Source organism: Pandoraea capi (genome assembly GCF_902459735.1).
Taxonomy (GTDB): Bacteria; Pseudomonadota; Gammaproteobacteria; order Burkholderiales; family Burkholderiaceae; genus Pandoraea; species Pandoraea capi.
Genome location: NZ_CABPRV010000003.1, coordinates 627,133 through 682,226 on the forward strand (window position 1 = coordinate 627,133; position 55,094 = coordinate 682,226).

58 protein-coding genes, 1 tRNA gene and 1 pseudogene (2 of these 60 only partly in view) are annotated in these 55,094 nt (G+C 63.3%); 35 read left to right on the forward strand and 25 right to left on the reverse strand.

From position 1 onward, the window contains the following. A protein-coding gene (gene ptsP, locus PCA20602_RS09580; RefSeq protein ID WP_150720999.1) for a phosphoenolpyruvate--protein phosphotransferase crosses the window boundary here: on the forward strand, positions 1-589 show its final stretch. 1,148 nt of this gene lie to the left of the window's left edge; 589 of the gene's 1,737 nt are visible here — the last part of the coding sequence; its start codon lies off the left edge, out of view; it ends in the stop codon at positions 587-589. Between the two features lie 131 nt (positions 590-720). On the opposite strand, the gene PCA20602_RS09585 is transcribed toward ptsP, so the two are convergent. The 3 genes from PCA20602_RS09585 to gpmA form a co-directional block, all read right to left on the reverse strand. Further along, positions 721-1,473, reverse strand: coding sequence for a HesA/MoeB/ThiF family protein (locus PCA20602_RS09585; RefSeq protein ID WP_069340372.1), 753 nt, complete (start codon positions 1,471-1,473; stop codon positions 721-723). 70 nt (positions 1,474-1,543) lie between these two features. Further along, entirely contained in the window at positions 1,544-3,100 is a 1,557-nt protein-coding gene (locus PCA20602_RS09590; RefSeq protein WP_150721000.1) for a S41 family peptidase, read from the reverse strand. Positions 3,101-3,513: 413 nt separating this feature from the next. Then, a complete protein-coding gene (gene gpmA / locus PCA20602_RS09595; protein ID WP_150721001.1) occupies positions 3,514-4,260 on the reverse strand; it encodes a 2,3-diphosphoglycerate-dependent phosphoglycerate mutase in 747 nt (248 codons plus the stop codon). Positions 4,261-4,495: 235 nt separating this feature from the next. Here gpmA and PCA20602_RS09600 point away from each other — a divergent pair, with 235 nt between their 5' ends. The 5 genes from PCA20602_RS09600 (at position 4,496) to PCA20602_RS09620 (ending at position 7,423) form a co-directional block, all read left to right on the forward strand. Next, positions 4,496-4,903 carry a rhodanese-like domain-containing protein gene (locus PCA20602_RS09600; RefSeq protein ID WP_069340369.1) on the forward strand — a complete coding sequence of 136 codons (408 nt, stop codon included), beginning with the start codon at positions 4,496-4,498 and terminating at the stop codon, positions 4,901-4,903. Positions 4,904-4,920: 17 nt separating this feature from the next. Beyond that, positions 4,921-5,181: a glutaredoxin 3 gene (gene grxC, locus PCA20602_RS09605; protein ID WP_023597820.1), complete on the forward strand. Its 261-nt coding sequence runs from the start codon at positions 4,921-4,923 to the stop codon at positions 5,179-5,181. 65 nt (positions 5,182-5,246) lie between these two features. Further along, entirely contained in the window at positions 5,247-5,753 is a 507-nt protein-coding gene (gene secB, locus PCA20602_RS09610) for a protein-export chaperone SecB (protein ID WP_039395381.1), read from the forward strand. A 63-nt stretch (positions 5,754-5,816) separates the two neighbouring features. Then, on the forward strand, positions 5,817-6,836 hold the full coding sequence (locus tag PCA20602_RS09615; protein WP_150721002.1) for an NAD(P)H-dependent glycerol-3-phosphate dehydrogenase: 1,020 nt from the start codon (positions 5,817-5,819) through the stop codon (positions 6,834-6,836). A 56-nt stretch (positions 6,837-6,892) separates the two neighbouring features. Beyond that, entirely contained in the window at positions 6,893-7,423 is a 531-nt protein-coding gene (locus PCA20602_RS09620; protein ID WP_150721003.1) for an O-acetyl-ADP-ribose deacetylase, read from the forward strand. Here PCA20602_RS09620 and trmL read toward each other — a convergent pair. Continuing rightward, positions 7,405-7,875, reverse strand: coding sequence for a tRNA (uridine(34)/cytosine(34)/5-carboxymethylaminomethyluridine(34)-2'-O)-methyltransferase TrmL (gene trmL, locus PCA20602_RS09625; protein ID WP_150721004.1), 471 nt, complete (start codon positions 7,873-7,875; stop codon positions 7,405-7,407). The two genes, PCA20602_RS09620 and trmL, sit on opposite strands and share 19 nt — an antisense overlap. 14 nt (positions 7,876-7,889) lie before the next feature. Continuing rightward, positions 7,890-8,342, reverse strand: coding sequence for a ComF family protein (locus PCA20602_RS25590; protein ID WP_174980939.1), 453 nt, complete (start codon positions 8,340-8,342; stop codon positions 7,890-7,892). 546 nt (positions 8,343-8,888) lie between these two features. Here PCA20602_RS25590 and PCA20602_RS09635 point away from each other — a divergent pair. From PCA20602_RS09635 to PCA20602_RS09675, 9 genes are all read left to right on the forward strand, one after another. Next, positions 8,889-9,809 carry a methyltransferase domain-containing protein gene (locus PCA20602_RS09635; protein WP_150721006.1) on the forward strand — a complete coding sequence of 307 codons (921 nt, stop codon included), beginning with the start codon at positions 8,889-8,891 and terminating at the stop codon, positions 9,807-9,809. 440 nt (positions 9,810-10,249) lie between these two features. Continuing rightward, on the forward strand, positions 10,250-11,317 hold the full coding sequence (gene sbnA / locus PCA20602_RS09640; RefSeq protein WP_246182098.1) for a 2,3-diaminopropionate biosynthesis protein SbnA: 1,068 nt from the start codon (positions 10,250-10,252) through the stop codon (positions 11,315-11,317). Then, positions 11,314-12,360, forward strand: coding sequence for a 2,3-diaminopropionate biosynthesis protein SbnB (sbnB, locus tag PCA20602_RS09645; protein ID WP_150721008.1), 1,047 nt, complete (start codon positions 11,314-11,316; stop codon positions 12,358-12,360). Before sbnA ends, sbnB begins: the two co-directional genes overlap by 4 nt. Beyond that, on the forward strand, positions 12,357-13,835 hold the full coding sequence (locus PCA20602_RS09650; RefSeq protein WP_150721009.1) for an adenylosuccinate synthetase: 1,479 nt from the start codon (positions 12,357-12,359) through the stop codon (positions 13,833-13,835). Before sbnB ends, PCA20602_RS09650 begins: the two co-directional genes overlap by 4 nt. Then, positions 13,828-14,790: a diiron oxygenase gene (locus PCA20602_RS09655; RefSeq protein ID WP_150721010.1), complete on the forward strand. Its 963-nt coding sequence runs from the start codon at positions 13,828-13,830 to the stop codon at positions 14,788-14,790. The genes PCA20602_RS09650 and PCA20602_RS09655 overlap by 8 nt, the downstream gene beginning before the upstream one ends. Positions 14,791-15,003: 213 nt before the next feature. Continuing rightward, positions 15,004-16,017 (forward strand): ornithine carbamoyltransferase, encoded by a 1,014-nt coding sequence (locus PCA20602_RS09660; RefSeq protein ID WP_150721011.1) that lies wholly within the window; start codon positions 15,004-15,006, stop codon positions 16,015-16,017. Continuing rightward, positions 16,014-17,318 (forward strand): threonine synthase, encoded by a 1,305-nt coding sequence (locus PCA20602_RS09665; protein WP_174980941.1) that lies wholly within the window; start codon positions 16,014-16,016, stop codon positions 17,316-17,318. Before PCA20602_RS09660 ends, PCA20602_RS09665 begins: the two co-directional genes overlap by 4 nt. Continuing rightward, entirely contained in the window at positions 17,315-18,328 is a 1,014-nt protein-coding gene (locus PCA20602_RS09670; RefSeq protein WP_150721013.1) for an FAD-dependent oxidoreductase, read from the forward strand. The genes PCA20602_RS09665 and PCA20602_RS09670 overlap by 4 nt, the downstream gene beginning before the upstream one ends. A 41-nt stretch (positions 18,329-18,369) precedes the next feature. After that, on the forward strand, positions 18,370-19,014 hold the full coding sequence (locus PCA20602_RS09675; RefSeq protein ID WP_150721014.1) for a flavin reductase family protein: 645 nt from the start codon (positions 18,370-18,372) through the stop codon (positions 19,012-19,014). Here PCA20602_RS09675 and PCA20602_RS09680 read toward each other — a convergent pair. Next, positions 18,965-19,846, reverse strand: a complete 882-nt coding sequence (locus tag PCA20602_RS09680; RefSeq protein ID WP_150721015.1) for an autoinducer binding domain-containing protein — start codon at positions 19,844-19,846, stop codon at positions 18,965-18,967. The genes PCA20602_RS09675 and PCA20602_RS09680 overlap by 50 nt on opposite strands. A 634-nt stretch (positions 19,847-20,480) precedes the next feature. On the opposite strand from PCA20602_RS09680, the gene PCA20602_RS09685 reads away from it, so the two are divergent. The 7 genes and pseudogenes from PCA20602_RS09685 to PCA20602_RS09710 all read left to right on the forward strand — a co-directional run bounded on the left by PCA20602_RS09685 (position 20,481) and on the right by PCA20602_RS09710 (position 25,714). Beyond that, positions 20,481-20,954, forward strand: coding sequence for a DUF2244 domain-containing protein (locus tag PCA20602_RS09685; protein ID WP_150721128.1), 474 nt, complete (start codon positions 20,481-20,483; stop codon positions 20,952-20,954). Positions 20,955-20,997: 43 nt separating this feature from the next. Next, positions 20,998-22,218: pseudogene (gene coxB / locus PCA20602_RS09690) on the forward strand (cytochrome c oxidase subunit II); the annotation flags it as partial. Between the two features lie 49 nt (positions 22,219-22,267). Continuing rightward, entirely contained in the window at positions 22,268-23,860 is a 1,593-nt protein-coding gene (gene ctaD, locus PCA20602_RS09695; protein ID WP_069340360.1) for a cytochrome c oxidase subunit I, read from the forward strand. 2 nt (positions 23,861-23,862) lie between these two features. After that, positions 23,863-23,982, forward strand: a complete 120-nt coding sequence (locus PCA20602_RS25820) for a cytochrome oxidase small assembly protein (protein WP_217426338.1) — start codon at positions 23,863-23,865, stop codon at positions 23,980-23,982. Beyond that, positions 23,983-24,600, forward strand: a complete 618-nt coding sequence (locus PCA20602_RS09700) for a cytochrome c oxidase assembly protein (RefSeq protein WP_150721016.1) — start codon at positions 23,983-23,985, stop codon at positions 24,598-24,600. Beyond that, the gene (locus PCA20602_RS09705; protein WP_150721017.1) at positions 24,593-24,814 is read left to right on the forward strand and encodes a DUF2970 domain-containing protein; all 222 of its coding nucleotides are present in this window, start codon (positions 24,593-24,595) and stop codon (positions 24,812-24,814) included. The genes PCA20602_RS09700 and PCA20602_RS09705 overlap by 8 nt, the downstream gene beginning before the upstream one ends. A gap of 39 nt (positions 24,815-24,853) precedes the next feature. Continuing rightward, positions 24,854-25,714, forward strand: coding sequence for a cytochrome c oxidase subunit 3 (locus PCA20602_RS09710; RefSeq protein ID WP_069340357.1), 861 nt, complete (start codon positions 24,854-24,856; stop codon positions 25,712-25,714). Positions 25,715-26,061: 347 nt separating this feature from the next. Here PCA20602_RS09710 and PCA20602_RS09715 read toward each other — a convergent pair whose 3' ends face one another. Next, positions 26,062-26,265: a twin transmembrane helix small protein gene (locus PCA20602_RS09715; RefSeq protein ID WP_044453748.1), complete on the reverse strand. Its 204-nt coding sequence runs from the start codon at positions 26,263-26,265 to the stop codon at positions 26,062-26,064. A 144-nt stretch (positions 26,266-26,409) separates the two neighbouring features. Here PCA20602_RS09715 and PCA20602_RS09720 point away from each other — a divergent pair, with 144 nt between their 5' ends. The 5 genes from PCA20602_RS09720 to PCA20602_RS09740 all read left to right on the forward strand — a co-directional run bounded on the left by PCA20602_RS09720 (position 26,410) and on the right by PCA20602_RS09740 (position 30,776). Then, entirely contained in the window at positions 26,410-27,135 is a 726-nt protein-coding gene (locus tag PCA20602_RS09720; RefSeq protein ID WP_150721130.1) for an SURF1 family protein, read from the forward strand. A gap of 47 nt (positions 27,136-27,182) precedes the next feature. After that, a complete protein-coding gene (locus PCA20602_RS09725; RefSeq protein WP_150721018.1) occupies positions 27,183-27,815 on the forward strand; it encodes an SCO family protein in 633 nt (210 codons plus the stop codon). 87 nt (positions 27,816-27,902) lie between these two features. Continuing rightward, positions 27,903-29,099 carry a COX15/CtaA family protein gene (locus PCA20602_RS09730; protein WP_150721019.1) on the forward strand — a complete coding sequence of 399 codons (1,197 nt, stop codon included), beginning with the start codon at positions 27,903-27,905 and terminating at the stop codon, positions 29,097-29,099. Between the two features lie 19 nt (positions 29,100-29,118). Continuing rightward, complete coding sequence (cyoE, locus tag PCA20602_RS09735; RefSeq protein WP_069340353.1) at positions 29,119-30,024, forward strand: heme o synthase; 906 nt, start codon at positions 29,119-29,121, stop codon at positions 30,022-30,024. A 146-nt stretch (positions 30,025-30,170) separates the two neighbouring features. Beyond that, the gene (locus tag PCA20602_RS09740; RefSeq protein WP_069340352.1) at positions 30,171-30,776 is read left to right on the forward strand and encodes an SCO family protein; all 606 of its coding nucleotides are present in this window, start codon (positions 30,171-30,173) and stop codon (positions 30,774-30,776) included. A 148-nt stretch (positions 30,777-30,924) separates the two neighbouring features. Here PCA20602_RS09740 and cydX read toward each other — a convergent pair whose 3' ends face one another. The 5 genes from cydX to rpoH form a co-directional block, all read right to left on the reverse strand. Beyond that, positions 30,925-31,041 (reverse strand): cytochrome bd-I oxidase subunit CydX, encoded by a 117-nt coding sequence (gene cydX, locus PCA20602_RS09745; RefSeq protein ID WP_042114280.1) that lies wholly within the window; start codon positions 31,039-31,041, stop codon positions 30,925-30,927. 15 nt (positions 31,042-31,056) lie between these two features. After that, positions 31,057-32,193 (reverse strand): cytochrome d ubiquinol oxidase subunit II, encoded by a 1,137-nt coding sequence (gene cydB, locus PCA20602_RS09750; RefSeq protein WP_150721131.1) that lies wholly within the window; start codon positions 32,191-32,193, stop codon positions 31,057-31,059. 27 nt (positions 32,194-32,220) lie between these two features. Next, the gene (locus PCA20602_RS09755; protein WP_150721020.1) at positions 32,221-33,825 is read right to left on the reverse strand and encodes a cytochrome ubiquinol oxidase subunit I; all 1,605 of its coding nucleotides are present in this window, start codon (positions 33,823-33,825) and stop codon (positions 32,221-32,223) included. Then, the gene (cydP, locus tag PCA20602_RS09760; RefSeq protein ID WP_150721021.1) at positions 33,815-34,189 is read right to left on the reverse strand and encodes a cytochrome oxidase putative small subunit CydP; all 375 of its coding nucleotides are present in this window, start codon (positions 34,187-34,189) and stop codon (positions 33,815-33,817) included. The genes PCA20602_RS09755 and cydP overlap by 11 nt, the downstream gene beginning before the upstream one ends. A 506-nt stretch (positions 34,190-34,695) precedes the next feature. Beyond that, a complete protein-coding gene (rpoH, locus tag PCA20602_RS09765) occupies positions 34,696-35,544 on the reverse strand; it encodes an RNA polymerase sigma factor RpoH (RefSeq protein ID WP_240493420.1) in 849 nt (282 codons plus the stop codon). Positions 35,545-35,857: 313 nt separating this feature from the next. Here rpoH and PCA20602_RS09770 point away from each other — a divergent pair, with 313 nt between their 5' ends. Continuing rightward, a complete protein-coding gene (locus PCA20602_RS09770) occupies positions 35,858-36,241 on the forward strand; it encodes a nuclear transport factor 2 family protein (protein WP_069340348.1) in 384 nt (127 codons plus the stop codon). 304 nt (positions 36,242-36,545) lie between these two features. On the opposite strand, the gene ybiB is transcribed toward PCA20602_RS09770, so the two are convergent. Then, complete coding sequence (gene ybiB / locus PCA20602_RS09775) at positions 36,546-37,502, reverse strand: DNA-binding protein YbiB (RefSeq protein WP_150721022.1); 957 nt, start codon at positions 37,500-37,502, stop codon at positions 36,546-36,548. A 163-nt stretch (positions 37,503-37,665) separates the two neighbouring features. Between ybiB and maiA the strand changes: the two genes are divergently transcribed. Continuing rightward, positions 37,666-38,313: a maleylacetoacetate isomerase gene (maiA, locus tag PCA20602_RS09780; protein WP_150721023.1), complete on the forward strand. Its 648-nt coding sequence runs from the start codon at positions 37,666-37,668 to the stop codon at positions 38,311-38,313. A gap of 16 nt (positions 38,314-38,329) precedes the next feature. Then, positions 38,330-38,956 carry a LysE/ArgO family amino acid transporter gene (locus PCA20602_RS09785; protein WP_150721024.1) on the forward strand — a complete coding sequence of 209 codons (627 nt, stop codon included), beginning with the start codon at positions 38,330-38,332 and terminating at the stop codon, positions 38,954-38,956. Positions 38,957-39,063: 107 nt separating this feature from the next. Here PCA20602_RS09785 and ftsY read toward each other — a convergent pair whose 3' ends face one another. Further along, the gene (gene ftsY, locus PCA20602_RS09790; protein ID WP_425495661.1) at positions 39,064-40,317 is read right to left on the reverse strand and encodes a signal recognition particle-docking protein FtsY; all 1,254 of its coding nucleotides are present in this window, start codon (positions 40,315-40,317) and stop codon (positions 39,064-39,066) included. A 426-nt stretch (positions 40,318-40,743) separates the two neighbouring features. Between ftsY and PCA20602_RS09795 the strand changes: the two genes are divergently transcribed. Further along, positions 40,744-42,171 carry a M16 family metallopeptidase gene (locus tag PCA20602_RS09795; RefSeq protein ID WP_150721025.1) on the forward strand — a complete coding sequence of 476 codons (1,428 nt, stop codon included), beginning with the start codon at positions 40,744-40,746 and terminating at the stop codon, positions 42,169-42,171. 12 nt (positions 42,172-42,183) lie between these two features. Beyond that, positions 42,184-43,623 carry a M16 family metallopeptidase gene (locus PCA20602_RS09800; protein WP_150721026.1) on the forward strand — a complete coding sequence of 480 codons (1,440 nt, stop codon included), beginning with the start codon at positions 42,184-42,186 and terminating at the stop codon, positions 43,621-43,623. Positions 43,624-43,753: 130 nt separating this feature from the next. Here the strand turns inward: PCA20602_RS09800 and PCA20602_RS09805 are convergent, their stop codons facing one another. Then, the gene (locus tag PCA20602_RS09805) at positions 43,754-44,539 is read right to left on the reverse strand and encodes an ABC transporter permease (RefSeq protein WP_174980962.1); all 786 of its coding nucleotides are present in this window, start codon (positions 44,537-44,539) and stop codon (positions 43,754-43,756) included. A gap of 88 nt (positions 44,540-44,627) precedes the next feature. After that, positions 44,628-45,545 carry a nodulation factor ABC transporter ATP-binding protein NodI gene (gene nodI, locus PCA20602_RS09810; RefSeq protein ID WP_150721028.1) on the reverse strand — a complete coding sequence of 306 codons (918 nt, stop codon included), beginning with the start codon at positions 45,543-45,545 and terminating at the stop codon, positions 44,628-44,630. 167 nt (positions 45,546-45,712) lie between these two features. Between nodI and rsmD the strand changes: the two genes are divergently transcribed. Next, positions 45,713-46,306 (forward strand): 16S rRNA (guanine(966)-N(2))-methyltransferase RsmD, encoded by a 594-nt coding sequence (rsmD, locus tag PCA20602_RS09815; protein ID WP_150721029.1) that lies wholly within the window; start codon positions 45,713-45,715, stop codon positions 46,304-46,306. A 55-nt stretch (positions 46,307-46,361) separates the two neighbouring features. Then, a complete protein-coding gene (gene coaD, locus PCA20602_RS09820) occupies positions 46,362-46,856 on the forward strand; it encodes a pantetheine-phosphate adenylyltransferase (RefSeq protein WP_069340341.1) in 495 nt (164 codons plus the stop codon). 148 nt (positions 46,857-47,004) lie between these two features. Here the strand turns inward: coaD and PCA20602_RS09825 are convergent, their stop codons facing one another. Next, positions 47,005-47,808: a transporter substrate-binding domain-containing protein gene (locus PCA20602_RS09825; protein ID WP_150721030.1), complete on the reverse strand. Its 804-nt coding sequence runs from the start codon at positions 47,806-47,808 to the stop codon at positions 47,005-47,007. A gap of 256 nt (positions 47,809-48,064) precedes the next feature. Continuing rightward, positions 48,065-48,436, reverse strand: a complete 372-nt coding sequence (locus PCA20602_RS09830; protein WP_150721031.1) for a hypothetical protein — start codon at positions 48,434-48,436, stop codon at positions 48,065-48,067. Positions 48,437-48,943: 507 nt separating this feature from the next. On the opposite strand from PCA20602_RS09830, the gene PCA20602_RS09835 reads away from it, so the two are divergent. Further along, positions 48,944-49,201 carry a YfhL family 4Fe-4S dicluster ferredoxin gene (locus PCA20602_RS09835; protein WP_069340339.1) on the forward strand — a complete coding sequence of 86 codons (258 nt, stop codon included), beginning with the start codon at positions 48,944-48,946 and terminating at the stop codon, positions 49,199-49,201. Between the two features lie 107 nt (positions 49,202-49,308). Here the strand turns inward: PCA20602_RS09835 and pth are convergent, their stop codons facing one another. The 7 genes from pth to PCA20602_RS09870 all read right to left on the reverse strand — a co-directional run. Continuing rightward, a complete protein-coding gene (gene pth / locus PCA20602_RS09840) occupies positions 49,309-49,905 on the reverse strand; it encodes an aminoacyl-tRNA hydrolase (protein ID WP_150721032.1) in 597 nt (198 codons plus the stop codon). Positions 49,906-50,028: 123 nt separating this feature from the next. Next, positions 50,029-50,646 (reverse strand): 50S ribosomal protein L25/general stress protein Ctc, encoded by a 618-nt coding sequence (locus PCA20602_RS09845; protein ID WP_069340337.1) that lies wholly within the window; start codon positions 50,644-50,646, stop codon positions 50,029-50,031. Between the two features lie 156 nt (positions 50,647-50,802). Next, positions 50,803-51,750 carry a ribose-phosphate pyrophosphokinase gene (locus PCA20602_RS09850; protein ID WP_039395490.1) on the reverse strand — a complete coding sequence of 316 codons (948 nt, stop codon included), beginning with the start codon at positions 51,748-51,750 and terminating at the stop codon, positions 50,803-50,805. 49 nt (positions 51,751-51,799) lie between these two features. Beyond that, positions 51,800-51,876 (reverse strand) — tRNA-Gln (locus tag PCA20602_RS09855). A 54-nt stretch (positions 51,877-51,930) separates the two neighbouring features. Further along, the gene (gene ispE / locus PCA20602_RS09860; protein ID WP_150721033.1) at positions 51,931-52,800 is read right to left on the reverse strand and encodes a 4-(cytidine 5'-diphospho)-2-C-methyl-D-erythritol kinase; all 870 of its coding nucleotides are present in this window, start codon (positions 52,798-52,800) and stop codon (positions 51,931-51,933) included. A gap of 59 nt (positions 52,801-52,859) precedes the next feature. Continuing rightward, the gene (locus PCA20602_RS09865; protein WP_246182101.1) at positions 52,860-53,519 is read right to left on the reverse strand and encodes an outer membrane lipoprotein LolB; all 660 of its coding nucleotides are present in this window, start codon (positions 53,517-53,519) and stop codon (positions 52,860-52,862) included. Positions 53,520-53,542: 23 nt separating this feature from the next. Further along, positions 53,543-55,094: the 3' portion of a tetratricopeptide repeat protein gene (locus tag PCA20602_RS09870; protein ID WP_150721034.1), read on the reverse strand. 368 nt of this gene lie beyond the right edge of the window; only the last 1,552 of its 1,920 coding nucleotides appear in the window; its start codon lies beyond the right edge, outside the window; the stop codon is at positions 53,543-53,545.

Genomic DNA, 55,094 nt, shown 5'->3' on the forward strand with positions numbered 1-55,094 from the left:
GATTCTGCGGGCGTCGGCGTTCGGCAAGGTGCAGATTCTGTTCCCGATGATCGCGCATGCGCAGGAAATCGATCAGACGCTCGAACTCGTGCGTGAGGCCAAGGCGCAGCTCGATGCTGCGGGTCTGCTCTACGACCCGAACGTCAAGCTTGGGGCGATGATCGAAGTGCCCGCCGCTGCGCTCACGGTGCCGATGTTCCTCAAACGGCTCGACTTCCTGTCCATCGGCACGAACGACCTGATCCAGTACACGCTGGCGATCGATCGTGCGGATAACGCTGTGGCGCATCTGTACGACCCGCTGCATCCGGCGGTCCTTCGTCTGATCGCCATGACGATTCGCGAGGCGCACGCATTCGGTGTGCCGGTCGCGGTTTGCGGAGAGATGGCGGGGGATCCGACGGCGACCCGTCTGCTGCTCGGCATGGGGCTGCGCGAGTTTTCGATGCACCCGAGCCAGTTGCTTCAGGTCAAGCAGGAGATCCTGCGGGCGCACCTGCCGGATCTGGAGCGCCCGGTGCAGGAGCTGCTCGCGGCGACCGAACCGGAAGAAATGCAGGCGGCGCTGGCCCGTTTGGCGGTGGCCTGACCGAGAAGCGGAAAGCTGGCTTTCGCGTTACGCGAAACGAGAAGCGGACGGTCCTTTACAGGGCCGTCCGCTTTTTTTGTGATCGAAATTTGGGGGGCTGCCGAGCGCATCGTCGGCCATTTCCCATGCCGTCAGTGGCGCTGTCCGCAGACTTTGCACTCCGGATTGCGGGCACAGTGCATGGTGTGCCAACTCATCTTGCGCCCGTCGAGCATCTGGAGACGCCCCACGAGCGGCGTGCCGACGCCGGTAATCAGCTTGATCGCCTCGGCGGCCTGCATGCTGCCGATGATGCCCACGAGCGGTGCCAGAACGCCCATCGTGGCGCATGCCTGTTCGGGGAACGGCTCGTCGGCGGGGAAGATGCATTCATAGCAGGGCGACGCGTCGTTACGCACGTCGAACACGCTGATCTGTCCGTCGAAGCGCAGGGCGGCGCCGGAGACGAGCGGCACGCCAGCCGCCACGCAGGCACGATTGACCGCGTGACGTGTGGCGAAGTTATCCGAGCCGTCGAGCACAACCGTGGCGTCGCGCGCGATCGCCGTGAGCCGGGCTTCGTCCACACGCTCGTTGATGACGTCGACAACCACGCCCGGATTGATCTGTGCAATGCGCGCCCGCCCGGATTCCACCTTGGGCTGGCCCACACTTTGGGTGTCGTGAAGGATCTGGCGTTGCAGGTTGGTCAGATCGACGACATCGTCATCGATCAGCGTGAGGCGTCCGACGCCGGACGCCGCCAGATAAAGCGCTGCCGGTGAGCCGAGACCGCCGGCGCCGACGATGACCGCATGCGCGGCGAGCAGACGCTCCTGTCCCTCGATACCGAGTTCGTCGAGCAGGATATGGCGGGAGTAACGCAGCAACTGATCGTCGTTCATCGCAACACGCAAAGGGATAAAAAAACCGTGCCGGCTTTCGCGGGCACGGTTTGTAGTGTAAAGCGGATGCTTACTTCTTGTCCGTCGGCTTGGCCGGTACGACGGTGTCCGTCTTCGGATCCGTCTTGGCGCCAGCGGCGGGCGTTGCGGCCTTGGAAGCGTCCTTCGGCAGCGGGCCGGCGTTCGCTTCCAGACGCGACTTCGTGCGCTGGACCGGCTCGCCCTTGATCTGGTGCACCGCCTGCTGGAGCATGAAGTCGTCGGCGCTGCCCAGATCCGGCAGGCGTTCTTCGCGTTCCTTCTTGCGCTCTTCCGGCGTCTTCTTCGCGTTCTCTTCTTCGAGGCGGCGCAGTTCTTCCAGGCGGCGGGCTTCGCGGGCGTCGATTTCCTTCTGCTCGTCAGGCGTTTGCGTGTTGTGCAGGTGGTTCTGATAATCGATTTCGCGCGTCACCAGCACGTCGTCCGGATCGCCCTTCGGATTCTGGTCGACCGGCACGTCCGGCTTGATACCGATGGACTGGATCGAGCGGCCGCTCGGCGTGTAGTAGTACGCCGTGGTCAGACGCAGCGCGGTATCCGGCGACAGTTGGCGCACGGTCTGCACCGAGCCCTTGCCGAACGTCGTCTTGCCCATGATCGTGGCGCGCTTCGAGTCTTGCAGTGCGCCTGCCACGATTTCCGAAGCCGACGCCGAGTAAGCGTTCACCAGCACGACCATCGGCACCGTCTTCCAGAACGGCGCTTCACCCTTGAGCGGATCTTCCGGGCTGGCCGACAGACGGTAGTTGTCGAAGGTGGCATCGTACGTTTTCTTGGCGTCTTCGATCTGACCGTTGGTCGACACGACCACGGCGCCTTCCTTCAGGAACGCGGCGGACACGCCGACGGCCGACTGGAGAATGCCGCCGCCGTTGTTACGCAGGTCGAGGATCAGCCCCTTGAGCGGCTGGTCCTTGGCCAGTTCCTGGAGCTTCTTGGCCAGATCCGGCACGGTGCGTTCCTGGAAGCTCGTGATACGGACGTAGCCGATACCCGGTTCCAGGATCTTGCCCTTGATGCTCTGCACGCGAATCTCGGCACGCACGATGGAGACCGGGAACGTGCGTTCTTCCGACTTGCGGAAGATCGTCAGCGTGACCTTGCTGCCCGGGGCGCCACGCATGCGCTTGACCGCCTGGTCGAGCGTCATGCCGCGTACGGGCTTGTCGTCGATGCGGGTGATCAGGTCGCCCGGCTTCAGGCCGGCCTTGAACGCCGGGCTGTCTTCGATGGGGGAGATCACCTTCACGAGACCGTCTTCCTGCGAGATCTCGATGCCGAGACCTGCGAAGCGGCCGCGCGTCTGCTCCTGCAGTTCCTTGTATTCGTCCTTGTCGAGGTACGACGAGTGCGGATCGAGGCTCGACACCATGCCCTTGATGGCTGCGGTCAGCAACTTCTTGTCGTCGACCGGCTGCACGTATTCGCGCTTGATCTGACCGAACACTTCGGCGAGCAGACGAAGCTGTTCGAGCGGCAACGGTGTGGTAGCGCTTTGTGCGGAAGCCTGAGAGAACGCGAGGGTGGCTGCCGCACCGGTCGCAAGGCCCAGCACGATCAGGCCGATGTGTTTGAGGGTTTGGCGCATATAGGCGTGGAATTTCCCGGAATTTTGGGGCGCACCCCAATGGGCGCGCGCACTTTGGCGAAGTATAACCGTTTGCCCGCAGGCGGGACATTGCCCATTCGACAGGTAGTTTTCCTGAGTGGTTCTACGAAAAGTTCCATTCAATGCGACGTTGTGACGCGAATTTCGGCGAACGTCGCCCGATAGTGCGCGGCATTGGCCGTCGGGACGCGGCTTGCGAGGTTTCGGAAAGTCTCAGGCGAAAGCCGCCGGCAGGGTGGGGAGCGTGTTACCGCGTATTACGCCGCGCGGGGCGGGCATGGCAACGCATAGGGAGTTTCCCGGGGCGCTCGACGTGGATGGCGGGAAGATGGCGTGGCTGTCAGGTGCGACGACCCGCTCGGGGCGCCGTCGTCGCGGACCTTGCACGATGCTTACTTCGACTTGCCTTGCGCGGCGACAGCGGCCAGTGCGCCGGCAATCTTTTCCTGATCGCCGAGGTAGTAGTGACGGATCGGCTTCAGCTCGGCGTCCAGTTCATACACGAGCGGCGTGCCGTTCGGGATGTTCAGGCCGGCGATATCGTCGTCCGAAATATTGTCGAGGTGCTTGATGAGCGCACGCAGCGAGTTGCCGTGGGCGGCCACGAGCACTTGCTTGCCGGCGCGCACGGCCGGCGCGATCGACTCGTTCCACAGCGGCAGCACGCGCGCCACCGTGTCCTTCAGGCACTCGGTGAGCGGGATTTCTTCGCGCTTGAGCTTGGCGTAGCGCGGGTCGTTGAACGAACTGCGTTCGTCGTTCTCGGCCAGCGGGGGCGGCGGCGTATCGTAGCTGCGACGCCACACGTGGACCTGATCGTCGCCATACTTCGCGGCCGTCTCGGCCTTGTTCAGGCCGGCGAGCGCACCGTAGTGACGCTCGTTGAGACGCCAGCTATGCACCACCGGGATCCACATCTGGTCCATGGCGTCCTGCACGTGCCACAGCGTGCGGATGGCCCGCTTGAGCACCGAGGTGTAGGCGAGATCGAATTTGAAACCGGCGTCGGAGAGCAGCTTGCCGGCCTGAGCGGCTTCGGCAACGCCCTTTTCGGTCAGGTCGACGTCGACCCAGCCGGTGAACCGGTTTTCTTTGTTCCACGTCGATTCGCCGTGGCGGATAAGAACGAGCTTGTACATGAGCAAACTTCAGTCAGAGTAGGAAAGCGGGGGCAGCCGACAGGGGGCGAGGGCGGGTCGTCGCACCGGCCGCCGCCAGGCCCGGTAAGGGTTTGGCATGGCGTTCCCGGAGACGTTCGGCGCTCGAAAAAAGCCGCAGCCGACGTCCGGCGCAACGATTGGCAACGACACCCGTCGGCGCAATCACGGAATATTTTATAATGATCGGATTCTTTTGATTATTTTCAGGTGGTTTGTGAAGTTCTTTGCCGATTACACCAACCTTGCGCTGATCGCCATCGCCCTCGTTTCGGGCGGCATGCTGGCCTGGCCGGTATTCAAGCGCGGCGGTCGCGGTCTGTCGACCATGGAAGCGACCCAGCTCATTAACCGCAAGGGCGCCGTGGTGCTCGATGTCCGTACGGCAGAAGAATTTGCCACCGGCCACCTGCCATCCGCGCGCAACGTGCCGCTCGACGACGTCGAACAAAAGGTCGCGGGCATCATCAAGAATAAGGCTGCCCCGGTACTTATCGTGTGCAAGAGCGGTCAGCGTTCGGCGCGCGCTCAGACGCTGCTTCGCAATCTTGGTTATGCTGAGTCGTTCAGCCTCCAGGGCGGTGTCGCCGCCTGGCAGGAAGCCGGCCTGCCGGTCGTCAAGTAATCCAGGAGTTGCAAGTCATGCCGAAGATCGTGATGTATAGCACGCAAGTGTGCCCGTACTGCCAGATGGCGGAACGTCTGCTGCGCCAGCGTGGGGTTCAGGAAATCGAGAAGATCCTGATCGACAAGGAACCCGCCCGCCGCGAAGAAATGATGACGCGTACGGGGCGTCGCACCGTACCGCAAATTTACATCGACGAGCGTCATATTGGCGGTTACGACGATCTTTCGGCGCTCGATCGTGCCGGTGGACTCGTGCCGCTCTTGCAAGCTGCCTGATACCGCCTGCAAAATAGGCGCCCAGCCGCGTGACTGCGCGGCTGTCTTCATTCCAAGGAAACGAAATGTCCGACCAGAATCAGCCGTTTTTCAGCATCCAGCGCGCTTACCTGAAAGATCTGTCGCTCGAGCAGCCGAATTCGCCCGCGATCTTCCTCGAGCAGGAGATGCCGACCGTTGAAGTGCAGTTGGACGTGGCGGCAGAGCGCCTGGCCGAAGAAATCTTCGAAGTCGCCGTGATCGCCACCGTGACGGCCAAGATCAAGGACAAGGTCGCTTTCCTGGTCGAAGGCAAGCAAGCGGGCATCTTTGAAATCCGTAACGTGCCGGTCGAGCAGCTCGACCCGCTCATCGGCATTGCCTGCCCGACGATCGTCTACCCGTATCTGCGTGCGAACGTGGCCGACACGATCAGCCGTGCCGGCTTCCAGCCGATCCATCTGGCGGAAGTGAATTTCCAGGCGCTCTACGAGCAACGTCTGGCACAACTGGCCGAGCAACAAGCCGCCAACGGCGAGACGCCGGCCCCGGGCATCGTGATGCCCGACGGCTCGTCCGCTCAGACTCACTAAGCGCTTGCGCTTCATCGACGCCGTGGCCGGCTCCGAGCCGGCGATGGCGTCGAGGTCCCCGTCATGAAGATTGCCGTATTCGGCGCAGGTGCCTGGGGCACCGCGATGGCGAGTCACATGGCCGCACGCCATGACGTTGTCCTGTGGGCGCGCGATGCTGCGCTCGTGGCGCAATTGGCCGCCTCTCACGAGAATTCCGCTTATCTCCCCGGCTCCCCGTTGTCCCCCCGTCTGCGATTCGAATCCGACTTCGCGACGGCGATGGCGCACGGCTCGGGTGAGCACGCCTTGTGTGTGGCTGCCGTACCCGTTGCGGGTCTGCGTGCGCTGGCAGGGCACATGGCGCAGGCGCCCAATGCGCCGCAGAACCTGATCTGGCTTTGCAAGGGTTTCGAGGCGGATACCGGCCTGTTGCCGCATCAGATCGTTGCCGAGGTCTTCCCGGCGGTGGCCGGCGGTTCGTTGTCCGGGCCGAGCTTCGCGCGCGAAGTGGCGCAGGGTCTGCCTGCGGCATTGACGATTGCGAGCGCCGTACCGTCCCTGTGCGATCTGACGATTGCGGCCTGTCACTTCGGCGCGCTACGCATCTACTCGAGCGACGATCTCGTTGGCGTCGAAGTCGGTGGCGCCGTAAAGAACGTACTGGCGATTGCCACCGGTGTGAGCGACGGCCTGGGTCTCGGGTTGAATGCGCGTGCCGCGCTGGTGACGCGCGGTCTGGCCGAGATGACGCGTCTGGGCGTGGCCTTGGGTGGCAAGCCTGAGACGTTCATGGGTCTGGCCGGTCTGGGTGATCTGATTCTGACGGCGACCGGCGATCTGTCGCGTAACCGGACGGTCGGGTTGCAGTTGGCGTCGGGCAAGTCGCTCGACGAAGTACTCGCATCGCTGGGCCACGTTGCCGAGGGCGTAAGATGTGCCCGTGCGGTACGCGATCTGGCGCGCGCCCATGGCGTCGAGATGCCGATTACCGATGCCGTATGCGCGACGCTGTTCGACGGGCTGCCTGCCCGCGCGGCCGTCGAGGCGCTGCTGCGACGCGATGCCCGCGCCGAGCGCGAGGACGACTCGACTCAGGGCTGATCTTTCTCAGACGACGGTGTCCTGCCGTCGACACTCGCAACAAGGGAGTCCTACCCATGTCGCAAGTTGTCCGTCTTCACGCCTCCCAGGGCGATATCACGCAATCCACGGTCGATGCCATCGTCAACGCCGCGAACGAATCGCTGCTCGGCGGTGGCGGCGTCGAAGGTGCGATCCATCGGGCTGCTGGCCCAGAACTCCTCGAAGCTTGCCGAAAACTCCAGGGTTGCCGCACCGGGCAGGCGAAGATCACGCCCGGATTTCGCCTGAAAGCCAAATTCGTCATTCACACGGTCGGCCCAGTCTGGCACGGCGGCGCGCATGACGAGCCGGCATTGCTGGCCAGTTGCTACCGGGAGAGCCTGCGTCTGGCCGCAGCGAATGGATGCCGACGTGTCGCGTTCCCGGCCATCAGCTGCGGCGTTTATGGCTATCCGGCAGAGCTCGCCGTGCCGCTTGCCGTATTCACCGTGCGCGACGCGCTACCGCATTTCCCTGGCATCGAACACGTGGAGTTCGTATGTTTCGATGCGGCGATGTACGCGGCATACCAACGCGAACTCGCGAGTCAGGACCCGCCGGCGTAGTCTTGCTGACGCCATGCCTCGAACACCACCACGGCGACCGTATTCGAGAGGTTGAGACTGCGGTTGCCGGGACGCATCGGCAGTCGCACGCGCTGTGTCGTTTCGAAAGTGTCGAGCAATGCCGGGTCGAGGCCTCGCGTCTCCGAGCCGAAGACGAACCAGTCCCCGGGTGCGAACGACAACTGACCGAACGGACGCGAACCGCGCGTGGTCAACGCGAACATGCGTGTGGGATCGGGCGACTCCGCCGCCAGAAACGCGGCCCAGTCCCGATGCACCTTCATCTCTGCGTACTCGTGATAGTCGAGACCCGCGCGGCGCATGCGTGCGTCGTCGAGCGGAAAGCCGAGCGGCTCGATCAGGTGCAGGCGTGCGCCCGTGTTGGCGCACAGGCGAATCACGTTGCCGGTGTTCGGCGGAATTTCGGGGCTGACGAGAACGACGTTGAACATGAGCGTTGGGCAAGTTAATGAGTGGGCGGCGTGCGCAGTACGACCGCGGCGAGGACGTGGGCTGCGCCTGCACGCTTGAGGGCGGCCGCGGCGGCATCGCAGGTCGCCCCGGTGGTCATGACGTCGTCGATCAGGACGATACGGCGGGCGTGAACACGCGCGTCAGCGACGAATACGTCACGCAGATTGCGCCGCCGTTCGTCGCGGGAAAGCCGTCGCTGAGCGGCAGTCGTACGGTCTCTGTGCAGCATTTGCGTACTCGCAGACAGACGCGCCCGGCGTGAGGCCACACGAGCGAGCTCCCACGCCTGATTGAACCCGCGCGACGCGAGCCGGGAAGGTGCCAGTGGCACGGGCACCAACAATGGCGCCTCGCCGCCGTGATCGTGGCTCGCCAGAACGTCGCCAAGGCGCTCGCCGAATTCGCGCGCTAACGGCAGAGCACCGCGGTATTTCAGACGAATCATCAAAGTATCGAGCGGTGGCACGTAGTCTGCGAGCGTCAGCGTCGCATCGAACGCTGGCGGGTGTCGCAGACAAGGGCCGCACAGGATGGTGGTCGGGGTGCGACAAATTGTCGCATTTTCCGGGGCGAGCCCGGCCGTTCCCTCCGGGCACAACGTCGGCCGCGGCAATGCAATGGCGCACCGGTAGCAACGCGTCGAAGCACCGGGACGCGCAGCGTCGAAGGCAACCGCGCACGCCTCGCAGATTTGCCTCGACGCCCGTCGCCGGCAAATGGCGCAGTGATCCGGTAGCGCGATGCGCAACAATCCGCTCGCGAGCCTGGCTGGCGTCATGAAGGGGAAAGGGGGCATGGGCACGGCGGTGAGCGTAAGGGCTTGGCTGAGAGGTGACCGGAGGACGGGCGGACGGGGAATGATTCCCTCTGCCTCGTGAACCCCATCGGTCGCGTTCATATGGCATCGAGGCACGTGGGGTGGCCGTTTGGCCGTGTCCGATGCATTCCGACAGCAGCGAGTATACTGCCGACTCGCCTTTTCGCCTGTCCCATGAAGCCTTCCGACGCTCCCCAAAACCCGTCCCCCGCGTTCTCCGCACGCTTTTTGCGCACCGCATTCGATCGTCGCGCCCCGAACTGGCAGGACGCCGATTTCCTGATGCGCGAGGTGGCGTCGCGACTGGCGAGCCGACTCGATTACATCAAGCTCAAGCCTCGGCGGGTGCTGGATGCCGGTTGTGGCACGGGCGGCGATCTGTTGAACTTCGGCGAGCGCTATCCCGACGCGTATCGCGTAGGGCTGGACGCCTCCTATGCCATGGCGAAGGCCGCCGCATCGGCGGGCGCGGCCACCGGCTGGCGACGCCTGTTACGCAGTACGCCACCCTACGGCGTGGTGCAGGCCGATTTCTCGGCGCTGCCGTTTGCCTCACGCTCGTTTGATCTCGTCTGGTCGAACCTCGCATTGCACTGGTACCGCGAACCGCATCGCGTCATTCCCGAGTGGCACCGCGTATTAAGTACCGATGGTTTGTTGATGTTTTCGGCCTACGGTCCCGATACGCTGCGTGAGTTGCGTGCTGCGTGGGCGGAAGTCGATGACGTTGCGCATGCGCTTGAGCCCACGGATATGCACGATCTGGGCGACATGATGGTGGCGAGCGGATTCGATACCCCGGTGACCGACATGGAACGGCTCACGCTCACGTTCGAATCGCCCGACACACTGCTGCGTGACGTGCGGCTGCTGGGCGTGAATCCCCAGCCGGAACGTCGCCACGGCCTCACCGGGCGGGCGCGAATTGCGGCGCTGCGTGAGGCGTTGGAGCGTCAGCGTGGCAGCGATGGCACCATCGCGCTGACGTTTGAACTGGTCTACGGCCACGCCTGGAAGATTCCCGAAAAGACCGATGCCGCCGGTAATGCCGTCGTGCGTCTTCAGGACATCGGTCGCGGCGGCAGGCCTCGCTAAGCCGCGCATCAGCCGCCCGGAACCCCCGTCGTCGCAAGGATGACGGTGACGAAATCGGCGGAATTTCCGCCGATTTCTTTTTCTACGTCGGCTTTCCTGTTGCCCGTTTTCCCCACATGTCAGCCGCTGTACGGCGGCTGGACATGGCTGTTCGATGCCTGTCGTCGCATAGCCGCAGCCTGCGTCCTACACGACCATGCAGGTATTCCGCGCGCCGCTGCTTCGCTTAAATATGGCTTCACGGCGTGCATGAACGCGGGACGAATGTGAGATCGATGCGGTATCGATGCGGTATCGATGCAGTATCGATGCAGTATCGATGCGAGGGGGGATGCCTCTCATCACGAGGTCTGCGCAATCCACATCATCCGCGTCATCGTGTCGCCGCTGGGCGAATTCTCGGGAGGTGGGGAGTGGGTGATCAGCACGAAACGTCGGCCGTGCCACAGTCAATCGAAGTTGCGCGAAGCGATCGTCTGCGCGACTTACCGAACCTGCGTGTCGATGCAGAGTTCCTGCGCCCGACGGTCCCGGTATTCACCACGATCGAAGGTCTTTGCGCCGCATCGGTGTCTCTCAAGATGGAGGGGCTGAACGCGGCGGGGTCGATCAAGCTCAAGACGGCGCTCCAATTGATCGACGATCTCGAAGCGACGCATCGGATTCGTGCGGACACTTGCATTCTCGAATCGTCGTCGGGAAATCTCGGCGTGGCGCTCGCGTTGGTATGTGCCAATCGCGGCTATCGCTTTACTTGTGTGACCGACCCGAATACATCGCGACAGGCGGTGCGAACCATGCAGGCCGCAGGGGCTCGCGTCGTACGCGTCGATCGCCGCGATGCACAGGGCGGATATCTCGCGACGCGTATCGCATGGATTCGGGAGCAGGTCGCGCGAGACCCGCGTTGTGTCTGGGTCAATCAATACGCGAATCCGGCCAATTGGCGAGCGCATTTTCGATGGACGGCACCGGAGATCTTCTCGGCATATCCCGACGTCGATCATCTTTTCGTCGGCGCCGGCACGACGGGCACCTTGCTGGGATGTCTGCATTACGTACGCGCGCATCGCTTGCCGACCCGGGTCGTCGCCGTGGATGCGCAAGGCTCGGTCACCTTCGGTGGCTCGCCGGGGCTGCGTCGTATTCCCGGTCTCGGCACCAGTTGCCGTCCGCCGCTGTGTGAGCCGCCGGACGCCGAATCTCCCGATGCGATCGTCTATGTCCCCGAGGCCGACACGGTGCGGATGTGCCGCACGCTGGCACAACGCGGGTTGCTTATCGGCGGGTCCACAGGCAGCGTGTTGCGCGCGGTACAGGTGTCTTCGGCAGAGATTGCCGCGAGCGACACGGTCGTGGCCATCGCACCGGATATGGGAGACAAATACCTCGACACGATCTACGACCCGGACTGGGTAGCTTCCTGTGTCGAGGGATTCGACAAGGCGTCGGCGTCACCCGACGTGCCATCGTACGACGTTGAAACGGTTTCGCCCGCGCTGTCATGAACGCACTTCCGACACCGCAATTTCGCGTATTTACGGGTGAGCAGATCGACGCAGCCGTTCGCGACGGCAAGCGTGCCATCCTCGCTACCGTCGAAGCCGCGTATCGCGCGCACCACGCCGGACGCACCGTCAATCCGGAGAGTCAGTTTCTGCGATTCCCGCAGGCGCAGCGCAACCGCATCATCGCCTTGCCTGCACATATTCAAGGCGATAAGAGCGACGACGGCGATGAAAGCGAAGCGATCACGGGCATCAAGTGGATATCGAGTTTCCCCGGGAACATCGAACGGGGTGTGCCGCGAGCTTCCGCTGTGCTGATTCTTAACGATGTCGCCACCGGTTATCCGATGGCGTGTATGGAAGCGAGCATCATCAGTGCGGCACGCACTGCCGCCAGCGCGGTTAGCGCGCTGAGGTGTCTCACGCGAGGCGACGCGGCTCGCGAGCGCCGTGTGGCGTTTATCGGCGCCGGTGTGATTGCACGTCACGTCGCCGCATGTTTGCCGCTCGCCGAACTGCCGATCGCAGAGGTTGTGGTCCACGACCTGAATGCCGGGTACGCGCAAGCACTTGCCACCCGGATCGCAACGCAGGTCGGTCTCGAAACGCGTATCGAAACGTCGTTGGAGCATGCCATCCGGCAATCGGACGTGATCGTGTTCGCCACCACGGCGGCGTCTCCCCATCTGCACGACCCCGAGTGGTTCTCGCACTGCCCGGTCGTGTTGCATTTGTCGCTGCGCGACCTCGCGCCGTCGATCGTGCAGGCGTCCTGCAACGTCGTCGACGACATCGACCACTGCCTGCGGGCGATGACATCGCTGCATCTCACGGAAGTCGCCACCGGGCACCGGCGCTTCGTCACGACCTCGCTGCCGCATCTGCTGTGCGGAGGAGAAGTGCCCACCCGTGATCGGCCCATTGTCTTTTCACCCTTTGGACTCGGCATTCTCGATATCGCCGTCGGGCGTTGGGTCTATGAACGCCTCGCTGACCGGCAGGCACCTGTTCCTCGTTTTTACTTTGATTTGCAACGCGCATGACCACAGCTTTCCTTCCCCCTTCCTGCTCCTCCACGTCTTCCTGCGATTCGAATTCGCCTGTCACCGATGGCTTCGCCGACGTCCTCGTCGGGCTGCAATACGGCGATGAAGGCAAGGCGAAGATTATCGATACCCTCGCCCCGGGGTATGACGTGATCGCTCGCTTTAACGGCGGGGCAAACGCCGGACACACCATCGATACGCCGCAGGGGCGCATTGCGCTCAAGCAACTCCCGTCGGGGGTCTTTCATCCGCACGCCATGCTGTACATCGGGTCGGGATGCGCTATCAATCCGTGGAAGCTGGCCGATGAGATCGAGCAATTGCGGCAGATGGGCATCTCGCTCGAGGGGCGTCTGCGAATCAGTGCGCGTGCAGCGCTGGTGCAGCCACATCACATTGCGATGGACCGGCGTGGCAGTGAGACGATCGGTACGACGGGAAACGGTATCGGACCTTGCTATGCAGATCGCGCCTTGCGCGTGCGCAACGACACACGCGTCAACCTGATGCTCGGTGACCTGCTGGGCAACGAGGCGGATACCGTGGTGGCGATGCGGGAAATATTCACTCGCATGATCAATGCGGATGGCGGCACGTCGCCGTGGGTCGCCGAGATGTCGGACCTGCTGCTGGGTTTGCCGGGCGTGGCAAAACAGCTGCGGGCTTACGTCGAACCGGACCGCGCGTGGCTCACGACGCGTGTCAAGGCTGGAGCAAAGGTGTTGTTCGAAGGTGCGCAGTCCGTGCTGCTCGATGTGGTCGATGGCAGTCAGCCCTTCGTCACGTCGAGTCATACGGTACCGGCCTACGCGTATGTCGGCGGAGATCTCTCGCCCAAGTACCACCGGCGAACCATCGGTGTGGCCAAAGCCATCATGTCGCGCGTGGGACGTGGGCCGTTTCCGTCGGAGCTTGGAGGGGAACGTTCGGCGCAGTACTGTCACGACGCTTCGCAGTCGAAGACCGGTAAGTCCGAGGAGGCGTCGCGCTTCTCTCCGGACAAACTGCTGCGTTCGAATGATCCGTTCGACGTGGGAACCGCATTGCGAATGCTGACCGGTGAGTACGGTACAGGAACCGGTCGACCGCGTCGTATCGGCATGCTGGATCTTGCGCAGTTGAGAGACGTCATCAAGATGCATGCCGTCGATTGTGTTTACCTCAACAAGGTGGATTGTCTGGCCCATTACCTGCACTCCGCCTACCAGGGGGTGCCGATGCGTTTGCATCGTGATGTCGTCTCCGGCGACGTCATGCCGGACATCCTGATTTATCCGGGTTTGACCGAGCAGTCGCTGACCCTCGGGCGTGAGGGGAAAGTGGATGCCGTGATGAACAGCTTCATCGACTTTATCGAACGACACATCGGCGCGCCATTGGCAGGGCTGGGGCTCGGTCCGGAGCGAGCGAGCCTCGTATCGCTGGCGGAGCATTCACCGAAGCCAGTCGCGACGCTCAGCCCCCATGACTGACATGCCGATCAACAGGGACGCGCCTCCCCATGTTCCGGATCGTGGCGGCGCGCACGAGACACGCAGGTCGTGGCGGGAGGTCGCGGCCGTCACGCGCGCTACGGCCGAGGCGCCGTTTCCGCCATTGCTGCCGGGGCATCTGTTCTTCAACGTGTCGCTCATGCCCTACGCCACGCATCCAAAGGTCTGTGAGCGAGGACAGGCAACGCGGCAGCGGCTGAGCGCGTTGCGTCTCGAGGACTATCTGAACAAGACGGAACGTGTCGAGTTGCATATCGTCAACCGGGCCATCGAGCGGATGCTTGATGTGCCGGGAATGGCGTCCGTAAGCCGCGACGATTTGCTGGCGATCTATACCGATGAAGGTTTTCACACCTGGATGATGGCGCGGTTTCGGGTGCAGTTGCTTCGCGCGACGGGCTGCGCGCTCATGCTTCGGCCATCGCGGAGCGTGATGCAGGTGCTGGCGCTGTGTGAGGCGGTGCCGTGGAAGCATCGTGGCGTCGCCCTCGTGGCCGCAGCCATGGTGACGGAGACGTTGATTACCGGCACGTTGCGTCAGGCCGGTGCGGGTAACGCGATCTATCCCCCGGTGCGTACGTTGCTCGCTGAGCATGGTGCAGATGAGATGCGTCATCAGGCGGCGTTCGTGCGGTTCGGCGAGGCGTGGGTGCCGTCGCTATCTCGTGACGAACGGAGGGTGCTCGACGAACTGATCCCCGAGTTGTTGTTGGCCTTTCTTTCGCCCGAGCTGCCAGCATGGCAAGCGCATTTGTGCGAGGTGGGGCTGAGCGCGTCCGATGCCGATCAGGTGTTACGCGAAAGCATCGACCCGCTGGCGGTCGGGGTCCAGATGATGGAGGCGGCGCTGGTGCCTCGACGACTGTTCGAGCGCCTGGGACTGTCGTGTGCCGAACGGTTTGCGCAGCACGCGAGTCGCTGGCGGCCGCCTTGAGGACGCGGCGTGTTCTTTCGTCGCGTCGCGATGCTCGTGAATATCGCCTGGAGACACGCTTTGGAAAGCGCCCACTCGCGGGCGAGACGACATCGCAGACGACGCAACGCGGCACGAGAGGCGGCGCCGTGAGCGGGACGTCGTCGCCAGTGTATCGATGCAAACGATCAGGAGGGATGTGTGACTTGCCATTGGCTTGCCCCCGATTTGACGATGAGCGCGCCGGACTACCGCGCATTGATCGGCGCGGCGCTCGCTTTCAAGCGTCGATATCCGCTGCATACCGAGGGCGCGCTTCGGAACAGGACGATCTACTTCCTCTTCTACAACGCGTCGCTGCGCACACGCAGCAGCTTTCAGACGGGGTTGGCCAGACTGGGCGGAAATGCCATCGTGCTCGATCCGCACAATGGCATCTACACGCCCGCGCTCCCGGACGCGGAAATTCCGTACACGACGGAACGGGTGGCCGACGTGGCGCGCGTGTTGTCGTCATACGGCGATGCGATAGCCATACGTATGTACGGCGCGCCCGCCGGATGGGTCTACGGTGCAGCGCATCGACATCTCGAAGCTTTTGCCGAATCGAGTCAGGTGCCGATCATCAACATGGAGTGCGATCGCTTTCACCCATGTCAGGCGCTTGCCGACGCGATGACGTTACGGGAGCAATTAGGGGGGCTGACGGGGCGGCGTCTGTGTATCAGTTGGGCCTATTCGGGGAGTTGGCATAAGCCCGTAGCCGTGCCGCAGAGTCTGTTGCTGGCGGCTGTCAAAACCGGCATGGATGTGACGCTGGCGCATCCCACGTCGTTTGCGCTCGACCCGCAGGTGATGATGGCGGCGGAACAATTTGCTGCGCAGACTGGCGCCCGTATTCGGGTGACACATGATTTGCGCGATGGAGTCGCCGATGCGCATGCCGTCTATGCCAAGTCGTGGTGCAGTCTCGATCATTTGCCGAAACGTCACGGTGACGCCGTTGACGAAGCCGCGATGTGTGATGCGTTCGAGCGGCATCGAGACTGGTGCATCGATGCAGACGTGATGCGCCTTGCCGCACCGGGTGCCGGATATCTTCATTGTATGCCGGTGGATCGCGGGCAGGAGGTGTCCGACGATGTGGTGGAGGGGGCATCGTCATGGGTGTTCCAGCAGGCGGCGAATCGACTCCACGCCCAAAACGCCGTGATGGCGCATCTATTGAATCCGGGGTGTCTCGCGTGACGCCGCCGTTCTCGTATCGGTACGCCTGCGTGCGATGTGCCACGCCGCAGGACTGGGGAGCGATTCGTTATCGCTGCGAAGTCTGCGGGCAGAACCTTCGCGTGGAACGCAAGACGGATACGGACTCGATTTCTGCTGCCGACATCGTCGACGCATTTCGTGCGAGTCAAACGCACGGGATGTGGCGATACGCCGCGCTCCTGCCGGTCGAAGCGAGTTGGGGAAGCCGTTTGCGGGTCGGTGGAACGCCGATGGTCGACTGCGGCGAGGATGACGGGGGCAGAGGTGGCAGCAGCCATGCCGGCGGTGGGGTTCGGCTCTGGGTCAAGGACGACTCGCGAAACCCAAGCGGTTCGCTCAAGGATCGAGCCACCGAACTGGTGCTCGCCGTGGCGAGACGGGCGGGGTGCGCGCAAGCCGTGACGGCGTCCACCGGCAACGCGGGGGCCTCGCTGGCGTGCATCGCGGCGTCGCAAGGCATGGAGGCGACGGTGGTCGTGCCGGTCAATACGCCGCGAGTCAAACTGGCACAGATTCGTGCTTACGGCGCCCGGCTGCTTGAGGTCGATGGCACTTACGACGATGCCGTGGAAGTCGCCGAGCGGCTGGCCGCCGATGCTCGCGTGTGTTGCCGCAACACCGGATTCAATCCGTTCACGCGAGAAGGCAAGAAAACCTGTGCGTTCGAGATTGCCGAGGCTTTCGACTGGCACGTCCCCGATTGGGTCGTCGTGCCAACGGGTGACGGCAACATCCTGTCCGGCATCGCTGCGGGTTTTCTCGATCTCTACGCGTTGGGAATCACGTCCGCGGTGCCGCGATTGCTGGCCGCGCAGGCCAGCAGCTCGAACAGCATCTCGCAAGACTGGCGGGAGAACGATGAGACTTGTGCGCTGCCTGAAGCGCCGACGGCCGTGACGCCCGATACCGTGGCGGACAGTCTGTCGGTGAGTCGTCCCAGAGACCACTTTGCGGCGCTGCAGGCGTTGCGCGTCACACGTGGCGCATGCATCGCGCTGGAGGATGCCCGCATCGTCGAGGCGTCGCGTTCGCTCGCGCAACGCTTCGGTCTATGGTTCGAACCCTCGACCGCCGCGGGATATGCGGCGCTGCATGCGTGCCTCGCAACGGGGCGCATCAAGGTCGGGGCACGTGTCGTGTTGCTCGGCACGGGGAGCGGGATGAAATCGCCGCAGGGCTTCGACAGCGTCAGCGCGCAGCCGGTGACGGGGGGCGTCGCGCGGGTGCCGGAGCGTCCGCCTGCTGAACGACATGCCAACGACCCGAGGGAGCGCACATGAGACACGTCGTGCCGGACGGACGTGAGCACGTCATCGTCGTCGGTGCGGGCGTCAGCGGATTGACGACCGCCGTCGCCATGTCCCTCGCGGGGTGTCGCGTCACCATTCACGCGGCGGAGGGCCCGGCGCAGACGACATCGGCGTTAGCGGCCGCGATCTGGCATCCGTTCTACCAGGCGCCCGATCTTGTCTATCTGGCCCGAGCTCGACATACCTACGAGACGATGCAGCGGCTGTCGACGGATAAGGCGTCGGGCGTCGGCATGCGATCGCTGACCGAGTATTTCCGTCACGACGCCGGCGCGCCGTGGTGGGCCGATTGCGCGAGGGATCTCAAGCGGTTGCCGGATGACGACGTGCCGGCGCGCTTCGCCTGCGCTTACCGGATGGACGTACCGGTGGCCGATACGGGGACTTACCTTCGATACCTGATGCACATGTTCCTCGAGCTGGGCGGCAATTACGTCCAGCGTCGCGTCGACGATGTGACGAGGCAACTCGGCGAGGCGGACATCGTCGTGAACTGCTGCGGCTACGGCAGCCGTCAGTTCGGTGACGACGCCTTATCGTTGTCGCGCGCCATCGTCCTGCGTGCCCGCCGTGACGATGCTGTGCGTGGATGCTTCATCGATGACTCGGATCCTGCGGCACCCACCTACATCGTGCCGCGATGCGACGACATCGTGTTGGGCGGTACCGCCGATCCGGGGCTGACGTCCACGGTGATCGGGGCGCATCAGATCGAAGACATCGTGCGTCGCTGCACCGGGCTATGCGAGGGCGTTGCGGCGTTGCAGGTGATCGACGCGCGTATCGGATTTCGTCCGATGCGTCATGTGCCGCGTGTCGCGCGTGACGATCAGCATCCGGGGCTGTTCCACAACTACGGTCATGGCGGCGGTGGCTTCACGTTGTCGTGGGGGTGTGCGAACGATGTCCTGCGGCTGGCCGGTATGACGTCTGCCGATGCGCCACGAACATCCGCAGGCAGCGACGGGGCACGGACATAAGCAGACGCAGGAAACCAGACGCAGGAACACAGGGAGAACCGATGGAACTGGACCCGTCGACACTCGACGAAGCGAGCATTTACAACTTCATGATGAGCACGATCCTGCCGCGCCCGATTGCGTGGGTGAGTACCGTCGATGATCAGGGGCAATCGAATCTCGCCCCATATGCCTACTTCATGGGCGTGTGCTGTGTGCCGATGACCGTGCTGTTCTGTCCAGTCGTGCCGCCGCCGCCGAAGCGTAAAAAGGACACGTTGCGCAACATCGAAGTGGTGCCGGAGTTCGTCGTGAACGTGGCCAGCACTTCATGTATCGACGCGGTCAATCTGTCGGCGGCACCCTTGCCGGCGGGGGAGTCGGAGTTCGACCTGACGGGGGTAACGCCGGTGCCGTCCTCGCGTGTGCGTCCGCCGCGCGTGAAGGAGGCCGCCGTCGCGTATGAATGCCGCGTGCGCGACATCATCGAGATCAGTGCTGCGCCGGGTGGGGGATGGGTGGTGCTCGGTACGGTCGTCGCGGCACATGTCGACGATGCCCTGCTCGATCCCGTCACCTGCCATGTGGATCTGCACGCGCTGCGTCCCGTGGGACGTCTCGGCGGCGGGGCCTTTGTGAACGCGGCGAGCGACACGTTCACGTTGACACGCTACAAGACGCTGGCCGATCTGGCGGCTCGCAAGTGATGGGCCGGGATGCGGGGGCGAGGTCGTCGTCGAGCAGCCCATAATCGCTGGCCAACTTCGCGGCATGGTGTCGGCTCGATACGTCGAACTTGCGCATGACGCTGCGCAGATGGAAGACGACGCCGTGCTCGGAGAGAGTGAGAATGCGTCCGATCTCCCACGACGTCTTGCCTCGCGCCACCCATCTCAGGCACTCGCGCTCGCGCGGCGTGAGGACGGGCGCACTGCGACGTGCGGCCTCGCGTTGCACGAGGCGCCACACCGCTTCGTGGACGTGCGTGGCCAGCGCGACGCCGGCGTGCTTCATCCACGTCTGCATGCAGTCGTGCGTCGTTGCATGCGCGTGAGGCTGACGCAGACGCGAAAGCGGCGTGGGCGTGGCAAGCGGCAGCGACGGTGTGCGCCAGGGCGAAGACAGGCTCAACGTTCCCAAGGCGCCGGATGGCGTGTAGACCGGATACGTCACGCCGAAGCGCAATCCCGCCTTGCGTTGTTCATCGAGCAGTCGCCGGGTTTCGGGGGACGCATACATCGACGGCTTCCACTCCACCGGCGTCAGTTGACGTGCGGCCAGGACGAGTGCCGGATCGATGGCGGCGAAGTGTTGCGCGTCGTAGTGCGTTTGCCAGGCCGGCGGAAGATTCGCGAGACGTGGCGTCGACGTGGTGCCGTCCGGCAACGGAAATTGACCGCGATAGCAGAAGTAGCGCTGTCGCAACGCGCCGCACAGCGAAGGCAGCAACGTGCGCAGCGTGTCGAAATCGGCGGCTGCCGATAACGCGTTCAGGCCATCGGCAAACGAGCGAGGAGGGAGACGGCGCGTGGCTTGCATGGCATGACGATGTAGGGAACATGTTTCGCTTGTAGCATGTGTCTCATGAGCGCGCGCATCGTCGGTTGCTGAGTCGGAGTGCAAGGCGTCGCCGTGCTGTCGCTATCGCACGTCATCGCATGCTTGGCATGACGTCTGCACGACGACAACGCAGCGAACTCGCCGATAACGCAGGGCGCGACATAACGTCGCACGCGAATTCTGCTGCACCGTCTACTGTTGATGGATATCGGACGAATCCCGCATCGCAGCGAAGTGCATCGTGCGATGGATGGGCGATGCGATGCGAGTGCAGACGTCGGGAGCGAGTGCAGAGCATCGATTTCCGAAGTTGTCGATCAGGGTATTCAGGACACCGCAACGAGTGCCGTCGTGTTGCAATGTGTCAAACCGGCGACGCATAGGGAGTATCCCGTAGTTGCCCGGCCGCTGGGATTTTTCGCTAGGGGAATTACCGGATTTCCCTTTTGCATCAATGGGTTCAGGAGGATGCTATGGCGCGCCAAATACTCGGTATCAATGTTGTCGCTTGGAGAATGCGCGTTCTATAATGCGGCAGTTTGTCGCGGCCCGGACGCATCAAGTTCCCGGCCGTCGGACATGAAAGACCCAAAATGCCCCACGGGTGACGGCGATGCTCGCAGCCTCTTCTTCCGATGCCGGATCGGTGACGAAGGAATGGACGCACAAGCGTAACTGCGCGACATCGCCGCGCCAGTTTGTCCTGTTCTACCTGTCGTTGGCCGCCGTTTCATTGGGTGTTGCCTTGATTGCGGCGTGGCGCGGTGGGTGGTTGGTCTTGCCGTTCACAGGCCTGGACTTGCTCGTGGTGGGCGTTGCGTTCGTCATTCATGCCCGGCATGCCACAGATTACGAGGTCATTCGGTTGTCGCCCGTGAGCCTTGTGGTCGAGCAACGTTCAGCACAGAGGTTGACGCAATTCGAGTTCAATCCCCGCTGGGTGCGCATCGACATCGAGAAGCCGCCGCGTACGCGCATTGTCTTGCGCTCGGGTAGCCGCTCGGTCACCGTCGGTGCCTATCTTGCGCCGCATCGCCGCGAAACGTTTGCGCGCGAGCTGCGCCGTTGTCTTGCCCAACAGGCCTGAGAGAGATGGAGACGATCTCGGGCGACCGCCAGGGAGGATTTGGATGGTAATTTTGGGTAAGGAAGCTATGAAAAAAACGAAACACGCCTTGGCGGCTTTCCTTGCGGGCGCCTCACTGCTCGCCGGCGCTCCGGCACTGGCGGCGGTCACGGATATGCCGGGGGGGCCGGCCGTCAACGAACTCAACTTCCAGCCGCCGGTCACGAAACTCGCGGAAGAGCTTCACAGCCTTCACACCATGATGTTGATCATCTGTCTGGTGATCTTCCTCGCGGTGTTCGGCGTGATGTTCTACTCGATCATCAAGCACCGCAAATCCAAAGGCCATCAGCCCGCGAATTTCCATGAAAGCACCACGGTCGAGGTGATCTGGACGGTCGTACCGTTCATCATCGTGATTCTCATGGCGCTGCCCGCCACGAAGACCGTCGTCGCAATGAAAGACACCACCAACGCCGACATCACGATCAAGGTGACCGGCTACCAGTGGAAATGGGGCTACGACTACCTGAAGGGCGACGGCGAGGGCATCAAGTTCCTCTCCACGCTTTCCACGCCGCGCAATCAGATCGACGGCACGGAGCCCAAGGGCAACACGTATCTTCAGGAAGTCGACAACCCGATGGTCGTGCCGGTCAACAAGAAGGTGCGTCTGATCACCACGGCCAACGACGTCATTCACTCGTTCTACGTGCCGGCGTTCGGTATCAAGCAGGACGCCATTCCGGGCTTCGTGCGCGATACGTGGTTCAAGGCGGAAAAGGTCGGTGAGTATCGCGGCTTCTGTACGGAGCTGTGCGGCAAGGAACACGCGTTCATGCCGGTCGTCGTGAAGGTGGTTTCGGAAGACGACTACAACAAGTGGGTCGACACGCAGAAGAAGGCGATGGCGGCGTCGGCCGACGATCCGACCAAGACCTACACCGTGCAGGAATTGATGGAGCGCGGCCAGAAAGTCTACGCGTCGAATTGCGCGGTGTGCCACCAGCCGAACGGCAAGGGCGGCGGTGCGTTCCCGGCGCTCGATGGCGGCAAGATCGTGACGGGTCCGGTGGCTGACCACATCAGCATCGTGCTGCATGGCAAGAATGCGATGCCGAACTGGTCGCATCTGAATGACGTGGAGCTTGCGGCCGTCATCACGTACGAGCGCAATTCGTGGAGCAACAAGACCGGCGACGTCATTCAGCCGGCGCAGGTGCGCGAAGCGCGCGGCAACAAGTCGGCCAATGCGGCCGGTGCCGCCGATGCTGCCGTTAGTGCAGCGAAGAACAGCTAAGTCGTTCGACCAGTTCGAAGCAAGGAGATTGGGTATGAGTTCCATCGCTCACGATCACGTGGCGGGTCACGACGATCACGCGCACGACCATCCGCACGGATGGCGTCGCTGGCTGTTCGCGACGAATCACAAGGACATCGGCACGATGTACATGATCTTCTCGTTCGTCATGCTGCTCTCGGGCGGCGTGATGGCGCTGATGATCCGTGCGGAATTGTTCGAACCGGGCCTGCAGTTCATTCGTCCGGAGTTCTTCAACCAGCTCACCACGATGCACGGGCTGGTGATGATTTTCGGTGCGATCATGCCGGCATTCGTGGGCTTCGCGAACTGGATGATCCCGTTGCAGATCGGCGCGTCGGACATGGCGTTTGCGCGCATGAACAACTTCAGCTTCTGGCTGTTGCCGGTCGGCGGCCTGCTGCTGATCTCGTCGTTCCTCGTGCCGGGCGGCGCCACGGCTGCCGGCTGGACGATGTACGCACCGCTGTCGGTGCAAATGGGACCGGGCCAGGATCTGGCAATCTTCGGTGCGCACATTCTCGGCGCGTCGTCGATCATGGGCGCGATCAACATCATCGTCACGATCCTGAACATGCGCGCGCCGGGCATGACGCTCATGAAGATGCCGATGTTCGTGTGGACGTGGCTCATCACCGCCTATCTGCTCATCGCCGTGATGCCGGTGCTCGCCGGTGCGATCACCATGCTGCTGACCGACCGCCACTTCGGCACGTCGTTCTTCAACGCAGCGGGCGGCGGCGACCCGGTCATGTACCAGCACATCTTCTGGTTCTTCGGACACCCGGAGGTGTACATCATGATTCTGCCGGCGTTCGGGATCGTGTCGCAGGTGATTCCGGCGTTCTCGCGCAAGCCGCTGTTCGGCTATAGCTCGATGGTGTACGCCACGGCATCGATCGCGATTCTGTCGTTCATGGTGTGGGCGCACCACATGTTCGTGACGGGCATGCCGGTCACGGGCCAGTTGTTCTTCATGTACGCGACGATGCTGATCTCGGTGCCCACGGGCGTGAAGGTCTTCAACTGGGTCGCCACGATGTGGAAGGGCGCGCTCACGTTCGAGACGCCGATGCTCTTCTCCGTCGGCTTCCTCTTCGTGTTCACGATGGGCGGCTTCACGGGGCTGATCCTCTCGCTCGCCCCGCTCGACATTCAGATGCACGGCACTTACTACGTGGTGGCGCACTTCCACTACGTGTTAGTGGCCGGGTCACTCTTCGCGTTGTTCTCAGGGTTCTATTACTGGGTACCGAAGTGGACCGGTCACATGTACAACGAGTGGCGAGGCAAATTCCACTTCTGGGGCTCGCTCATCACGTTCAACGTGACGTTCTTCCCGATGCACTTCCTGGGTCTGGCCGGCATGCCGCGTCGCTACGCCGACTATCCGGCGCAGTTCACGGACTTCAACCAGTTGGCCACCATCGGCGCATTCGGCTTCGGCCTGATGCAGGTGTACTTCCTGTTCTGGGTGGCGCTGCCGACGTGGCGCGGCGGCAAGGCGGCGGAAGCCAAGCCGTGGGATGGTGCAGAAGGACTGGAATGGACCGTGCCGAGTCCGGCGCCGTTCCATACGTTCGAGACGCCGCCGAAGGTGCATTGATCATGGCGCTCAGTCCTGAACAGCGCGCGAGGAACCTGCGCACCGGGCTGATTCTCGGCTCGGTGGTGCTGGTGTTCTTCGTCGGTGTGATGATCAAGACCAAACTTCTGGGTGGTATCTGAATGGGCGGCCTGCGACGCATCAACGTGCGCACCTTCAGCAAGTTGTTGCTGCTGGTCGCGGTGATGTTCGGCTTCGGATACGCGATGGTGCCGTTCTACCGCGCGTTCTGCGATCTCGTGGGCATCAACCAGTTGGGCGATCGCACGACCGAAATCAGCGCGCGCAATTCGCAGGTCGACGAGAGCCGCACGATTACCGTCGAGTTCGACGCCAACGCGCAGGGACCGCTGCGCTTCAAGCCGGCGAAGAGCAGTCTGACGGTGCACCCGGGGCAGATCGCGACCATCGAGTACGAAGTGGCGAATCAGCAGTCGCACGAAGTTCGCGCGCAGGCGATTCCGAGTTACGCCCCTGCACAGGCGGCGAGCTACTTCAAGAAGATCGAGTGTTTCTGCTTCACGCAGCAGACGCTCAGGGCCGGCGAGGCCAAGGAGTTTCCGGTGGTGTTCGTGGTGGACACGAAGCTGCCCAAGGATGTGAATACGATCACGCTGTCCTATACTTTTTTTGATCTCGGCAAGAACGATGCCGATCAGCGCGCGGACGCCCCGACGGGTTCGCAGGTTGGCGAGGTGAACGCAGGAGCGACAGGAGGAGGCAGGGGCGGCAATGGATGACCTGAAGGAGGCGACCCAGCGCAAGCTGTCGTTCGTCCAGACCATCGGTGCGGTGTTCTGGTCGTTTTTCGGCGTGCGCAAGGGGCGCGATCACGATCGCGACATGGCACAGCTCAACCCTGTGCATCTGATTGTGGCGGGGGTGATCGGGGGCATCCTGTTTGTCGTGGCGCTGGTGCTGTTGGCGAAGCTCGCCATTCGGCTCGCGACGTGAATGGCATAGACAAAGAGAACCAAGCCTGGAGAGATAAGAATGAGTGGTCAACACCAAACGGCGCCTTACTACTTCGTGCCGGCGCCCTCGCGCCATCCGGTGAGTTGCAGCGTCGGCCTGCTGGTGGTGCTCGGTTCGGCCGCCGCGTGGGTCAACGGCCAATCGTGGGCGCCGTGGACAGCGTTGCTCGGCCTGCTGTGGGTGCTGTGGGTACTGCGCGCCTGGTTCGGCGACTCCATCGCGGAGTCGGAGGGCGGTCTGTATGGGCGACGCATCGACGTGTCCTACCGCTGGGGCATGAGCTGGTTCATCTTCTCCGAGGTGATGTTCTTCGCGGCGTTCTTCGGTGCGCTGTTCTACGCCCGCACGCTGGCGATGCCGTGGCTCGGCGACCTCGATAACAAGCTGCTGTGGCCTGACTTCACCGCCGTGTGGCCGAACGCCGGTCCGGCGGGCGTGGTCGATGCGTTCGAGACGATGGGCCCGTGGCCGATCCCGACGCTCAACACGGCGCTGCTGCTGACCTCGGGCGTCACGCTCACGATCTCGCACCACGCGTTGCGTGCGAACCATCGTGGCAGCGCGATCTTCTGGCTGTTCGCCACCGTCGTGCTCGGCTTCGTCTTCCTCGGCTTCCAGGCGTACGAATATCACCACGCCTACACCGAACTGAACCTGAAGCTGACCTCGGGCGTGTATGGCTCGACGTTCTTCCTGCTCACGGGTTTCCACGGGTTCCACGTGATGCTGGGCGCGATCATGCTCTCCGTGATGCTGATCCGTCTGATGAAGGGGCACTTCACGCCGGATCATCACTTCGGCTTCGAAGGCGCCGCATGGTACTGGCACTTCGTGGACGTGGTGTGGCTCGGGTTGTACGTCGTGGTCTACTGGCTCTGACGTCGATACCGACCTCGCTCTGGGACGCCGCCGGTTTCCGGCGGCGTTTGTATTTCCGCGACGGTTGTCTGACGGATTGCCGGGCGGCCGGTTGATGTGCCGAAACGGGAGACATTGCCGAATAGGCCAGTAGGGGCTTTCAGGGCGATATCGGCGCAAAGTAGGCGCAATGCGGCCTTATGTCGCACGAGACCGGATGCCCCGAACGTGGCGACGTTGTGCGATGCCTTGCTAGCGTCGAGCGGCGGAATCCGGCCGAAAGCGGCAAGAACCCGGGAAGGCGGCGAGAGAAAGGGCGAAAGCGAGGATAGGGTGCGGCGATTTGCCGCAGGAGCGTGGCGCGGGACTCAGTATCGTATGCCCGTGCTGTGAATCCAGCCCATCCAGTTGGCGAACAGGATGAGCAGGAACAGCGTCACCGACAGGCCGACACGCACCGCCAGCGACTGCACGGTGCGATTCGATCGGCCCTTGTCCCGCATCATGAAAAACAATGCGGACGCCAGACTGCCGAGAATCAGGACGAAGGCGATGGCAACGATGATGCGCATGATCTGTCCGATGACGGGAATTCGTCATTATCGGGCAACGCATCCGCGCTGGCACGCTGCAATGCAGTGTGGCGCACCGGCGTTGCACTTCATCGAACGACAGTCGGACAAGGAACGTACGTGTTGAAAACCCTTTTGCGCGGTATGCGGCCGGTGCCGGCGGTGCTGATTCTGCTGGGCGTGATGCTCACCGCAGCGCTCGGCGTGTGGCAATACCAGCGCGCGCAGATGCGTCTGGCGCGTCAGGCGCAGATCGAGCAGGCCGAACACGCGCCGGTGGTGGCGCTCGGTGCGCAGACGTATGCGATAGACGACGTCACGCATCGTCGCGTACGTGTGACGGGGCGTTTTCTGCGCAACCGCGTGGTGTATCTGGATAACCGCCCGCGCAACGAGTTGCCCGGTTTCTACGTGGTGATGGCGTTGCAGGTGTCGCCGGATCACGTGGTGCTCGTCAATCGCGGGTGGTTGCCGCGCGACTTGCGTGATCGCACGTCGATCATGCCGTATGCCACGCCGGCCGGAGACGTCACCATCGAAGGCATTGCTGCGCCCGATCCGTCGCGCGCCTTCGAACTGGGACATGGCGGCTCGGCGGCAGGAATGTCGATTCGTCAGAATCTCGATGTGGCGGATTACGCGCGCGAGACCTCGCTACCGCTGCAACCGTTCGTCATCATGCAGACGAACGACACGGGCGACCATCTGCTGCGCGACTGGCCAGCGCCGGCGACCGGCGCGGATCGCAACTATGGTTATATGGCGCAGTGGTTCGGCATGTCGCTGATTCTGGCGCTGCTGGGACTGCGTCTGGCGTATCGGCGTGGACGCCGGATGCCCACGGCCACCGACGATTTCAAGCGGGCATGACGGCATAGGGATACAGGGCAAAGATGAGTGCAGACGTGAGGACCGACATGAGTGCCGATGCAAGCGCCGGACGCACCGGCACCCCCGCCATCGACCCGGTGCAGCGACGCCGCGCGCGTCGCATGCTGGTGTTGCTGTTCGCCGTGTGCGCGGCGCCGGCGGTGGCGGCGTATCTGATGTATTACGTGTTCAAGCCGCAGGGCGGTACGTCCGCCTACGGCAAGCTGATCGAGCCGCAGCGTCCGCTGCCTGCGCTGGTAGTGCACGACGACGAGACGGGCGAAGACCTCCCGTTGTCGTCGTTGCGCGGCAAGTGGCTGATGATCAGCGCAGACACGGCCACCTGTGACGAGAATTGCGTGAGCAAGCTCTTCTATATGCGGCAGATCCGCGTGTTGCAGGGCAACGAACGCACACGCGTGGAAACGCTCTGGCTGGTGACGGACGGCGCGCCGGTATCGAAGCAGATCGACGGCGCCTATGAAGATACGCGCCGCCTGCGTGCCGATCCGATCGCGCTCGCCTCGTGGCTGCCGACGCAGGACGGCACCGGCCTGCGCGATCACATCTATCTGGTCGACCCGCTGGGCAACCTGATGATGGCGTTTCCCAAGAACGCGGACCCGGGCAAGATCAAAAGCGATCTGTCGCGACTGCTGAAGTGGTCGGGTACGGGTTGAAGGGGGGCGTGCGATCTCACAAGACAGTCCGTGCGCGAGGGCGCGCCGGATACGACGAAGAATTGATGCGGAACTGACGTAATACCGATGCTTTACCTTCTGGAACTGGGCTTCATCGGCCTGTGTATCGCCGTGCTGCCGCTGGGCTGGGTGCTGCTGCGCCGCGACGCCAACAAGTACCGCAAACTGGCCTGGGTGACGACCTTTCTCACGCTCGACCTGATCATGTTCGGCGGTTTCACTCGCCTGACGGACTCGGGGCTGGGGTGTCCCGACTGGCCGGGGTGCTACGGCACCTCGTCGCCGTTCGCTGCACACGCCGACATCCACGAGGCGCAGATGCTGCTGCCCACGGGCCCGGTGACCTTCGTGAAGGCATGGATCGAGATGATCCATCGCTATTTCGCCATGGCGGTCGGCGTGCTCATCATCACGCTGATGGTGATGGCGTGGGTCAAGCGCCGCGAACTGAAGCAATCGCCGTGGCTCGCCACGTGGCTGCTGGTGCTCGTGTGTGTGCAGGGGGCGTTCGGTGCCTGGACCGTCACGATGAAGCTGCAACCCGTGATCGTCTCCATTCACCTGATGTTGGCGCTCACATTGCTGGGGTCGCTGGCGTGGCTGGCATCGCGACAGATGCCGCTGGCGAGCGTGGCGGCCGATGCCGGGGCGTTGCGCTGGCGCTGGGCGGCGCTGATCGGTCTGGCGCTGCTCGTCTTCCAGATTGCCCTTGGCGGATGGGTAAGTACCAACTACGCTGTATTGGCATGTACCGACTTCCCAACGTGTCAGGGGCAGTGGATACCGTCGATGGACTTCCATAACGGCTTCAGGCTGTGGCGAGCCCTGGGCAAAACCGCCGGGGGCGAGGTGATTCCGATGGACGCGCTCGTGGCGATTCATTGGGCGCACCGCACGTTTGCCGTCGTCGTGGTGCTGTATCTGGCGTGGCTGGCGAGCGTGCTGCGACGTCATGCCGCGCTCAGAAGGCTCTCAATTCTGGTATTGATACTGGTGCTCGTGCAATTTGCCACGGGACTGTCGAACATCGTTTTCCAGTGGCCGTTGCTCAACGCCATCGCGCACAACGGCGGGGCGGCGGTCCTGCTGCTTTTGCTCGTCATGTTAAACTACCGCATTCGCGCCGCCCGCCATATCGAAGCGGCGCGTGTTGCGTCCGGCCTGATGAATCAGGCAGACCTTCCGGCCCGCCAGCAGTCTCTCTCCGCGGAACCGGCCGCCGCACCGCTCGGCGCTCCTTCTGCGCCGTCTGGCCCGGCGTAGCGCATTGCCTTCAGAGTGTATGAAAAGCACGACCCTTCCCCATCCGCCGGCTAGCCGTATCGCGCAGTACTGGGCGCTGACCAAGCCCCGCGTGACGCAGCTCGCCGTCTTCTGTGCCGTGATCGGCATGTTCCTGTCCACGCGCGGCATGGTGCCGTGGCAGGTGCTGATCGGCGGCACCATCGGTATCTGGCTGCTCGCCGGATCGGCCTTTGCCGTGAACTGCCTGATCGAGCAACGTGTGGACGCGCTCATGCGACGCACCGCGTGGCGTCCGTCCGCGCGCGGCGAGATCGCCCCGTGGCAGATCATCGTCTTCTCGACGATTCTGGGCGCCGCCGGCATGGTGGTGCTCTACACGTTCACCAATGCGCTGACGATGTGGCTCACACTGGGCACGTTCGTCGGTTATGCCCTGATCTACACCATCATCCTCAAGCCCTCCACGCCGCAAAACATCGTGATCGGCGGTGCTGCCGGTGCAATGCCCCCGGCGCTCGGCTGGGCGGCCGCGACCGGCGCCGTGCCGGCCGATGCGTGGATTCTGGTGCTCATCATCTTCGTCTGGACGCCGCCGCACTTCTGGGCGCTCGCGCTGTATCGCCGTCAGGACTACGTGAACTCCGGTTTGCCGATGCTGCCGATCACGCATGGCGAGAAGTACACGCGCCTGCAAATCCTGCTGTACAGCGTGGTGCTGTTCGCCGTGTCGCTGCTGCCGTTTGCGCATCGCATGAGCGGCTATCTGTATCTCGCGTCTGCGGTCGTGCTCTCGGGCATCTTCCTCGGTTACGCCATCAAGCTGTGGCGCAAGTATTCCGACGAGCTCTCGCGTTCGATGTTCCGCTACTCGATCGTCTATCTCTCGCTGCTGTTCGCAGCATTGCTGGTCGATCACTACGTGCAGATCTATCTGCTCGGCTGATCAGGCTTTAGCAAGAACCGGGCGGCGCCGGCTTTCGATCCGCCCACGCTGCATCACGACGACAGGCGCGTTACGGTATTCTCTGCCGGCGCGCCTGTTGGTTTTTCGGAAGGCGTTTTTTCCATACGTTCTGGGGTCATTCGTTCATGAATCTTGCTGTCATCTGGTTGCGCCGCGCGATGTTGCTCATGGGGCTCACTGTGCTTCTCGCCGCTTGCGGCAAGGACGGCCCGACGTTCACGAGTCTCGATATCACCGGCAACAAGGAATTCGCGCAGAACTTCTCGTTGCAGGACCCGCAGGGCAAAACGCGCACGCTGGCCGACTACAAGGGTAAGGCGGTGGTGATGTTCTTCGGTTACACGCATTGCCCTGACGTTTGCCCGACCACGATGGCCGAACTCAATCAGGTCATGCAGAAGCTCGGCGCCGACGACGCACAGCGCGTGCAGGTGCTCTTCGTGACGGTCGATCCGCAACGCGACACGCCGGAGTTGATGGGCCAGTACGTGCCGGCGTTCAACCCGGCCTTCGTCGGATTGCGTCCGGCGGACGATGCTGCGCTCAAGGAAGTCACCAAGTCGTTCCGAGTGGTGGTGAACAAGGTCGAAGGCTCGACGCCGAACAACTACACCATCGATCACACTGCGGGCATTTACGTCTTCGATCCGAACGGACAACTCCGCCTGTTCATGCGTCCGGACGAACCCGTCGACGCGATGGCGAAGGATCTGAAGACGTTGCTGAGCTGAGTTGAACTGAGAGGTTTCGACCCGTGCCGAACAGGGTCGAGCCTCACCGGCCCATAAAAAATCGCGCCCCTTGAGGCGCGATTTTTCATTTCCGGCGTCATGTCTGCTCCGCCCCGAGCACCGCAGCGCCCGAGGCGTATCGTCAGTCTCAACTACCTTCCTGACTCCGACGCTCCAGATCGTCGTGCGCTTCGAACCACATCACGTTGATGATGCCGAACGCGAGCGCGAGGCCAAGGCCGAGAATCCAAGAGAAGTACCACATGTCGCGACTCCTTGATCAGTACATCGTGTGCGGGTTGTCGTTGACCGTCTCGATCGTCACGCGGCCACGGATCACGCGATACACCCAGCCGGTGTAGAGCAGGATGATGGGCAGGAAGACGATCACGGCGATCAGCATGATTTGCAGCGTGAGCTGGCTCGACGTGGCGTCCCATACCGTCAGGCTGCTGCCCGGCGCGGTGGCGGACGGCATGACGAACGGGAACATCGAGAAGCCGGCGGTGAGAATGATCCCGGCCATCATCAGCCCGGTCACGACGAACGTCCACGCATAGGCGCGGCTCGTGGCAAGCAATGCCGCGAGCACGGCGCACAGGCAGGCCACGACCGGCGCGGCGATCATCCACGGATAGGTGTGATAGTTCGTGAGCCACAGCCCCGGCCCGGTGGTGACCTGCTTGAGCAGCGGGTTGGCCGGCGAATCGGTCGGGCCCATCTGCGTGATGGCGAAGCCGTCGACGTGCGTCGCGACCAGCACCCCCGCCACGAGGAACAGCAGCAGTGTGCCGAGCGCGGTGAAGCGCATGATGCGTCCGGCGCGCGCCGCCACGACCGGATCGGCCTTCATGCGCAGGTGCGCCGCACCGTGCGTGAGCAGCATCAGCAGGCTCACCAGCCCGCACAGCAGCGCGAACGGGTTGAGCAGCGCCCAGAACGAACCGGTGTACGTGGAGCGCAGGGTGTTGTCGAACGAGAACGGCAGGCCGAGCAGCAGGTTGCCGAAGGCCACGCCGAACACTAGCGACGGCACCGTGCTGCCGACGAACAGCGCCCAGTCCCACGACGTACGCCAGCGCGCGCTCGGCAGCTTGTTGCGATAGTCGAAGCCGACCGGCCGCAGGAACAGCGCGAACAGCACCAGCAGCAGTGCCCAGTACAGGCCCGAGAACGCCGCCGCGTAGACGAGCGGCCACGCCGCGAACATCGCGCCGCCGGCCGTCACGAACCAGACCTGATTGCCCTCCCATGTGGGGGCGACGGTGTTGATGATGACGCGTCGCTCCGCGTCGTTCTTGCCGAGGAAGGGCAGCAGCGTGCCGGTGCCCATGTCGAAGCCATCGAAGAAGGCGAAGCCGATCAGCAGCACGCCGATGAGCACCCACCAGATCAGCTTGAGTATGGTGTAATCGATCATCATGATGTGGTTTCTCCCTGACGATCAGACCGAAGTGGCCGGACGGTCGCTTGCGATGGCAGACCCGCCGGATCCTTGCGTCTCGAAGTGATAGCGGCCGGTGTGCAGCGACGACGGGCCGAGCTTGACGTACTTCACCATCAGGAACATTTCAATGACGAGCAGCGCGGTGTAGAAGATGATGAATCCCGCGAGGCTCATGTACAGATCGGTAGCCGAGAGCGACGATGTGGAGAGATGCGTCGGCAGAATGCCGGCGATGGTCCACGGCTGACGTCCCACTTCGGCGACGATCCAGCCGAACTCGGCCGCAAGCCACGGCAGCGGAATCGCCCACACGCACCAGCGCAGGAACCATGCCGAGCGCGGCTTGAGCAGACGGCGTCGCGCGCACAGCCAGAACGCCCACAGGAACGTGAACAGGAACAGGAAGCCGAGGCCGACCATGATGCGGAACGACCAGAACACGGGCGCGACCGGCGGAATCGTGTCGTTGGCCGCCATGTGGATCTGTTCGGGCGTGGCGTCGACGACGTTCGGTGTGTACTTCTTGAGCAGCAGGCCGTACCCGAGATCGTCTTTGTACTTGTCGAACTCGGCACGCACCGCGGGCGACGTATCGCCGCTACGCAGCTTTTCGAGTGCCGCGAACGCCAGCATGCCGCGCTTGATGTTGTCCTTGTGCTCGTCGCGCAATTGCGTGAGACCGATCACCGGTGTGTCGACCGAGCGCGTGGCGATCAGACCCATCGCCCAGGGAATCTTCACCGCGGAGTCGGTGCGCTCTTCCTTCTGATTCGGGAAGCCGAACAGCGTGAACGATGCCGGCGGCTTGGCCGTCTCCCATTCCGCCTCGATGGCGGCGAGCTTGACCTTCTGCACTTCACCCGTGGTGTAGCCCGACTCGTCGCCCAGCACGATGACGGAGAGGGTCGAAGCCAGCCCGAAGCCCGCAGCGACCGCGAAGGAGCGCAACGCGAACGGCACATCGCGACGCTTGAGCAGGTACCACGCGGAGATGCCGAGCACGAACATGGCGGCGGTCACGTAACCGGCCGAGAGCGTGTGTACGAACTTCACCTGCGCCACCGGGTTGAAGACCACTTCCCAGATGCTGTTGAGCTCCATGCGCATGGTCTCGTAATTGAAGTGCGCGCCGACCGGATTGTTCATCCAGCCGTTCGCCACGAGAATCCACAGCGCGGAGAGGTTCGAGCCGAGTGCCACCGCGAACGTCGTCGCCAGGTGGCCGATGCGCGAGAGCTTGTTCCATCCGAAGAAGAACAGGCCGACGAACGTCGCTTCGAGGAAGAACGCCATCAACCCTTCGATAGCGAGTGGCACACCGAAGATGTCGCCGACGTAATGCGAGTAGTACGCCCAGTTGGTCCCGAACTGGAATTCGAGCGTAAGACCCGTGGTCACGCCCATCGCGAAGTTGATCAGGAAGAGCTTGCCCCAGAACTGGGTCATGTCCTTGTAGATCTGCTTGCCGGTCATCACGTAGACCGACTCCATGATGACAAGCAGCCACGACAGGCCCAGTGTGAGCGGGACGAACAGAAAGTGATACAGCGCCGTTATGGCAAACTGCAAGCGCGAGAGGTCGACGACTTCGCTACTGATCATGGCGGACACCTTGATTTTTGGTGGGGGACTGCGCTTCGACGGCCTGCGGCCCGATGAGGGCGCGGGCCACGACGTCCGGCGGCAACTGCATGTGTTTGGCCATCGGAGCGTCGAAGAACGCGTGCTTCAGGATGAAGAGGAGTACTACCTTGATCGCGAGTACGATCAGGATTTCGAGGGCAAAGCGGGAAGGGCGGGTGCGCCAGCGCCGGATCATCCAGGCCAGTGCGCCGGATGCCGGTGGGGCGGCGGATGCGGTGGCTGACGTCGATGTCGGTGCGCCGCCTGGAGCGTTGCCCGACGACACGACAGCGGCGGCGGTCGCGGAGAGAGGCTTCGGACTGCTAGGAGAGTGGGTGTCCATCCGTGACGGCTCCTGGCGTCGAAAGTCGTGTGTTGGGAACAGCGTCGACTTTCGGCGCATTTTGCCTTATCGCTTGAAAATGTCAAACCGCAGCGCACGGGGGGCGGATGACACGCAGATGACGCTGGTTCGATGCGGATCTGCCGCCACAAGCGTGGCAGATGAGAAGCGGATTCGAGACAAGGGTCCGGCGCGGCGAACGGCCCCCGGGCCGTCCTTCGCACGTAGCATGGCCACGTACGATCCGATTCTATCGACGGGTCTCGGGCACGACCTTGCGATGCATCAAGTCTCGCGCAGATGGCGGGTGAACTTTCGATGGGCAAAAAAAGCCCCGTGAATGTCACGGGGCTTTGTCGGCCTTTATGGGGCTTGGCTGCCGGCGGTTTTCTGCCGGCGCGGAGCCGGGCGTCGTGTGGCAATTTGTCGCGTGTTGCCTGGGACGTCCCCGACTCGGGTGTTACGCGTGCAACGTGTGCATGGTTACACCGTCAGGCGCGCCAGCATCAGGCGTACGCTTGCAGTGCACCCTTCATCTTCTTCATCGCGGCCACTTCGATCTGGCGGATGCGCTCGGCGGACACGCCGAATTCGTCAGCCAGCTCGTGCAACGTGGCGCCACCGCTGCCGTCGTCGGCGACCGACAGCCAGCGCGCTTCGATGATGCGGCGGCTACGCGGGTCGAGACGGCCGAGCGCCGTTTGCAGACCATCGCTTTGCAGATGGTCGCGCTCGCGCGCTGCGATCACGGCGGTCGGCTCCTGATGGGAGTCGGCCAGATAGGCGATCGGGGCGAAGCTTGCGCTGTCGCCGTCGTCGCTATGACCTTCGAGCGCGATATCGCCGCCCGACATGCGGGTTTCCATCTCGATGACGTCTTCACGCTTGACGTTCAGATCACGGGCGACCTGATCGATCTCTTCCGGCGTGAAGGCCTGAAGGCCCTGCTTCTGGCTGCGCAGGTTGAAGAACAGCTTGCGCTGCGCCTTGGTCGTGGCGACCTTGACCGTGCGCCAGTTCTTCAACACGTATTCGTGAATCTCGGCCTTGATCCAGTGCATGGCGTACGACACGAGCCGGACACCCTGCGTCGGATCGAAGCGCTTAACGGCCTTCATCAGGCCGATATTGCCTTCCTGAATCAGGTCCGCATGCGGCAGGCCGTAACCGAGGTAGTTACGCGCGATCGAGACCACCAGACGCAGGTGCGAGAGCACGAGCTGACGGGCGGCTTCGAGGTCGTCTTTTTCACGCAGACGCTTGGCGAGCGACTGCTCTTCCTCGGCGGAAAGCATGGGAATGCGATGGACAGCCTGAATATAGCTGTCGATATTGCCCAGACTGCCCGGCAGCATCAACGCCGACGGGGCAAGAGCGAGGGCACGCGAATTCGGCGCCGTGCCGGTGGCCGGCGTCGTCGGATGCTTGTTGGCGGCAGTACTCAAGTGGTGGACTCCTGGTTAGCCTCTGGGAAAGCATTTTAGCACTCTCTTTCGATGAGTGCTAAAGACGTTAGAACCCTTACCGGGCGGGAAGTTTCCGGTGTCTCGGGGTTTTCCAGCACCCCCCGTCAAACGGGAGAAGTCACTGGCGCAAACGTAACTCGGATGGTGTAAATTGCAACCCAAGCCGCGAGCGAATAGTGATGGCGAAGACGGGAGGATCAGCATGGCTGGCAAGCACATTGACGAGGTGCGGCGACGCGAATCGGCGCGCTTCGAGGCGATGATCGACGGCAATATCGACGTGCTCGAAACGCACCTTGCGGATGGTCTGTTCTACGTCCATTCGAACGGCAAACGCGAGTCGAAAGGCGAATTTCTCAACGCCCTCAGCTCGGGCCGCCGGAAATACGCCGCCATCGATGTCACTTCCCAGGAGCTACGCGAGTTCGGCGACACGGTCGTTGTGACTGGCAAGCTCGACGTCGAGCTTGAGACCGCGACCGGCTCACTCAACTCCCAGATGATCTACACCGCCGTGCATGTGCTCGAAGCCGGTGTCTGGCATCTGATCTCGTGGCAGGCGACCCGCATGGCGCCGTCGGACTGACATCTCCGGCGGCGCTTTTCCATGCTTCCCATGGATTGCTGCGTCACCCGCCTCTCGCCCGACACGGATCGGGCGTCCTCTCCAAAACAGAAGATTTGATGACTTTCGGGATGAATTGTTCCGAAAAAATTGGATTGTTCTTGGGTATTTCGCGTTTGCGTCGGAATTCGAGCGAATGGCGTGACGTTGCGGGCGTATTGCGGAGGGAGAGCGGCAGGAAACCTGTCTCACGTAGCGACGCCAAGCCGCTACGATGGTCGGTATCGTCGATGCCGGGCGCCAGATCGCGCCGCGACGCCGCCGATCACCCTGTGGTCCCGAGGGCCTGACGAATCACTTCGACTTGACGGGCGATCGGGGCGGGCACCGGAACGTCGCCCGCGAGCACGGCCTCGATCCACCGGGCGGTGGCCGGCGCGTCGGCGGCAGGGAGCGATGGCGGCGTGCCGGTGGCGCCTTCCTCGGCCGATTGCCACAGACGGTAGGTGCCGTCCGAGAAGCCCTCGATGGCGGTCTGACGCCGGGCGTCGGCGACAGGTTCGCCTTCGGTGCCGCGAGCGAGCAGCACGCCCGGGGCGGCGCTGTTGGCAGCGTCGGCGAACATCTCGCCCAACGTCTCCCGATACTCCGGATGGGTGTAGTTCACCAGACGCAGCGCCGGTCCGGCGAACGGTTGCAAGAGCTTGACGACCGTATGCCCGGAATTGCGTACGCCCAGCGGTGCGCGCATCTCCAGCAGACGCTCCAGCGCGGGCGAGAGCGCGGCGATCGGCAGATAGGCGACGCGCCGGGCGCGAAGTGCCGCTTCGGCTTCGGCGGCCGAGCCGCATGCGTGATGCCCCAGTTCCGCAAAAATCGCTTGCGTGCCGACGCGATTCACCCCGCTGTGATGTTGCCCGTGGACCAGCACCGGGATGCCCTCGCGTGCGAGCAACAATGCCAGCAGGGGCGTCAGATTCGGCTGTTTTCGCGCGCCGTTGTAGCTGGGCAGGAGCACGGGAGGCGGCGCGTCGGCCGGTGCCACGAGCGGCGTGAAGGTGGCATGCGCCGCGTCGAGCATGGCGCGCAGTTCGACGGGGGTCTCGCCCTTGATGCGATACGCGATCAGCACGCCGCCCAGCTCGGCGGGCGACACGCGTGCTGCGAGGATGGCGTCGAACAGCGTGCGGGTTTCGTCGGCGCTCAGCGCGCGGGCACCCTTGGCGCCACGGGCGATGATCTTGAGCAGCGGGGCGCAGGCAAATGGGGCAGCGGAGGTCATGACGTTTCTGTCGACGTTCGTGGACGGATGCGAGGATGCATCCATCATACGCAATCATGTGTCATCGGGGCGAGCGCTTGCAGTACCATCTCGGGTTCGGATGCGACGTCTGACGCCGGGCACGGCCCACGCATCTCCCCCATTTCCGCTTTCGAGGTCTGCCATGTCCACGCTGTACAGCTATTTCCGCAGTTCCGCCGCGTATCGGGTGCGTATCGCTCTGAACCTGAAAGGGCTCGACTACGACACCGTACCGGTGCATCTGGTGCGCGACGGCGGCGAACAGCTCAAGCCGGCCTACCGTGCGCTCAACGTCAATGCGCTGGTGCCGACGTTCGTCGACGGCGACGTGAACATCCACCAGTCGCTCGCCATCATCGAGTATCTGGAAGACGTGCATCCCACGCCCGCCCTCTTGCCGGCGGACCCTGTCGCACGTGCACAGGTGCGTGCGCTGGCGCTGGACATCGCGGCCGACATCCATCCGATCGACAACCTGCGCGTGCTGCGTTTCCTCAAGCACGACATGGGCGTGACGGAGGAGCAGAAGAACGCCTGGTACGTGCACTGGATCGTGGAAGGCTTCACGGCACTCGAAGCGCGCCTCGCGGCGCAGAAGGCACCGGGCAAGTTCGTGCTCGGCGACACGCCGACGCTTGCGGACTGCTGCCTCATCCCGCAGATCTACAACGCCAGACGCTTCAAGGTGGACCTCACGCCGTACCCGCGCATTGCGGCCATCGACGCACACTGCGCCACGCTCGAAGCGTTCCAGCGCGCGGCGCCTGAAGCCCAACCCGACGCAGAGTAAGAGAGTACGCAACTCGATGATCGATCCGGCTCTCTGGCGGGGCATGGCGCTTGGCGCCAGCCTCATCATGGCAATCGGTGCGCAAAATGCGTTCGTATTGCGTCAGGGGATTCTGAAGCGTCACGTAGGCGTGGTGGTGACGGTCTGCGCGATCTGCGACATGGTGCTGATCGCAGCGGGCGTGGCCGGCATGGGCGGCATCATCGCCGCGTATCCGAGCTTCATCACGATCGTGACGTGGGGCGGCGCGGCGTTCCTGTTCCTCTACGGCCTGCGCGCGTGGCGTGCGGCGTTTCGTGGCGTGGGGGCGTTGCAGGCGGACGGCAGCAAGGCTGCCACGCAGAACATGACGTGGCAGCGCGCAGTCGTGCTCGTGCTGATGCTCTCGCTGCTTAACCCGCACGTGTACCTCGACACGGTGATTCTGCTCGGCGGCATCGGGGCGCGCGAGACGGCGCCCGCCAACTTGTGGTTTGCCGGCGGTGCGATGATCGCGTCCGTGCTCTGGTTCACGACGCTGGGCTACGGCGCGCGGTTGCTCGCACCGCTGTTCTCACGCGCTCGCGCCTGGCAGATCCTCGACGGCTTCGTCGGCCTGATGATGTGGGGGCTATGCGCAGGGCTCGTCGCGCAGCAGATGTAACGACGGTTGAGGGATGAAAAACGAACGGCCCGCCACGAAAGTGTGCGGGCCGTTCGTTTTTTGCAGGCGCTTGTGCGCTCCGGGGACGCTTATGACGCTGACGACACTTATCCGAGCAACGCGTCGGCGAATTCGCGTGCCGAGAACGGTTGCAGGTCTTCGACCTTCTCGCCCACGCCGATGAAGTACACCGGCACCGGACGCTGACGTGCAATGGCCGCCAGAATGCCGCCCTTGGCGGTGCCGTCGAGCTTCGTCACGATAAGGCCGGTGAGCGTCAGCGCGTCGTCGAACGCCTTGACCTGCGCGAGTGCGTTCTGACCGGTATTCGCGTCGATGACGAGCAGCACTTCGTGCGGCGCGCCGTCGGCGGCCTTGCCCAGCACGCGCTTGATCTTCTTGAGCTCTTCCATCAGATGCAACTGCGTGGGCAGACGGCCTGCCGTGTCCGCCATCACGATGTCGATCTTGCGGGCGCGCGCGGCGCTTACGGCGTCGAATACGACGGCGGCCGGATCGCCGCTTTCCTGTGCGACCACAGCCACGTTGTTACGCTCGCCCCAGATCGCCAGTTGCTCGCGAGCGGCGGCACGGAACGTGTCCCCGGCGGCGAGCAGCACGGACTGGCCGTAGTGCTGGAAATGCTTGGCGAGCTTGCCGATGCTGGTCGTCTTGCCCGCGCCGTTCACGCCCGCAATCATCACGACCATGGGGGCTTCGCGGCCCAGCACGAGGCTTTGCTCCAGCGGGCGCAGCAGCTCGACCAGCAGGTCGTGCAGGGCGCGCTTGACCTGTTCGCCTTCCGTCAGACGCTCGGTCTTGACCTTCTTGCGCAGGGCGTCGAGCAGGAACGTGGTGGCTTCCACGCCCGCGTCGCTCATCAGCAGCGCGCCTTCGAGTTCTTCAAACAGATTCTCGTCGACCTTCACGCCGACGAAGATGCCGGTAAGGCCGGCGCTCGTCTTCGACAGACCGGCTTTCAGGCGGGTGAGCCACGAACGCTTGGCGGCCGGTGCCGGGGCAGGTGCGGCGACGATTTCGCCGATGGCTTCACCTTGAGAATCCTTGACGACCACCGGGGCCGGCGCGGCGGCGGGAGGATCGATGGCTTCGGCCGCTTCGATCGGGGCGGCGGCTGCAACCGCCTCAGCCGCCTCAGCCGCTTCGACCGGTGCCGGTGTAGGCACAGGTTCAGGCGCCGGTGTTTCCGCGATGTGCGGCGTCACGGCGGGTACGGCTTCGATCGGCGCGGCAGGCGTTGGGAAATTAGCCTGAGCCGGCTCGGACGGCGCCGCATTTTCCACGGGCGCCGCTACGGGAGCCACGGGGGCAGCAGGCGTGGGCTCTGCAACGGGCGGCACGGGCTGAGCGACCGGTGCGGCCTCGACGGCGCGCGTGGCCGGTGTCGGCGCGGCAGGCTGGACCGGTGCCGTCTCTACGGCCGGGGGCGTGCTTGCCTGCGGCGGCTGTGCGGGCGGCGCTGACGGCGCAGAGGGGGCAGCGGGCGACGCGACGGGCGTTTCGGCGTCGGGGGAGGCTTGCGATTCGGTCGGTGCCGGGCTCGTCTCGGCGGCCTTGTTACCGCCCGACTTGAAGCGCTTGAAGAAACTGAACATGGGGTGAAGAACTCGACGTGGGGGCGCGCTATCGGCGTGCGGCTAAGAATTGTCGTGCCATTCGCGTCGCACAAAACGCCCTACAATGGGCGGGTCGTTGTTTCCGACGCGGGAAATGCGACGTATTTTATCAGACGCGAATCGACGTCCATGACGGGCGAAAGGGGATCCATGACGGGAACCATGCGCTGGCGACACGCCTTTGCCGGACTGGCTCTGGCGGGTGTGATGAGCCTGGGCCATGCCGCCGACACCGTTGGCAACAGCGGCAGCAAGACGACGGACAATACTTCGGAATTCACGCTCTCGAACGGCCTGCGGCTGATCGTACGCGAAGATCACCGGGCACCGACGGTCGCCCACGTGGTCTGGTATCGCGCCGGGTCGCTCGACGAGTTCAATGGCACCACCGGCGTTGCGCACGCGCTCGAACACATGATGTTCAAGGGCACCAAGACCGTCGGTGCGGGCCAGTTCTCGCGACAGGTCGCCGCACTCGGCGGCCGGGAGAACGCCTTCACCAGCAAGGACTACACCGGGTACTTCGAGCAGACGGAGAAGTCGCGTCTGCCGGAGATGATGCGTCTCGAAGCCGATCGTATGGCCAATCTGACGCTGTCCGCCGACGAGTTCGCCAAAGAGATCCAGGTCGTGATGGAGGAGCGCCGTCTTCGCACGGACGACCAGCCGCGCGCGCTGCTCTACGAGCAACTGATGGCCACCGCGCTCGTGGCAAATCCGTACCGTCGCCCGATCGTCGGCTGGATGGACGATCTTCAGCACATGACCGTGCAGGACACCCGCGACTGGTATGAACGCTGGTACGCCCCGAACAACGCGGTGGTCGTCGTGAGCGGGGATGTGGACCCCGCTCAGGTCAAGACGCTCGCGGAAAAGTACTACGGTCCGATCAAGTCGCATACGCTGCCCGAGCGTCGGCCGCAGAACGAGCCGGCACAGATCGGGGTGCGTCGTGTGTTCGTGAAGGCGCCCGCGGAGAACCCGAACGTGATGCTCGCGTGGCGCGCGCCGCGTCTGAACGACGTCGAGAAGGATGACGACGTCTATGCGCTGCAAGTGCTCTCAGCCGTGCTCGACGGCTACGGCAATGCGCGTCTGACGAGTCGTCTCGTGCGCGAGCAGCGCATCGCGAACGATGTCGGGGCGAGCTATGACGGCGTGGGTCGCGGCCCGCAGTTCTTCATCATGGATGCCACGCCTGCGCAGGGCAAAACCCCCGAGCAGATCGAGAAGGCATTGCGCGCACAAGTGGCCGACATCGCAGCGCATGGCGTGACGGAAGCCGAACTCAAGCGCGTGAAGGCGCAGGTGATTGCGTCGCAGATCTACAAGCGCGATTCGGTCTTCGGGCAGGCGATGGAAATCGGTCTTAACGAGATGTCGGGGATTTCGTGGCGTCAGATCGACCGCATGCTGGAGAAGGTGAAGGCGGTAACGCCCGCGCAAGTGCAGGCCGTGGCCGGCAAGTACTTCGGCGACGAATCGTTGACGGTAGCGACGCTGGTGCCGCAGCCCATCGACGAGGCGACACGCAAGCGCCGCGCCCAAGGGGCGGAAGACCTGAAGAACATGCGCTGAGAGGGCCACACAATGATGAAAATTTCCGCACTGTTGCGTGCGTTCTCCGTGCCCGCGCGAACGGGATTGATGGCTTCCGTGGCTGCGGGCGCGCTGGTGAGCCTCGTGCCGCTCACGGCGAGTGCCGCGTTGCCGATCCAGAGCTGGATCGCGCCGTCCGGCGCCAAGGTGATGCTCGTGGAGAGCCGCTCCATTCCGATGATCGATCTGAATATCGATTTCGACGCCGGTAGCCGTTACGACCCGCCGGGCAAGTCGGGGCTGGCGTTGCTCACGGCCGGGTTGCTCGACTCGGGCGCTGCGGCGACGGGCGGGCGTCCCGCGCTGAGCGAGGCGCAGATTGCCGACCGTTTCGCCGATGTGGGGGCGATGGAGGGAACGAGCGCCGGACGCGATGCCGCGACTGTCACCATCCGCACGCTGTCTTCGACGGCCGAGCGTGATGCCGCCGTGAGTACGCTGGCGCAGTTCCTGCAACATCCCACGTTCCCTGACGCGGTGCTCAAGCGCGAGACCGCACGGCTGTCGTCGGCGATCGCCGAAGCGGACACGAAGCCGGAAGCCATCGCCGAGAAGGCGTTCCGCAGCGCGATCTACGGCAGCCATCCGTACGGCGTGACGCCGACGGTCGCCAGCGTGAACGCAGTCAAGCGTGACGATCTGCTGCGCTTCTATCGCGACATGTACAGCCCGAAGCGTGCCGTCGTCTCCATCGTCGGGGACATCGATCGTGCGCAGGCGGAGAAGCTCGTCGCGCAACTGACCGATGCGATGCCTGCCGGTGTCGTGCCGCCGAAGATGCCGCCAGTCGCTGCGTTGCGCAGTGCCGTGCAGATCGACTTGCCGCATCCGGCCGAGCAGGCCCACATTGCGACGGGGCAGGCGTCGATGGCGCGCAGCGACCCCGACTACTTCCCGTTGCTCGTGGGGAATTACGTGCTGGGTGGTGGCGGGTTCGTGTCGCGTCTGACGGCCGAGGTGCGAGAAAAGCGCGGTCTGACGTATGGCGTGTCGAGCGGGTTCGTTCCGCAGTTGCAGGAAGGGCCGTTCGAGATCAACTTGCAGACGCGTCGCGAGCAGGCGCCGGAAGCCCTCAAAGTCGTGCGTGAGACGCTGGCCGAGTTCGTGCAGAACGGACCGACCGACGAGGAGATGAAGGCCGCGAAGGACAACCTGACCAACGGGTTCCCGCTGCGACTCGACAGCAACCGCAAGCTGTTGGCGAACGTGGCGGCCATCGGCTTCTACAACCTGCCGCTGGACTATCTCGACACGTGGACGAGCAAGGTCGAGGCCGTGACGGCCGCGCAGGTGAAGGAAGCGTTCGCACGCCACGTGCAGCCGGATCGTCTGGCGACTGTCGTGGTGGGACCGAGCAACGTCTTCGGTGCGGCGAGCGCCGGTGCTGCCGCACCGAGCGCTACGCCCGTCGCGAACAAGGCGGCGAAGTGACCAGGTCAGTGAGCCGCTAAGTGAGCCGCTAAGTGAGCCGCTTAATGAGCAGGTGAGGATGAGGCGCGGTTGCAGGCGATCGCGCGCCATCGCTCCCGGTCGCTCCCCGATGGTTTCCTCATTGCTCCCCTCATCGAAGAATCCGCCGCCGCAGCAATACCAGCGCCACCGCGAAGCCGACCACGGCGTAGATCGCCAGGGCACCGGCGTGCAGCCACGGCTGGTCGATGGCGCGTCCGAGCATTGCAGGGCGAATCAGCGCCACGGCGTGCGCGAGCGGCAGCCACTCGGTGATGTGACGTGCCGCTGCCGGCAGTTGCGACAAGGGGAAGAATACGCCCGAGAGCAGCAGCATCGGTGTCATCACGAGTGTTTGATAGAACATGAAGAAATCGTAGCTCGGCGCGAGTGCCGTCATCACCATCGCCAGACTGGCGAACGCCAGACCGGCCAGCAGCACTGCGGGCAGTACGACCGCCAGACTCTCGACGCGCGCATAGCCAAGCACACTCGCCACGAACAGAATCGCCACGCCCGAGAGCACCGCCTTGCTCGCCGCCCAGACCACCTCGCCGAGCACAACGTCGCCGAGCGTGAGCGGCGTGTGCATCAGGGCTTCCCAGGTGCGCTGCACATGCATGCGCGAGAAGCCCGAATACATCGACTCGAAGCTCGCGGAAAACATCACGCTGGACCCCACGGTGCCTGCGGCCAGAAATGCGATGTACGACGTGCCGTCGACGTCGCCGACCATCATGCCCAGCCCGAACCCCAGCCCGAAAAGATAGATCATGGGGTCCGCCAGATTGCCGAACATCGAGGCAATGGCGAGCTTGCGCCAGACGAGGAAGTTACGCCGCCACACGCCCATCCAGGGCGTAACGCCCGGCAGATAGCGCGGGGCGTCGGGCCGCATGCCGCGTGGTGCCGTCGTGCGCGGCGGCGCTTCGGCCGAGGTCATGGCCGACGTATCGGGGCTCGCCGTGGCCTCGCGTCGATCGTGCTCAGTCATCGCGCATCTCCCGTCCGGTGAGCTTAAGGAAGACGTCTTCCAGATTGGCGCGCCGGTGCAGATAACGAACGCCGGGTTGGTCGCGCAGGGCGTTCACGACAGGCGCGGCGTCGCGAACGTAGCAGAAGTGCGTCTCGCCGCTGGTTTCGATGCGCTCGGCGAGGGGGGCCAGGCTCGCGAGCAGCGGCTGGGGAACGTCGCCGAACACTTCCACGACATCGCAACCGATCTCGCGCGCGACCAGTTCTGGCGGCGTGCCTTCGGCGATCTTGCGTCCGGCATCGATGACACAGAGCCGGTGGCACAGGCGCTCGGCTTCCTCCATGAAGTGCGTCGTCAGCAGAATCGTCTTCCCCTCGTTCATCAGCGATTTGAGCCGCTCCCAGATCAGATGGCGGGCTTGCGGATCAAGCCCGGTGGTCGGCTCGTCGAGCACCAGCACGTCGGGGTTGTTGATGAGGGCGCGGGCCAATGTGAGGCGTCGCTTCATGCCGCCCGAGAGTTGTCCCACGCGGGCATCGGCTTTCGATTCGAGTCGCGCGAAGGCCAGCAGCGCGGGAACGCGTTCCTTGATGTCGGCAGAGGAGAGTCCGAAATAGCGTCCGAAGACGGCCAGATTCTCGCGTACGGTGAAGTCGGGGTCGAGATTGTCGAACTGGGGGACGACCCCGACGCGCCGGCGGGCTTGCGGTGCCTGTCGCGGCACGGGCAGGCCGCCGAGACGGATCTCGCCGCTGTCGGGCGTGACCAGCCCGAGCAACATACGTAACGTGGTGGTCTTGCCTGCGCCGTTCGGTCCCAGCAGGCCGAAGCATTCGCCGGGCGCGACACGCAGCGACAGGTGATCGACCACGGGGCGGCCGTCATAGGCCTTGCATAGCTCGGTTACCTCGATGGCGGCATCGGTCATGGTGGGGCGGGCTGTCTCCTGCGATGTGGTATGTTTCGCCTCAACAATGTAGCGTGAATTGCCATGATTTTGGATTTTCAGCGTGCGCAACGACGCGCGCGTCCCCATTTTTCCGCCGTCTGTGGCGTGTCCGATTCCGCTGATCCGGCGGTATTGCGGAGTCCGGCATGAAGTCCGGTCCGGGTAACGTCGCACGCGGCGCGCCGCAACAGGTCCGCATCATCGGCGGCCAGTGGAAGCGCACGCCGCTCCCGGTGCCGTCGGGCGATGGCCTGCGCCCCACGCCCGATCGCGTGCGTGAGACGCTGTTCAACTGGCTTGGGCAGGACCTGACGGGCATGCAATGTCTGGATGCCTTCGCGGGCAGCGGTGCGCTCGGTTTCGAAGCGGCATCGCGCGGCGCACAGCGCGTGTTGATGGTCGAGGCTGCCGCGCCGGCCGTTCGTCAACTGCGTGCCAATCAGGCGAAGCTCGGGGCGAATCAGATCGAGATCGTGCAGGCCGACGCGAGGCGTCTGATAACCACACTCTCGCCCGGGGTTTTCGATGTGGTTTTTCTCGATCCGCCCTTCGCGAGTGGCTGGCTGAACGATCTGCTTGCGCCTGCCGCGCGCCTGCTGACGCCGAGCGGTGTGATCTACGCCGAATCCGACATCCCGCTGGAAGACGATGCGCTCGCCGCGCTCGGTCTCTCATGCGTGCGCCGCGCGAAAGCCGGAGCGGTGCATTATCATTTGCTTGAATCGATTCCGAAAACCTAGAGACCACAATGAACAAGTACGCAGTATTGGTCCCCAGCCGCGAGGAGACGTTGGCATGGTAGTGGCGATCTATCCGGGGACGTTCGACCCGTTGACCCGAGGACACGAGGATCTGGTCCGCCGTGCGGCGGGCATTTTCGACAAGCTCGTGGTCGGGGTGGCCGATAGCCGAAACAAGAAACCGTTCTTCACGCTGGAAGAGCGCATCGACATCGCGCGTGAAGTGCTGGGGCACTATCCCAACGTGAGCGTCGAAGGGTTTTCCGGCTTGCTGAAGGACTTCGTGCGCAAGCATCAGGCGCGCGTGATCGTGCGCGGTCTACGCGCCGTTTCCGACTTCGAGTACGAGTTTCAGATGGCGGGCATGAACCGCTACCTGCTGCCCGACGTCGAGACGATGTTCATGACGCCGTCCGATCAATACCAGTTCATCTCGGGCACGATCGTGCGCGAGATCGCCCAACTGGGCGGCGACGTCAGCAAGTTCGTCTTCCCTTCGGTCGAGAAGTGGCTGGTCACGAAGGTCGGCGATATGGCAGCGAAGCCCTGATTCCACGTCGTTCGCCATGCGTCGTTCGTTGCGACGCAAGGACAAAACCCCGCAGCGTGTTGCCACACTGCGGGGTTTTTTGTTGCGCGCGCGTTTAAGCGCATTTACTTAAGTTCGATTACCTAACGCGTTGCGAGCGTCGCAAGCATCAGAAGCCCGTCGGTAACGGTGCCTGCATCCATTTGACCGACATGGCGTTCAGACGACCATCTGCCTTCGCCTTGTCGATGATCGCGTTCAGCTTCGCCACCATCGCCGTCTCTCCCTTGCCGACGCCGATGTAGCAGGGCGTTTCCTCGACCGGGAATTTCAGATCGAAGGCGCGTTGCTTGCTCTTCTCGCGCACGGCGTTCGCGACGATGTTGCCCAGCGTGACCAGTTGCACCTGACCGGCCAGATACGACGCCGCCGTGGCGTTGTTGTCCTCATAGCGCTTGATGCTCGCGCTTTGCGGCGCAACGGCCGTGAGCGCCAGATCCTCGGTCGAGCCACGCGTCACGGCGATGGTCTTGTTCGCGAGGTCGGCGGGTGTCTTGATGACGATGTCCTGCGGGCCGTACACGCTCTTGGGGAACGGCGCATAAGCCTTCGTGAAATCGATGGCCTTCTCACGCTCGGCATTCTTGCCAAGCGACGAAATGACGACGTCGACCTTACCGGTGGTCAGATACGCGATCCGGTTCGTGCTGATGACCGGCACGAGTTCGACTTTCGCACCGATCTCCTTGCCGATCAGCTCCGCCATGTCGATGTCGTAGCCGTGAACCTTGAGGTCCGTACCGATCGCGCCGAACGGCGGGAAATCCTGCGGGATGGCAATGCGGATGACGCCGGTCTTCGCGATGGTTTGCAGCACGTCGGCATGGGCGACGCCCACCAGACTTCCCAGCGACGCAACGACCACCGCTTGCAGCATCCGGCGACGGCCGGCTTGATGAAGGAACGCACGCATCGATCAAACTCCTTGGCTAAGGCAACAACGAAAAACGAAAAGGGGGCTTGCGTTCCCAAGTGGGGCGCAGACAACTCCGGTCGTACTGGTACGACCAGTTGCGTTAAATACAAAGCACTAACCGTGCCAGCCGGTTGGGGATGTGGGGGAATGCCGTGCGATGGGAGGAAGGCGAGGTCAGTGGGGCATGTGGGGAAGCGCAGCGTGTGACCTCGCAGAAGGCGTCGTCACGATGTTTTGCATGGAACGCCCCCCTTCATGCACCAGATCGAACCGGAGGCGGACGAACCGGTGCATGAGGCATCGAATTCAGGTACCCAGGCGCAGACAGCCCTCCTGTCGCGTCAGTCGGTGCCGGGCCCGTCACATCCTGTAGCTCAGCGTCACCATGCATCGGTTGTCCACCCCACGGCATGCCCTTGGGCGAGGCGTGCGAAAACTGGTACCCCAGCGAGACGGTCGTGTCGCGCGTCAGAACTGCATCGATCACGCCATACAGCGATTGACGGCGCAGCTTGTCATGATCGAGGAACGAACGCGCATCCTGCCCGACTGCGACGATACGCGTCCGGATGTTGCCGCTCGGGGTCAGTGGCGTGGAGATGTCGAGCGCTATGGGGGGCGACATCGGTGCCGATATGGGTATCGTCCGGGACGTCGTCCGTCGACTGCGAGTAGCCTGGTAGCGGGGCGATCAGCAGTGTCGCGAACGCGGTGCTCAGGGCTGCGGTGAGTCGTCGGGAAGCCGAGTGGCTCGGGCCGCGTGGGCAACATGGGCGGGCAGCGGGGCGAAGGAAGCGCGGCAGACGTAAGGAAGCACACGGCCTCCGATGCGAAAGGTCGGTCATGAAAACGGATTCTCGAAAGGGCGGAATGCCGCGCGGGCTTGCGCACCAGGCATTGCGGCGAATGGACACTCGCTGGGCCGGGCGGACACCAGTGACGTGAACCGGCGCCTCACACCACGTCGACGGCGTGGTGCGTAACGAGAATCATTATTAATTTCGCGAGAAGCTTGGGAAATGCCGTCAGACGCCCGCGTGCCGTGCACGGCACGCACGGATTCGAGAAACCCTGCGTTCTGTTAGTATTTGCGTAGTTTGTGGTTGAAAAGTAAAGAGAAAGCGAGTCAACAGTGGCACTGATGATTACCGACGAATGCATCAATTGCGACGTGTGCGAGCCCGAGTGCCCGAACGACGCAATTTCGATGGGGATCGAGATCTACGAGATCGATCCAAACAAATGCACGGAGTGTGTCGGTCACTTCGACGAACCGCAGTGCGTGCAGGTGTGTCCGGTGGAGTGCATTCCTATCCATCCGGAGCACGTCGAGACGCCCGAGCAATTGCTCGAGAAGTACACCCATCTGCAAGCGGCCAAGTCCGCCTGAGTTCGCTGAGCGAGCTCACGGCGACGGTTTCGGCCTGATTCCCCCGGAAAGCATTCGAGCGGCATTCCAGCCGCTCGATTCACTTCCGTCTCACGCGAGATACCGGCTTATTTCCCCGGTCCCGCGTGCAGACGCATCATCGCCTTTTCCATCTCGCCTTTCACGACCAGATCGACGATGTCGAGCGATCGCGACATGGCGTCGTCGATCTCCGCCTGCTCTTCCTTGCGCGGCGGCTTGAGCACGAAGTCGGCGACTTGTTGCTGGCTGCCGGCCGGTTGCAGCGTGCGAGGATGACCGATGCCCAGGCGCAGGCGCCAGAAGTCGGGTGTCGTCAGATGGGCCGCAATGTCCTTGAGCCCGTTGTGTCCGCCGGTGCCGCCGCCCCGCTTGAGCCTGACGGTGCCGGGCAGCAGGTCGAGTTCGTCGTGTACGACGAGAATTTCGTCCGGCATGATCTTGTAGAAGCGCGCGAGCGCGACGACCGATTGCCCGGAGCGGTTCATGAAGGTCTGGGGTTCGAGCAACCACACTTCCTGTCCGGCCACGCGCGCACGCGCCGCGTAACCGTGGAAGTTCTTTTGGTTGGTGAGCGAGGCGCCGCTTTGCTGCGCCAATGCGTCGACGAACCAGAAGCCCGCGTTGTGACGCGTCGCTGTATATTCGGCGCCCGGATTGCCGAGCCCTACGATCAGCTTGATCATTTCGGTATCAGGATCTGGGTACGCGCCATCGTGGCATGCGCACCGCCATAAAAAAACCCGCCGGACATGATGTCGCGGCGGGTCTTGCGTCCAGCGTCGCCGCTGAAAGCTAACGCGTGAGGCTTAGGCAGCCGGCGTTTCGCCTTCAGCCGAAGCAGCCGCTTCGTCAGCAGCAGCGCCAGCCGGTTGAACGGCTTGTGCGACCACCGGGTTTTCTTGCTCGACGTGCAGCGTCAGCGTCACGCCGGCGGGCAGCTTGACGTCCTTGGCGTGCACCGTCTTGCCGGCTTCCAGCGTCGACAGGTCGACTTCCAGGAATTCCGGCAGCTTGCCCGGCAGGCAGCTAACGTCCAGTTCGTTCAGCGTGTGGCTGATCACGTTCGAAGCCAGCTTCACGGCCGGGGCGTTTTCAGCGCCCAGGAAGTGCAGGGGCACCTTGACGTGGATCGGCTTGTTCGGATCGACACGTTGGAAATCCACGTGCAGAACCAGTTGCTTGAACGGGTGGTACTGCACATCGCGCAGCAGCACTTGTTCGTTCTTGCCGGCGACTTCCAGGTCGAGGATCGACGAGTGGAAGGCTTCCTTACGCAGGGCGTGCCACAGCGCGTTGTGATCGAGTTCGATCAGTTGCGGAGCGACGTTCCCACCGTACACGATGCCCGTGGTCTTACCGGCATTGCGCAGGCGGCGGCTCGCACCCGTACCTTGCAGATTACGCTCAAAAGCGACGACTTTCATAACAACTCCTTGAACTGCCCGCGACCAGGCAGCGATTTCTTCCCGAAAATCCCGCGAAAAAACGCAGGTCTCAGGAACAACAAAGGCGGGGATAGGCTCCCCGCCGACAGAACAACGGCGCCACACAGGCGCCGTCGCAAAAACTTTACCGAACGCTTATTCCGCGAACAGCGACATCACCGAGTCGCCACGACGGATACGCGAGAACGTCTCGGCCAGCAGGTTCGCGCAGCTCAGCTGGCGAATCTTGCCGCCCTTCGAGTCGTCGCGCAGCGGAATCGTGTCGGTCACGACCACTTCATCCAGCTCCGAGGCGTTGATGCGCGCTGCGGCACCGCCCGAGAGAACCGGGTGCGTACAGTAGGCGTACACCTTCTTCGCGCCACGTTCCTTGAGCACTTGTGCGGCCTTGCACAGCGTACCGGCGGTGTCGACCATGTCATCCATGATGACGCAGGTACGGCCTTCGACTTCACCGATGATGTTCATCACTTCCGCGACGTTGGCCTTCGGACGACGCTTGTCGATGATGGCCAGATCGCAATGCAGTTGCTTGGCGAGCGCACGGGCACGAACCACACCGCCGACGTCCGGCGACACCACCAGCAGGTTTTCGTGATTCTGCGCGCGCACGTCCTGCAGCAGCAGCGGCGAAGCGTAGATGTTGTCGACCGGGATATCGAAGAAGCCCTGAATCTGGTCGGCGTGCAGGTCCATCGTGATGATGCGTTCGACGCCTGCGATTTGCAGCATGTTGGCCACGACCTTCGCCGAGATCGCCACGCGCGCCGAGCGGGGGCGACGATCCTGACGGGCATAGCCGAAATACGGAATGGCAGCGGTGATCCGGCCGGCAGAAGCGCGCTTGAGCGCGTCGACCATGATCATCAGTTCCATCAGATTGTCGTTGGTCGGCGCGCACGTCGACTGGAGGACGAAGACGTCCTTGCCGCGCACGTTTTCCTGAATTTCGACTTGGATCTCACCATCCGAGAACCGGCTGGCCATGGCTTTGCCGAGCGGGATACCGAGTGTATCGACGACCGCTTGGGCCAGGGCGGGATTGGCGTTCCCGGTGAATACCATCAGGTTATCACTACTCATCTGGCTACCTGCGGGACGTTTGGATGCTGAGACTTTACGACAGAGAAATTGGCAGGGGAGGAAGGACTCGAACCCTCGTATGCCGGAATCAAAATCCGGTGCCTTAACCAACTTGGCGACTCCCCTACACTAACCGATGCCTTCGCTGCGTCGTAGGAAACGCAACAAAGTAAAACCCTTTTACGCGAAGGCGAACATTGGATGTTCGGCCAGGCTGGTGGTCACTTGACCGATCCAGCGCTCCGGCAATCGCTTGTATGCCGCTTCCGCTTCTGCCTTCGTGTCGAATGCTGCAAACACGCTGGCGCCGGATCCTGTCATACGTGCAGTGGTGAAGGTTCTGAACCAGTCAATCACAGCAGCGACTTCCGCGTATTCTCGAGTGACAACCGCCTGCATGTCGTTACGGAAGATTTCATCCGTTTCGAACACGTTTTCGTTGGCGTGCTCAAGAAAGAACGCCATTGTGACGATCTTCGTATCCCTTGTCAACAGGGGGTCCGTAAATATTTTGTTGGTGGCGACGTGCGTGCGCGGGTTGACCACGAGGAAATGCCGCTGCGGCAACTCGACCGCCTGCAACTGCTCGCCCAGCCCTTCGGCGAAGGCGTTACGGCCGAAGACGAAAAACGGCACGTCCGCGCCGAGTCTGAGGGCCAGCGTCTGGAGTTCTTCTCGCGGCAGATCGAGTTGCCACATGCGATTGAGCGCCAGCAGGGTCGTGGCGGCGTCCGAACTGCCGCCCCCGATGCCGCCACCGGCCGGAAGGCGCTTCTCGATGCCGATATCCACTCCGAAGCGTACGCCGCAGTGCTCTTGCAGCAAGCGTGCCGCGCGTACAGTCAGGTCGGTCTCCGGGGGAACGCCCGGCAGCGGATTCGTATGCACGATCTGTGCGTCGTCGCGCCGCTCGAAATGCAGCGTATCGGCCCAATCGATCAACTGGAAGACGGTTTGCAGCTCGTGATAGCCGTTGGGCCGGCGTCCTACGATATGCAGGAACAGGTTCAGCTTGGCCGGGGCGGGGCAGTCACGCAGGATTTCGTACATGGCGTTGCAAAAACAAAAACGACTTGAATGAATTGGGGGGGCGGGCGTTTGTCTGTCGCTTATTCGTCGATCACAAGGCGCACGGCGAGCGGCGCACCACCCACCTCGCGCGACAGATCGACGCGTTTGACGCGCAGCGGCGTGCCGTCGAAATACGCCTGATAGTCGATCGTCCAGCCGTCCTGCTTCAGATGCGAGGGACGTTGCGTCTGCGGATCGCGTTCGATGCTTGCCTGCGAGCCCGGCGCTCCCTGCATGCGCAACCAATAACGCATGCCGCCGACGGGGAGGGCGAAGCCGAGCGCATCACGCATCACATCGTCGAGACGCGCACCGGTCAAAGGCGCCTTGCCGGGCAGTTCCAGCGAGGCGCTGCGAGGATTTTCACGCACGATCGCCTGCGTCTGGCCGAGCGGGTCGAGCAACTGGAGCGTCGCATTGTCGCCGCTCTGCTGCCAGTCGAAATTGCCGTAGGTATTGCGCGGCTCGCCGTTCTGTTCGTAGCGCACCGAGAAGCGGCCGCGATAGTGTTCGACGCTCGCGCCCGCAGTCGGCTCGACCGGCGTGGGCGGCGCGAGGCTCGCACATCCCGTGGCGACCACGGCAGTCGAACACGCCAGCGCGAGCGTGGCGGCGCGCAACCACTGCGACCACCGTGACCATTGCGACCGTTGGGACGATCGCGGCAGCCGGGCCGACAAGGAAGACTTCACCGTCATGAGCATCCCGTGCATTCGATGCATTACGGTGCGACGTTGTAACGCTTCATGGTCGAGCGCAGTGTATCGTCGTCGCTATCGAGCTTGAGGGCTTCGCGCCAGGTCTTGCGCGCTTCGTCCTGCTGGCCCGATTCCCACAGCACCTCGCCCAGATGCGCGCCGATTTCGGCTTGCGCCTGAATGCCATAGGCGCGACGCAGCAGTTCCAGCGCCTGTTGCTTGTCGCCCAGCCGGTACTTCACCCAGCCGAGGCTATCCATGATGTACGGGTCTTCCGGCGAGAGCGACGACGCCTTTTGCAGCAGCTTGAGCGCTTCCGGCAAACGCGTATTGCGCTCGGTCAGCGAGTAGCCCAGCGCGTTGTAAGCCTGTGCATTCTCGGGCTGCGTCGTCATCACGCGGCGCATTGCCTTTTCCATCACGTCGTAGTGCTTGTTCAGTTCGGCCACCATGCCGTACTGATAGAGCAGGTCCGCATCGTCCGGATGATCCTTCACTTCGACGGCGAGCAGCTTCTCGGCGTCGTCGTAGCGCTTGGCCTTGACGAGCAGGTCCGACTCGGCACGCTTGAGCGCGAGCTTCTCGCGCGGGTCGCTCGACTTGATGCCATGCAGCAGCGCGCGGCCTTCGTCGACCTTGCCCTGATCGGCGAGCAACTGGGCGCGGCCGATCTGCGCGGGCAGATAGGCGTGGCTGTCTTCACGAATCTTCGAGAGCCACTTGTCGGCCGCCGGATAATCCTTGCGGTCCTGCGCGATTTGCGCGAGGTAGACGTAAGCCTGCGCACCGTCGGTGTTCTGTTGCTCGGCTTCCGTCGCGTACTTCTGCAAATACTGCTCGGCCTGCGCCGGATGATTGGCGTGCAGGTTGAGCAGCGCCAATGCCATGAGCGTCGACAGTTCGTGCGGGTAGCGCTTCTCGAGCGTCTCGAACTGTTTCTGCGCTGCGTCGAGCTGGTTGTCCGCCAGCAGCAGCTTGGCGTAGGCGAAGCGGGCTTCCTTGGCGTCCGGATTACGATCGAGGAACGTCTTCAGGCTGGCGATGGCGCCGCTGCGCTCCGACGGTCCCATCTGTCCATAGAGCAGGGCGGCCGCTTCGTAATCGGGTTTGAGCTTGAGCGCGGTTTCGAGCGAGGTGCGCGCGCCGGCCGTATCACCGGCGTCGAGTTGCGAACGGGCGATGGCCAGTTGCGCTTCGGGGCGCTGCATGTCGTTCGCCAGCATGCGCTTGAGCGAGTCGATGCCCGTGGCGCGCTCCGGACTGCGGGCGATCATCTGCTGCAATTCGAGGATGGCCTGACCGCGGCGCGCTTCCGGCACCTTGTTCAGTTCGTCGACGAGCAGCGGTTCGGCTTCGGCCAGATGACCGGTGCCGACTTCGAGGCTCGCAAGCAGTTGCGACGCCGGACGCCACGTCGGATCGAGCTGATGCCACAGCTTCGCGGCGACGAGCGCATCGCCGAGCTGGCGCGCACCGAGCGCGATCTCGACGGAACGGCGCGCCATGCGCGGATCCTTCGTCCGGTTGGCCAGTGCGATATAGGTATTGAAGGCGGGCGCGAGATTGCCTTGTTGC

Coding starts and splice junctions, on each gene's coding strand:
- PCA20602_RS25820 (WP_217426338.1), top strand. CDS start 23,863: ATGGCGCTCAGTCCTGAACAGCGCGCGAGGAACCTGCGCACCGGGCTG.
- PCA20602_RS09700 (WP_150721016.1), top strand. CDS start 23,983: ATGGGCGGCCTGCGACGCATCAACGTGCGCACCTTCAGCAAGTTGTTG.
- cyoE (WP_069340353.1), top strand. CDS start 29,119: ATGAAAAGCACGACCCTTCCCCATCCGCCGGCTAGCCGTATCGCGCAG.
- PCA20602_RS09715 (WP_044453748.1), bottom strand. CDS start 26,265: ATGCGCATCATCGTTGCCATCGCCTTCGTCCTGATTCTCGGCAGTCTG.
- cydX (WP_042114280.1), bottom strand. CDS start 31,041: ATGTGGTACTTCTCTTGGATTCTCGGCCTTGGCCTCGCGCTCGCGTTC.
- trmL (WP_150721004.1), bottom strand. CDS start 7,875: ATGTTCAACGTCGTTCTCGTCAGCCCCGAAATTCCGCCGAACACCGGC.
- PCA20602_RS09770 (WP_069340348.1), top strand. CDS start 35,858: ATGGCTGGCAAGCACATTGACGAGGTGCGGCGACGCGAATCGGCGCGC.
- PCA20602_RS09670 (WP_150721013.1), top strand. CDS start 17,315: ATGAGACACGTCGTGCCGGACGGACGTGAGCACGTCATCGTCGTCGGT.
- PCA20602_RS09705 (WP_150721017.1), top strand. CDS start 24,593: ATGGATGACCTGAAGGAGGCGACCCAGCGCAAGCTGTCGTTCGTCCAG.
- ybiB (WP_150721022.1), bottom strand. CDS start 37,502: ATGACCTCCGCTGCCCCATTTGCCTGCGCCCCGCTGCTCAAGATCATC.
- sbnB (WP_150721008.1), top strand. CDS start 11,314: ATGAACGCACTTCCGACACCGCAATTTCGCGTATTTACGGGTGAGCAG.
- PCA20602_RS09650 (WP_150721009.1), top strand. CDS start 12,357: ATGACCACAGCTTTCCTTCCCCCTTCCTGCTCCTCCACGTCTTCCTGC.
- PCA20602_RS09740 (WP_069340352.1), top strand. CDS start 30,171: ATGAATCTTGCTGTCATCTGGTTGCGCCGCGCGATGTTGCTCATGGGG.
- PCA20602_RS09795 (WP_150721025.1), top strand. CDS start 40,744: ATGACGGGAACCATGCGCTGGCGACACGCCTTTGCCGGACTGGCTCTG.
- PCA20602_RS09865 (WP_246182101.1), bottom strand. CDS start 53,519: ATGACGGTGAAGTCTTCCTTGTCGGCCCGGCTGCCGCGATCGTCCCAA.
- PCA20602_RS09685 (WP_150721128.1), top strand. CDS start 20,481: ATGCTCGCAGCCTCTTCTTCCGATGCCGGATCGGTGACGAAGGAATGG.
- PCA20602_RS09845 (WP_069340337.1), bottom strand. CDS start 50,646: ATGAAAGTCGTCGCTTTTGAGCGTAATCTGCAAGGTACGGGTGCGAGC.
- PCA20602_RS09830 (WP_150721031.1), bottom strand. CDS start 48,436: ATGTCGCCCCCCATAGCGCTCGACATCTCCACGCCACTGACCCCGAGC.
- gpmA (WP_150721001.1), bottom strand. CDS start 4,260: ATGTACAAGCTCGTTCTTATCCGCCACGGCGAATCGACGTGGAACAAA.
- PCA20602_RS09710 (WP_069340357.1), top strand. CDS start 24,854: ATGAGTGGTCAACACCAAACGGCGCCTTACTACTTCGTGCCGGCGCCC.
- PCA20602_RS09655 (WP_150721010.1), top strand. CDS start 13,828: ATGACTGACATGCCGATCAACAGGGACGCGCCTCCCCATGTTCCGGAT.
- PCA20602_RS09660 (WP_150721011.1), top strand. CDS start 15,004: ATGAGCGCGCCGGACTACCGCGCATTGATCGGCGCGGCGCTCGCTTTC.
- rpoH (WP_240493420.1), bottom strand. CDS start 35,544: ATGCTGCCGGGCAGTCTGGGCAATATCGACAGCTATATTCAGGCTGTC.
- PCA20602_RS09730 (WP_150721019.1), top strand. CDS start 27,903: ATGCTTTACCTTCTGGAACTGGGCTTCATCGGCCTGTGTATCGCCGTG.
- PCA20602_RS09805 (WP_174980962.1), bottom strand. CDS start 44,539: ATGCGGCCCGACGCCCCGCGCTATCTGCCGGGCGTTACGCCCTGGATG.
- PCA20602_RS09615 (WP_150721002.1), top strand. CDS start 5,817: ATGAAGATTGCCGTATTCGGCGCAGGTGCCTGGGGCACCGCGATGGCG.
- nodI (WP_150721028.1), bottom strand. CDS start 45,545: ATGACCGATGCCGCCATCGAGGTAACCGAGCTATGCAAGGCCTATGAC.
- pth (WP_150721032.1), bottom strand. CDS start 49,905: ATGATCAAGCTGATCGTAGGGCTCGGCAATCCGGGCGCCGAATATACA.
- PCA20602_RS09755 (WP_150721020.1), bottom strand. CDS start 33,825: ATGATCAGTAGCGAAGTCGTCGACCTCTCGCGCTTGCAGTTTGCCATA.
- rsmD (WP_150721029.1), top strand. CDS start 45,713: ATGAAGTCCGGTCCGGGTAACGTCGCACGCGGCGCGCCGCAACAGGTC.
- PCA20602_RS09800 (WP_150721026.1), top strand. CDS start 42,184: ATGATGAAAATTTCCGCACTGTTGCGTGCGTTCTCCGTGCCCGCGCGA.
- secB (WP_039395381.1), top strand. CDS start 5,247: ATGTCCGACCAGAATCAGCCGTTTTTCAGCATCCAGCGCGCTTACCTG.
- PCA20602_RS09720 (WP_150721130.1), top strand. CDS start 26,410: ATGCGGCCGGTGCCGGCGGTGCTGATTCTGCTGGGCGTGATGCTCACC.
- PCA20602_RS09590 (WP_150721000.1), bottom strand. CDS start 3,100: ATGCGCCAAACCCTCAAACACATCGGCCTGATCGTGCTGGGCCTTGCG.
- PCA20602_RS09585 (WP_069340372.1), bottom strand. CDS start 1,473: ATGAACGACGATCAGTTGCTGCGTTACTCCCGCCATATCCTGCTCGAC.
- cydP (WP_150721021.1), bottom strand. CDS start 34,189: ATGGACACCCACTCTCCTAGCAGTCCGAAGCCTCTCTCCGCGACCGCC.
- PCA20602_RS09680 (WP_150721015.1), bottom strand. CDS start 19,846: ATGCAAGCCACGCGCCGTCTCCCTCCTCGCTCGTTTGCCGATGGCCTG.
- PCA20602_RS09725 (WP_150721018.1), top strand. CDS start 27,183: ATGAGTGCCGATGCAAGCGCCGGACGCACCGGCACCCCCGCCATCGAC.
- PCA20602_RS09635 (WP_150721006.1), top strand. CDS start 8,889: ATGAAGCCTTCCGACGCTCCCCAAAACCCGTCCCCCGCGTTCTCCGCA.
- PCA20602_RS09785 (WP_150721024.1), top strand. CDS start 38,330: ATGATCGATCCGGCTCTCTGGCGGGGCATGGCGCTTGGCGCCAGCCTC.
- PCA20602_RS09825 (WP_150721030.1), bottom strand. CDS start 47,808: ATGCGTGCGTTCCTTCATCAAGCCGGCCGTCGCCGGATGCTGCAAGCG.
- maiA (WP_150721023.1), top strand. CDS start 37,666: ATGTCCACGCTGTACAGCTATTTCCGCAGTTCCGCCGCGTATCGGGTG.
- grxC (WP_023597820.1), top strand. CDS start 4,921: ATGCCGAAGATCGTGATGTATAGCACGCAAGTGTGCCCGTACTGCCAG.
- PCA20602_RS09675 (WP_150721014.1), top strand. CDS start 18,370: ATGGAACTGGACCCGTCGACACTCGACGAAGCGAGCATTTACAACTTC.
- ctaD (WP_069340360.1), top strand. CDS start 22,268: ATGAGTTCCATCGCTCACGATCACGTGGCGGGTCACGACGATCACGCG.
- ispE (WP_150721033.1), bottom strand. CDS start 52,800: ATGTACGAAATCCTGCGTGACTGCCCCGCCCCGGCCAAGCTGAACCTG.
- PCA20602_RS09850 (WP_039395490.1), bottom strand. CDS start 51,750: ATGAGTAGTGATAACCTGATGGTATTCACCGGGAACGCCAATCCCGCC.
- coaD (WP_069340341.1), top strand. CDS start 46,362: ATGGTAGTGGCGATCTATCCGGGGACGTTCGACCCGTTGACCCGAGGA.
- PCA20602_RS25590 (WP_174980939.1), bottom strand. CDS start 8,342: ATGATTCGTCTGAAATACCGCGGTGCTCTGCCGTTAGCGCGCGAATTC.
- PCA20602_RS09620 (WP_150721003.1), top strand. CDS start 6,893: ATGTCGCAAGTTGTCCGTCTTCACGCCTCCCAGGGCGATATCACGCAA.